29 protein-coding genes and 1 pseudogene are annotated in these 41,234 nt (G+C 58.2%); 8 read left to right on the top strand and 22 right to left on the bottom strand.

Annotated elements, in window-relative coordinates; all coding sequences use genetic code 11:
- The 5 genes from VF639_RS16245 to VF639_RS16225 form a co-directional block, all read right to left on the bottom strand.
- A partial coding sequence (locus tag VF639_RS16245; RefSeq protein WP_331146979.1) for a hypothetical protein occupies positions 1-696 on the bottom strand: 696 nt, incomplete at its 3' end.
- A 23-nt stretch (positions 697-719) separates the two neighbouring features.
- A complete protein-coding gene (locus VF639_RS16240; protein WP_331146978.1) occupies positions 720-899 on the bottom strand; it encodes a hypothetical protein in 180 nt (59 codons plus the stop codon).
- Positions 892-1,881, bottom strand: coding sequence for a hypothetical protein (locus tag VF639_RS16235; protein WP_331146977.1), 990 nt, complete (start codon positions 1,879-1,881; stop codon positions 892-894). The genes VF639_RS16240 and VF639_RS16235 overlap by 8 nt, the downstream gene beginning before the upstream one ends.
- A 390-nt stretch (positions 1,882-2,271) precedes the next feature.
- Positions 2,272-2,970 carry a spheroidene monooxygenase gene (locus tag VF639_RS16230; RefSeq protein WP_331146976.1) on the bottom strand — a complete coding sequence of 233 codons (699 nt, stop codon included), beginning with the start codon at positions 2,968-2,970 and terminating at the stop codon, positions 2,272-2,274.
- Positions 2,971-3,304: 334 nt separating this feature from the next.
- The gene (locus VF639_RS16225) at positions 3,305-3,811 is read right to left on the bottom strand and encodes a pyridoxamine 5'-phosphate oxidase family protein (RefSeq protein ID WP_331146975.1); all 507 of its coding nucleotides are present in this window, start codon (positions 3,809-3,811) and stop codon (positions 3,305-3,307) included.
- Positions 3,812-3,980: 169 nt separating this feature from the next.
- Between VF639_RS16225 and VF639_RS16220 the strand changes: the two genes are divergently transcribed.
- Positions 3,981-4,595 (top strand): acyl carrier protein phosphodiesterase, encoded by a 615-nt coding sequence (locus tag VF639_RS16220; RefSeq protein ID WP_331146974.1) that lies wholly within the window; start codon positions 3,981-3,983, stop codon positions 4,593-4,595.
- A 706-nt stretch (positions 4,596-5,301) separates the two neighbouring features.
- Here the strand turns inward: VF639_RS16220 and VF639_RS16215 are convergent.
- Together VF639_RS16215 and VF639_RS16210 are read right to left on the bottom strand one after the other, a co-directional pair.
- Positions 5,302-5,562 (bottom strand): hypothetical protein, encoded by a 261-nt coding sequence (locus VF639_RS16215; protein WP_331146973.1) that lies wholly within the window; start codon positions 5,560-5,562, stop codon positions 5,302-5,304.
- Positions 5,563-5,708: 146 nt separating this feature from the next.
- Positions 5,709-6,227 (bottom strand): FKBP-type peptidyl-prolyl cis-trans isomerase, encoded by a 519-nt coding sequence (locus VF639_RS16210; protein WP_331146972.1) that lies wholly within the window; start codon positions 6,225-6,227, stop codon positions 5,709-5,711.
- A gap of 217 nt (positions 6,228-6,444) precedes the next feature.
- Between VF639_RS16210 and VF639_RS16205 the strand changes: the two genes are divergently transcribed.
- From VF639_RS16205 to VF639_RS16195, 3 genes are all read left to right on the top strand, one after another.
- Positions 6,445-7,584, top strand: a complete 1,140-nt coding sequence (locus VF639_RS16205; RefSeq protein WP_331146971.1) for an SMP-30/gluconolactonase/LRE family protein — start codon at positions 6,445-6,447, stop codon at positions 7,582-7,584.
- Positions 7,585-7,893: 309 nt separating this feature from the next.
- Positions 7,894-9,435 carry an ArnT family glycosyltransferase gene (locus VF639_RS16200; protein ID WP_331146970.1) on the top strand — a complete coding sequence of 514 codons (1,542 nt, stop codon included), beginning with the start codon at positions 7,894-7,896 and terminating at the stop codon, positions 9,433-9,435.
- A 126-nt stretch (positions 9,436-9,561) separates the two neighbouring features.
- Complete coding sequence (locus VF639_RS16195) at positions 9,562-10,374, top strand: alpha/beta fold hydrolase (protein WP_331146969.1); 813 nt, start codon at positions 9,562-9,564, stop codon at positions 10,372-10,374.
- Positions 10,375-10,594: 220 nt separating this feature from the next.
- Here VF639_RS16195 and VF639_RS16190 read toward each other — a convergent pair whose 3' ends face one another.
- From VF639_RS16190 to VF639_RS16175, 4 genes are all read right to left on the bottom strand, one after another.
- Positions 10,595-12,589 (bottom strand): AAA domain-containing protein, encoded by a 1,995-nt coding sequence (locus VF639_RS16190; RefSeq protein WP_331146968.1) that lies wholly within the window; start codon positions 12,587-12,589, stop codon positions 10,595-10,597.
- Between the two features lie 65 nt (positions 12,590-12,654).
- The gene (locus VF639_RS16185) at positions 12,655-13,197 is read right to left on the bottom strand and encodes a hypothetical protein (RefSeq protein ID WP_331146967.1); all 543 of its coding nucleotides are present in this window, start codon (positions 13,195-13,197) and stop codon (positions 12,655-12,657) included.
- A gap of 589 nt (positions 13,198-13,786) precedes the next feature.
- Positions 13,787-16,633: a glycosyl hydrolase gene (locus VF639_RS16180; RefSeq protein WP_331146966.1), complete on the bottom strand. Its 2,847-nt coding sequence runs from the start codon at positions 16,631-16,633 to the stop codon at positions 13,787-13,789.
- Between the two features lie 546 nt (positions 16,634-17,179).
- Entirely contained in the window at positions 17,180-18,274 is a 1,095-nt protein-coding gene (locus VF639_RS16175; protein ID WP_331146965.1) for a glycoside hydrolase family 43 protein, read from the bottom strand.
- Positions 18,275-18,777: 503 nt separating this feature from the next.
- Here VF639_RS16175 and VF639_RS16170 point away from each other — a divergent pair.
- From VF639_RS16170 to VF639_RS16155, 4 genes are all read left to right on the top strand, one after another.
- The gene (locus tag VF639_RS16170) at positions 18,778-21,915 is read left to right on the top strand and encodes a SusC/RagA family TonB-linked outer membrane protein (protein WP_331146964.1); all 3,138 of its coding nucleotides are present in this window, start codon (positions 18,778-18,780) and stop codon (positions 21,913-21,915) included.
- 39 nt (positions 21,916-21,954) lie between these two features.
- Positions 21,955-23,565, top strand: coding sequence for a RagB/SusD family nutrient uptake outer membrane protein (locus tag VF639_RS16165; protein WP_331146963.1), 1,611 nt, complete (start codon positions 21,955-21,957; stop codon positions 23,563-23,565).
- A 132-nt stretch (positions 23,566-23,697) separates the two neighbouring features.
- Positions 23,698-24,762, top strand: coding sequence for a glycoside hydrolase family 43 protein (locus VF639_RS16160; RefSeq protein ID WP_331146962.1), 1,065 nt, complete (start codon positions 23,698-23,700; stop codon positions 24,760-24,762).
- Between the two features lie 133 nt (positions 24,763-24,895).
- A complete protein-coding gene (locus VF639_RS16155) occupies positions 24,896-26,512 on the top strand; it encodes a family 43 glycosylhydrolase (protein ID WP_331146961.1) in 1,617 nt (538 codons plus the stop codon).
- Positions 26,513-26,909: 397 nt separating this feature from the next.
- On the opposite strand, the gene VF639_RS16150 is transcribed toward VF639_RS16155, so the two are convergent.
- The 11 genes and pseudogenes from VF639_RS16150 to VF639_RS25500 all read right to left on the bottom strand — a co-directional run.
- On the bottom strand, positions 26,910-29,687 hold the full coding sequence (locus tag VF639_RS16150) for a glycoside hydrolase family 2 TIM barrel-domain containing protein (RefSeq protein ID WP_331146960.1): 2,778 nt from the start codon (positions 29,685-29,687) through the stop codon (positions 26,910-26,912).
- A gap of 298 nt (positions 29,688-29,985) precedes the next feature.
- Positions 29,986-32,397 carry a glycoside hydrolase family 2 TIM barrel-domain containing protein gene (locus tag VF639_RS16145; protein WP_331146959.1) on the bottom strand — a complete coding sequence of 804 codons (2,412 nt, stop codon included), beginning with the start codon at positions 32,395-32,397 and terminating at the stop codon, positions 29,986-29,988.
- A 244-nt stretch (positions 32,398-32,641) separates the two neighbouring features.
- The gene (locus VF639_RS16140; protein WP_331146958.1) at positions 32,642-33,757 is read right to left on the bottom strand and encodes a VWA domain-containing protein; all 1,116 of its coding nucleotides are present in this window, start codon (positions 33,755-33,757) and stop codon (positions 32,642-32,644) included.
- Positions 33,758-33,800: 43 nt separating this feature from the next.
- Positions 33,801-34,163, bottom strand: a complete 363-nt coding sequence (locus VF639_RS16135) for an Imm51 family immunity protein (RefSeq protein WP_331146957.1) — start codon at positions 34,161-34,163, stop codon at positions 33,801-33,803.
- A 259-nt stretch (positions 34,164-34,422) separates the two neighbouring features.
- Entirely contained in the window at positions 34,423-34,962 is a 540-nt protein-coding gene (locus VF639_RS16130; RefSeq protein WP_331146956.1) for a peptide deformylase, read from the bottom strand.
- A 403-nt stretch (positions 34,963-35,365) separates the two neighbouring features.
- Positions 35,366-36,817: an amidohydrolase family protein gene (locus VF639_RS16125; RefSeq protein ID WP_331146955.1), complete on the bottom strand. Its 1,452-nt coding sequence runs from the start codon at positions 36,815-36,817 to the stop codon at positions 35,366-35,368.
- Positions 36,818-37,310: 493 nt separating this feature from the next.
- Positions 37,311-38,501: an NRAMP family divalent metal transporter gene (locus VF639_RS16120; RefSeq protein ID WP_331146954.1), complete on the bottom strand. Its 1,191-nt coding sequence runs from the start codon at positions 38,499-38,501 to the stop codon at positions 37,311-37,313.
- Positions 38,498-39,280: a LamB/YcsF family protein gene (locus VF639_RS16115; protein ID WP_331146953.1), complete on the bottom strand. Its 783-nt coding sequence runs from the start codon at positions 39,278-39,280 to the stop codon at positions 38,498-38,500. The genes VF639_RS16120 and VF639_RS16115 overlap by 4 nt, the downstream gene beginning before the upstream one ends.
- Positions 39,277-40,287, bottom strand: a complete 1,011-nt coding sequence (locus VF639_RS16110) for a 5-oxoprolinase subunit C family protein (RefSeq protein ID WP_331146952.1) — start codon at positions 40,285-40,287, stop codon at positions 39,277-39,279. Before VF639_RS16110 ends, VF639_RS16115 begins: the two co-directional genes overlap by 4 nt.
- Positions 40,277-41,020: a 5-oxoprolinase subunit PxpB gene (gene pxpB, locus VF639_RS16105; RefSeq protein ID WP_331146951.1), complete on the bottom strand. Its 744-nt coding sequence runs from the start codon at positions 41,018-41,020 to the stop codon at positions 40,277-40,279. The genes VF639_RS16110 and pxpB overlap by 11 nt, the downstream gene beginning before the upstream one ends.
- 94 nt (positions 41,021-41,114) lie before the next feature.
- Positions 41,115-41,234, bottom strand: a pseudogene (locus VF639_RS25500) (IS982 family transposase); the annotation flags it as partial.

The raw sequence follows: 41,234 nt of genomic DNA, 5'->3' as shown, positions 1-41,234 counted from the left end.
AGTGGTTTCGTCGGGGTTGACTTTGAGGCCGTTGTCGGCGCACCATTTCAGGGCAATGTTCTGGTCACCGTCGCGCAGGTAGCAGGCAATGGTTTTGCCCACGGCCAGCTTGGGGTTGTCGAGCCACTCTTTCGGGCCCATTAGCTTGTCTTCCCCGAACGATTTACCCACCGAATAGGGGATGATCTGAAGCTGCGTGCCGGCTTTTTTGAGCTGTTCCTGCACGGCCGAGAAGCCGGGCAGTCCGTCGCCCATGATGCTCACTAGCAGGCCGGGCGTGCTGGGATTGGCGTCGAGGTCGGCGGCGTTTTTCACCAGGTCGGCCTGCATTTTTGCCACGTCGTCCTGGCGCACAATCTGGAGGTCGAGGCCGTTGGCGGCCATGGCCGAACCCTGGGTGGTGCGGGGGCCGCCGTTGGCCAGCATACCCGCCATTTGCGAGTTCCAGGCCATTACTTCCCACGTGATGGGCGTGCCTTTCTCGGCGGGTGTGGTGCCGGGCAGGGCAGCCAGGGGCACCGCCACGTTGGCCCGGTTGCCGTTGCCGGCGGCGGTGGGCAACTCAATGGAGTTGAGCAATACCGACTGCGTGTCAGCTTTCTTGAACACGGCACCGCTGGAAACCAGCTTGTTGATTCCGAAGTACAGGCCCACTACCAAGAGTAGGCCGATTACGATTTTACCGCGAGTAGTCATTGTATTGTGGAGAAACTAGAGAGTTAGAATTGAGGAAGGGTAGGCCGCCACGCTGCTACGGGGGCTACTTTAGGTGCCGTAGCAAAGGCAGGCCGGGTATGAGACGCCGAGGTAGGCGCGGGGCGCAGCTGGCTGAGGGGTGCCGCGGGGAAGAGCGCATTCAGACCCGCTAGCACCAGCGTCATCAGCAAAAAGCTAGTCAAGCAGGCTAGAATAGGCATCATTAGAGGCGTTGCGGATTTGGGTGGAGGACTGTTGTGCTTGGGGCTTTTCGTCCATGATGGCGCTGAACTCGCCTTTTTGGTACATGCCGAGCAGGCGCTGGCCTTTCTCGCTCATCACGCCGTTCTGGATGTCCATTTCCTTCACGAACTCCTGCGAGTAGCGCATGGCCTGCTTGATCTGGCCGAGCTGCGCGGCCATGTCCTGGGCTACCCGGTCGGTGGCGAGGTCGAAGAAGTACTTCTTGTCGGGGTCGCCGCGCAGGATGTTCATGGCGGCCCGCATGCCGGAGCTGGTGCGCTTCACCAGCGCGTATTCGTCTTTCAGCAGGCCTACTTTGAACTTGCTGTTGTCGATTTGGCGCAGGGCGGCTTTCAGGATCTGGCGCATTACCAGGCTCACGTTGGCCGTGGTGGTGAGCATGGGCGTCAGGCGCTGGTTGTAGTCCTGGAGCTGGGCGGCACGGGAGGCATAGCTTTCGGCGGCGTCCTTTTCGCCCTGCCGGGTGGCCGAAGCGGCTAGGGCCAGGTACTCCTGCATCTGGTTCTGGTTGTCGGTCAGCTTGCGCTTTACCAGCTCGTGCGCCCCTTCGATGTGGCCCACCTCGCCCTCCATGTTGCGGGCTTCCTTCTCGGTGTTGCGGATGTAGCTTTCCATGATGCCGATGGGGTCGGTATCAACGAAGATGCCCGCCGCCGTGCGGAAAATGCGCTGCCCGGCGTACCAAAGCCCCGTTTTGATCTGCTTGTTGGTAACCAGCAGAAACAGGACGAACAGCACCCCAAGCCCAATACCAAGTTTCACGGTGTCGAACACGATATCAACGAGGTAGGGCACGATGATGCCCCAACTGTACACGCCGGCCCCCACAAGGCCAGCCAGAAAGACCCACCCCGCCACTTTTTCGGGCTGCTGCCACTTCGGCAAGTTGGTAGGTTGATCGGTAGGAAGTAGCGTGTTCATCGGTGAAAAAGGTGAATTGGTTAGGTGAAAAAAGTCCGTGAGGTACCGCCTTCATCAAAGGCGATGCGGACCAGAATCCAAGACCAATGCCGATTCCAGAGATTTAAATTTATTTTACTTTATATAATTGATAATCAGAGCATAGAAATAAATAAAGCCTTGAGATGCGGCATCTGAAGGCTATTATAACCCTACCAAAACGGTAGGGTGGTTTCCGGAATGGATGGGTGGAGAGTAGTAATTTTGCAATACTACGGCGATGTAGGGACGCGACACTTGGCTATGCCGACCTTCGGTGCGCGTCTCTCGTTGCTGACGTTGTTAAGGCTGAGTACCTCCGGTTGTTCAACGACGAGACGCCAAGTGTCGCGTCTCTACAGCTTAAAGCGGTTACGCTTCCAGCGGATTCTTGCCGTCCAATGTACCCTCGCTACGCAGCACTTGGAACCGGGCAAAAAGCTCCTCGCCGTACCAGTTTTCCTGGCGCGTAAGCTTGATGACTTCACGATGGGTAGCGTCGCGGTAGGCGTACTGCTGCATCTTTTGGGCGGATTCCCACACGCTAAAGGTGGCTTGACGGATGATGGGCAGTTCGCCTAGGCCAATGGCTACGCGCACACCGTCGGCGCGAGCCAAGGCGGCGCTGGTGGGCTCCACATACTGCCAGAAGCGCCACGTTTTCTGCCACCGGATAGAGGCGCGGGTGAGTACGGCGACGGGTGCGTCGTCGGGTACGGTAGTTTCCGGCGTGGGGTAGTCAAAGGGCTTTACGCCGTCCCAAAGGCCGTGCGATTTTAGGGGCGCCAGGTCCAGCGTCCAGGTTTCAACACTGCGCTGGCGGTACTCTTGCCAGAGTGGGTGTTCGGCAAAGAAAGCGGCGGCGGTTTCGGGTGAGTCCCATACGGCTACGAAGCCGTAGCGGTGCAAATTGGGCCAGAGCCCGAACCCGTTGGCAGCGCCGCTGCCGGCCAGCTTGAAAAAGCGCAAGCCCGGCACCTTTTGTAACTGCGGCGGCGAGGTGCCCATTTGCGCCAGTCCCCACCGTTTCTGGTTGGGTTGGAGAGTAAATAAAGTAACAGTAGTAAGCAAGTACAGCAGCTTTAATCTAGCTTCTTCAGGGATGAGTAGCTAGTGCGAAGTAGTGAGTAGCAAGATGTTAGCTGACATTCCAAACAGATAATCGCACGAGAAGCTGTTCAGAGTCTGCGGCTCGTCCTAATCCTATCAACTAGTAGCACACCAAGCTTTAAAACAACAAATAAGGGGCGGAATTGCTTCCGCCCCTTCGTAGATAGCTCAGAAAGACACTTAGGTTGTTTGGGTTGCTGGCACAAAACGCTGCTTTGTCGCTCACCCCGCCGGCTCGATAATGCGAATCGCGTGTGAGGCGCAAAGCAGCGCTTCGCGGCGTAATGAGGATGGACTAGAGTTTTACCTGGGTGTGCTCGTCGCCGGTGGGCTGGTACCGTTCGCCGGTCGCCACGGCTTTCACGTACCCGAAGGCGCGTACCAGGAGGTTGCTGGGCTGGTCCCAATACTCGCCGCGCACGATATCGATGCGGAGCAGGGCAATATTCGGGTCTTCGGGGCCTTTGGGGAACCACGCTTTCAGGCCTTCCGACCAATACTTTTTGATGAGTTCGGAGTTGGTGGTAACCGTTGCGGTGCCAGAAATGGACACGTAGAGGTTATCGTTGGGCTTGGAATAGCCTAGGTTTACGTGCTGGTCTTGCCGAACTTCGTAGATCTTGGCGGAGTCCTTCTCGGTGTAGAACCACAGCGTACCGTCGTTTTGCGGCTCCTGTGTGTACATAGGACGGCTGTGGAGGGTGCCATCTTGCTCGGCAGTAGTCAGCATGGCAATCTTGATGTCCTTGATGCGCTTGATCAGCTCAGTTACATCGTGACTAACGGCAACTTGCTCGGCCATAATTTCAGGGTTTTGGTAGTGTAGGTTGGAGCTAAGGAATACGGCTCTACCGTGCGAAGGTTATTTTGCGGGTTGCTGATTGTTGGTAGTTGATTGCTAGTAGTAACAGTAAACAGCCAGCATATACCCCACGATTAACAATCAACCTTCAACAATCAACCACCAGCCCATGAACTTTCTGGCCCATCTGCTGCTCTCCGGTTCACCCGCTGCTCCCGACTACGCCGACGTAGTAGTCGGCAACTTTGCCGCCGAAGCCGTGCGCGGTCGGGCTGCTCTGGAAGCCTATGCGCCCGCCGTGCAGCGCGGCATCCGCTTACACCGCTTCATCGATTCATTCACCGATGCCCATCCGCTTGTGCGTCGTACCACGGCCCGTCTGCGCGCTGCTGGCCTCGGCAAATGGGCCGGCGTCGTCTCCGATGTTGGTTTCGACCACCTGCTGGCCCGCGATTTCGCTCACTATCATCAAGACGCCACTGAATCCTTACCCGCCTTTGCCCAACGCCACTACGCTTTACTCCACGCCCGCCGCGAGGAGCTACCAGAGCGCCTGCAGCACATGCTTCACTACATGCGCCGCGACGATTGGCTCAGCGGCTACGCCCACCCGGAAGGCCTGGAACGGGCTCTGCTAGGCCTGAGCCGCCGTGTGCCCGCTGGCGCCGTGCTGGCTATGGGCGCCGCGGCATTTCTGGAGGAGCTGCCCGCATACGAGGCGGATTTCCGGGAGTTTTGGCCGGAGCTACGGGCGGCGGTGGGGAGTAGTATAGCGGTTTGGTGAACAGTATGGCCGCTTGTAGCGACGCATCGTTGCGTCTACATCGTCCGCGCCGCCTGCTCACCGCTTGTTCAACGAGGAGACGCAAAGATACGTTGCTACAGCAACGGATGCATCGTTCACGAAACTGCTATATAGCGGTTTCACGAACGGTGTACCGGCCGTTCCGCTGTTCGCCTCACCTCCCGGCCCCCTTTCCGAAAAGGAGAGGGAGTGCCTAACGTACACCGTTCACGAAACCGCTACAAGTTAAACTTTTAGGTATTTTCTTTTTTGAAAAATATGATTGTAAAATATATAATAGCTAATCAGAAACGGTAGTATCAATATGAACGAAACTATCCAAGTTTGATAAAATCGTAAGTTATTTACGCCTCCATATAAAATGTTCATAAATAATGGACTAATCAAATTAGCACCATGTTCCCGAACGCCAGCCAAACACACAGAAAGAAAATAAGTGAGTATTATCCAGACATGAAAAGAAAATATAATTTCTTCGTTCTTGGCATACCGAGAGAACATTAATATAGGAAAGAACAAATACGATATAATAACAAAGGCAGGGCCAGCGAGAAATATTGTGAAGAAAAAAGCATATAAATTTATACAAAGCTACTGAAGGTTGTTTGGGCTGCGCTTGACTTAGTTCCACTATTGCGGCTCCGTGTACCTCGGTTACTTCGCAGCCGAAGTGTTTAATTCAGGATTATCTATCCAGCTTGCCAAGTTTTTCCAGAATCAAGCTCAGCTTTCCATTTACTTCTTCCTGATTGCTTTGCATTTGCGCTTTCATCTCTGCCTGCTCCTGCAGCACAAAGCCAAGTGTGTCGCTGTGCTGGCCGGCTATAGTAAGCACCTGATTCAGCAGGCCCGTGTGCTGCTTGAGTTGGGCGGTGTGGCGGTCCAAGACCGTTAGGGCTTCGGACAGCAGGGGTTCGAGTTGGTTGAGACGGTCGTCGGGTATCATTGCAGGCGGGGTGGATTTCAAGTGCGGAAGACGAATATCCAACTTATTTGGCTATTTGCAGTGGGTGTGAAAGGCAAATACGGGAACAGGCAAACAAAAAACGGGGCCTAATGGCCCCGTTTCACTGCTCGCAACTTCAATGAAACCTAGTGGTCTTCGTGGCCGCCTTCGCCGTGCACGTGGCCGTGGTCCAGCTCTTCCTGGGTGGCTTCGCGCACCTCGGCTACTTTGCCGTCGAAGTGCATGACCATGCCGGCCAGGGGGTGGTTGAAATCCATTTTCACGCTGTCGGCGCCGATTTCTACCACTTTGCCTTGCATGTGGTGGCCCTGGTTGTCGGCCATGGGCAGGAAGTTGCCGACTTGCAGCATCTCCTGGTCTACCTGGCCATCGATTTCGAATACGTTTTTGGGGATGTCGACTACGGCTTGATCATCGTACTCGCCGTACGCTTGCTCGGGGGTGAGCGAGAAAGTGAACGAGTCGCCGGCTTGCTTGCCATCGAGCTGGCGCTCAAACTCCTCGGGCAGGCCGCTTTGGCCGAACAGGAACACCATGGGCGCATCCGCTTCGGCCGATTCGACGAGCACTTTTTCCTGGTTGTCGTCGGTCACGCTCAGGTCGTAGGTGATGGTGACGACTTTGTTTTCGCTGATTTGAGCCATACTGCAGGGGACGGGTGAGTCCTGGTGTGGTTGGAAAATGGGATTCGGGCGGCTAGTTACGGAAATGAACGGTAATTCTAGCCTCCACAGAGTGATACTCGAACCTAAACGAATGGGTTGTGAGATGTAAAATTTTGGCATCTATTATCAAGCTTATCAGTAGTCCGTTAAGCTTACTATTGAAATCGTTCTACTCCGTAGTCTGCCTCACCTTCTTATGAAAACCAACTTCTTCCCGCTGCTGCTCAGCGGCGCCCTACTGGCTGCCTGCCAGTCCAAGACCAACACCGAAACGCCAACGACCCCCGAACTACCCGCCCTGCCCGGCGACTCTACCACCGCGCCTGCCGCCACCGATACCATCGCCAAAGTCGGGAGCCCCAAGCTGCTACATACCCTCGACGACGCCCACAACACCCCCGACGGCCTGGCGCTGGCGCCCAACGGCAGCCTTATTCTATCCGTGCCCAACCTGGCCGATAATTCCAAGCCGGCGGTGCTCATGGAAATGACCGATACCAGCCTCAAGCCCTACCTAAGCAACTTGCCCGTAGAGCCCACCACCAAGAAAGCCGCCCCCATGGACCTGGCCTTCGGACCCGATGGCAACCTCTATTACGCCGAAAACCAGTACGAAAACAGCAAAGATTTCAAATCCCGGCTGATGCGCGTGCGGGTGACCAACGGCAAGCCCGGCGCCGTAGAAACGGTGGTCGATAACTTCGCCCTAGCCAACGCGGTGGTTTGGAAAGGCAATAAAATCTACGTGACGGACAGCCAGTGGGACCTGCCCGACAACGACAAAGGCAGCGCCGTGCTAGCCTTCACGTTGGCCGAACTCAACAAGGGAGTGGTACACCTGAAGCCCAAAACCATGGACCCGCACGTGCTGGCCACTTTCACCACTCAAGTCAACGAAACCGGCGTCGATAACGGCGCCGACGGCCTCGACTACGATAGTAAGGGCAACTTCTACACCGGCTCGTTCGGCGACGGTACGTTCTATAAAATGACCATGAAGCCCGATGGCACCCTCGCCAAAAAAGAGGCCTTAACGCTCACCGGCAAGAAAATTCCCTGTATCGACGGCTTGGTCATCGACCGCAAAACCAATAAGGTGTACGTCTGCAACTCGCGCGAAAACGCCATCAACGTCATCAACCTGGCAGACAACTCCGTCACGACCTTAGCGCAAAACGGCGACACCGACGGCACCGACGGCCTCCTCGATCAGCCGGCCGAAGTGCTCCTCAAAGGCAACCGCCTCTACGTCTCCGATTTCGACAAGCCGGAAAAGAACTTCGTCAACAAGAAGTCCGACGCGCCGCACACCATGTCGGTGATTGAGGTGCTGTAGTAATTGGGCTCGGTAGCCTTCCATCGTTCTTCCCTAAGTCGCCTTCTTTTCAATCACCTGCTAAAGTGGGGGTTGAGAAGAAGGCGACTTCCTTTACAGGCGGCCGACGTAGCTGCTACACAGAAGTTCGACCAGTAAAAAATGATGAGGTAGAGCAGCATCATTTAAGTTCAACTAGGACCGCACAGGCTATTGAGTAACATTTGTGCTAAGTAAACAGCGGGGTCGCGCGAGTTACGGGCGTACTTGCTTTCGTTTGCTGACCTCGTAGAGCGCAGTGCAGAATTGCTGATTTATAGAGCTAGTTACATGTTCTCAACTGATACCCGGCAGCACACGCTGCAGCCAATTGAAACGCAGCCCGGACGATGGCAGCCCTACCTGATTGCAATCGGCTTGCTGCCCTTGTTGTACATGATGCTGGTACACAAAGTGGGTTCTTCGCCTATTCTTATTTGGGATGAAGGGCGCTTGGCCGTTAATGCCGCCGAAATGGAGCAAAACGGTAATTGGCTGGTGACGTACTTCGACGGTAAGCCGGATATGTGGAACACCAAGCCCCCTTTGCTGATTTGGCTGGAGGTGTTGTCGTTGCGCTTGCTTGGCTACTCCGAAACCGCGTTTCGGCTGCCTACGATGATAGCCTCAGTTCTTACAACTGCGCTGATATACTTCTTCTCGTATCGGCAGTTGAAAAACTTGTGGGGAGCCGTTTTTGCCGTTCTGATACTAGTTACGGCAACCGGCTACAACGATTTGCACACCGCCCGCACCGGCGACTATGATACCTTGCTCACGCTTTGGGTGACCATTGCGGCCCTCGCTTTCTTCCGCTACCTGGAACGACAACGGCCCATGGATTTCGTTTGGACGGCCGTTGCGCTTGTGCTAGCCACCCTGACTAAAGGCATTGCCGGCCTGTTCTGGCCACCCGCCTTTTTGCTTTATGCCATCTACCGGCGGCGCCTGCTGTGGCTGTTGCGGCGGCCCGAGGTTTATATAGGCGCCGTAGCGGCCGTAGCCGTTGTGCTGGGCTACTACTTCGCCCGTGAGCAGTACAATCCGGGCTACCTGGCGGCCGTGTCGCAAAACGAGCTGGGTGGGCGGTTGCTTACTACGCTGGAAGACCATTGGCACCCCTGGCATTGGTATCTTAAGAGCATGTATGACGGCGAGTTTATGCCGTGGCTGCTGCTATTCCCGCTGAGCTTCCTGGTTATCTGGCGCTTTTCTGTTAGTGCCGTCCAGCGGAATTTCACCGTGTTTGCAGGGTTGGTTGTGATTCTGCATTTCGTACTTATATCTAGTTCCAGCACCATGCTGGAGTGGTACGACATGCCCCTGTATCCATTGGCTGCTATGCTTATTGGACTGAGCCTAGGGCAGCTACTCGACGCTATGCTTGCCTGGCAGTACAAGCAGGGTGGGGTGCAAGCGGCCGCGTTTGTGGCCGTTTTCTTTACGATGGGGCTGTTTACCGTGCCTGTCGTGCGGATGTATCAGCGGATTAGCGAGTTGTTTGAAGGACGGCGTGAGGATTATACCCTCGGGTACGGATTTCAGCTCAAGGCCATGGCTGCGCAGAAACCCGAGCTCACCACCTACACGTTGTTTGCGAACACCGATTACAACGCTTCTATGATGTATTACCGCCTGGCCGCCCAGGCCAAGTACAAGCATACAGTTGCCTTGAAAGAAGCTCAGCAAATCGCGGAGTTGAAAGCGGGCGATGTTGTGGTGCTCTGCGGTAGAGAGGATATAAATGCCATCAACAAAAGATTCCACACGTCCACTCTGGTAAAGGAGCCGGAAAGCACGTGCACAACAGTATTGCTGCAACAGCCGCGCTAGCTTACCCTAGATGCTAGCAGCCCTCCACTAGTAATCAACCCGACTTGCAGGCCGCTAGCAACTGACCTACTCCGCACCTTGTAAGATTAACTTCACCGGGAAGTTTGCGCTTGGAGGAAACGACAAATGACCGACTGGAACACCGCCGTCTGCGAAGCAAACGGAATTGCCATCCACTACACCAGAACCGGAGGCAACAAACCGCCTTTGATTCTGCTCCATGGCTTGATGATGAATGGCCTGTGCTGGTCAGGTTTGGCCCGGATGCTGGAGAACGACTACGACGTCATCATGCCCGATGCCCGGGGACATGGCCAGTCGAGCGTACCGGACTATGGCTACCGCTACGAAGACCAGGCAAACGATATTGCCGGGTTAATCAAGGTCCTGCGGCTTCCGCCGCCCTTGCTGCTCGGGCATTCCATGGGCGGGATGACGGCGGCCGTGGTAGCAAGTCGTAAACCCAATCTACTTCGTGGCCTACTCTTGGCCGACCCAACCTTTCTGAGTTCAAAAGTTCAGCGCGAGGTTCAGGATAGTAACGTGGCTGATCAGCATCGAAAAGTGCTTACAATGTCCTTGGATGAAGTAGTGGCCGACGCGCGGATCAGACATCCTAACCGGTCAGCAGAAACCCTGGAGCTTTTCGCTCGGGCCCGCCTTCAAACGAGCATGAATGCGTTTGATGTGCTCACACCACCAAACCCCGATTATAAGCAGGTAGTGAGCGAGATTGATATTCCAAGCCTTCTCTTATTTGCTGATAAAGGCATTGTTTCCGCAGGGGTTGCAGAAGAGTTGCAGCGTCTTAATCCTGTATTGCAAGCGAAACAAATCCGGCAAGCTGGCCACGCGCTCCACGTAGACCAGCCAGAACGCTTTGCGGCAGTCGTCAAATCCTTCTTACGTTCACTTCTTGGAACCGGCATCAAGTTATAAACGCAACGGAATGGAAGTTCCTTGGGCGATTAATGAGGCTGTTTAACTTGAATGTGGTCGAAGAACTTGAACCTCGCTGTTGCTACCGAACCAGAATTTTTTTACGCTCAGCGCTTAATCCGCATTTCAGGGTGATTGCCATAAAAAAGGCCCGCTAGATACCTAAAGGGCCTTTTCATGCGGGTTTTCGTTGCTCTGAAGAACCAGGAAGCTACTTCACTTACTGCAGCTCCCAAGCTGTGCGGTACGCCCCAATGCTTTCCGTATAGTCCAGAAACGCCTTGTAGAACGGGTGCGAGCCGAGCGTGGACGAGTCGCCGACGATGAGGAGCTTCTTGCGGGCGCGGGTCATGCCCACGTTCATGCGGCGGATGTCGCTCAGGAAGCCGATGTCGCCCTGGGCGTTGCTGCGGGTGAGGCTGATGGCAATTATGTCGCGCTCCTGGCCCTGAAACGAATCGACGGTGCCGACGCTCAGCATCCGGTGCTCCATGAGGCCAGCCAGCTCGTCGTTGTCTTCTACTGCGTCTTTCAAATAGTTGATTTGGGCGCGGTAGGGGGCAATAACCCCAATGGTTAGTAGGTCCTCGGTGTGGTCGGCGGCGTCGTAGGGCTCCAGAAGTTGCGCCAGGCGCTTGAGCAGCAGGTCGGCTTCTTCGGGGTTGGCAATGGAGCGGCTTTCAGCAATACCGAGTTCCTGGAAGCCAAAGCCGGCGGTATCCAGAAACTCCACGGCTTGGTCGGGGGCGAAGCGGATGTCGTAGTCGGGTAGGTCGGCGTGGGCCACGGTGGGGGCGGCTTGCAGCTTGCCATCGTAGAACTGCTCGGAGCTGAATTCCATGATCTGCTCGTGCATGCGGTACTGCACTTGCAGCATGCGGGCCGTTTCGGGCTGGCGCCGGATGCACTTCTCGAACAGCGTTTCGCGCAGGGCGCCGGCTTTCTCGCTCTTAACGGTGGGCGGCAGCTGCTGGTGGTCGCCGGCCAGCACCACGCGGTTGCCTTTGGTTATCGGAATCCAGCAGCCCGGCTCCAGGGCTTGGGCGGCTTCGTCGATGAAAATGGTTTCGTAGGAAAGGTGGCGGATGGCGCGGTTGGAGGCGCCTACCAGCGTGCAGGTAATCACCTGCACCTTGTCGAGCAGGTCTTCGGTGATGTAGCGCTCCAGGTTGTCGGAATCCTGTAGCAACAGGTGGGCCTGCTCCTTGAGCTGGCGGCGTTCCTCCCGCTCTTCCCACCCGAAGTGGCGCTTGAACTTGCTGGCCGCTTCGCGATATTGCTCGGCGGTCTGGCGCATACTTTTCAGCTCGGGGTAGCTTTTGTGCTCCATAATCTGGGCGTCGAGCGTGTGGTGCAGCAATAGGTCCGACACCCGCGAAGGGTTGCCCATCCGAATCACGTTCACGCCGCGCTCGGCCAGCTTTTCGGTCAGCAAATCCACGGCCGTGTTGCTCGGGGCGCACACCAGCACCCGCCGCTCCCGCCGAATGGTTTCCAGAATGGCCTGTACCAGCGTGGTGGTTTTGCCGGTGCCGGGCGGACCATGAATAATAGCCACGTCCTTGGCCGCCAGCACGTGCCGCACGGCCGCTAGCTGCGATTCATTGAGTGGGCTAGGGTAGTAGAGCGTGGCCTCATTTTCGGGGCGAAACTGCGCGGGTTTAGCCCCAAGCAGCACATTGCGCAGCTCGGCCAGGCGGCCGTCGAAGGCCCCCATCACCTTGCCCAAGGCGTACTCCATCTCGCGGTAGCTCACCTCGTCGAAGGTCAGGTCGATGCCGAGCTTGCCTTCTTCCACCCAATCGGGGAGGTCTTCTTTGGTGGTAGCGAGCAGGATTTTGTTGCGCTTGACGGCCGTAATCACGCCATTGAGCGTGGGCCGGTCCGAGCCGGAACGGCCGGGGATGTTGCCAAACAAGGCCGCATTCTTGCCCACCTGAAACAGGTGCAGGCCCTTTTGCGAAGCCGGCCGTTCCAACTCAATTACCAGCTTGCCGCCGAAGCCAATGTCTTCCTTGGTGATGGTGACGGGGTACCAAGTCAGGCCGCGCTGCTGGCGCTCGGCAATACTGGCCTTGGCATTCTTCATTTTGAATTGCTCGAGGTCCTCCTGCTGTTCCAGCTTCATGAGGGCCTGCACCTTACGCAATTCTTTCTCTATGGCGTAAGGGTCGGTATAAGTAGGTTGTTCAGTCAACAGAGTGGTCGTATGCATTCGTTGGTAACAACGAAAACGGCGAATTGGTGGCCGAAGGTCGGAGAGTTTTTTGGAATACGACTTTAGTTATAGCTCACCAACTGCGTATGATACTGCCGCACTTTTCCATCGGGTCCGAAGAACAGCAGGTAGCGCACAGTTTGATTGAACACAGATAGAATATCATGTAGTGCCGCGCCGCCTTCATGGTTTACACTTACTTCGGCGAGCAGCACATCCTTGTGCAGGCAAGAAAACAGAATCACTACGCAGCCTTTTTCTGTAGCTGAGGCAACCGTAAGATTCGCTGTGAGAGGAGAGTAGAAAGGTTTGTGCCAAGTCTTGGTATCAACAGCAGCCAAAGAGTCCCGGAGTTGATTTTCTTTCTTCGGGCCCTGATAGTTCCAGTGTTTGCCTAGCTCCACTGTAAACAGGCTTTGGTCCTCGAAAACGATGCTATCAAATACAGCAACGCCGCGCTGATTTTCGCGGAATTTCTTGAACTCTGAGCTGGCCAGCACGGAGCGGTACGCCTCCTGATAACATTGCGCCAGGCGCATTGGTCTTGCCTGAGCATAGGCCGATAGCGACCAAAGCAGTGCGGTGAGAATGGAGAGTGTTTTCATAATTACACAAGCCTTGTAAAAAAGCTGGCGGCGTCTCGTCGTTGCTGACGTTGTTTATATAGAAATGCGGTTCCGGTTGTTCAACGACGAGACGCCAAGTGTGGCGTCTCTACAGTGTTCTGCTAGTAACTGAAAATAAGCTTTTTATTCTCAGGAAGTCAAACCCCACTTAGAGCCTGTTCAACTAGGCCGTTGTGCTCTGTCTGGCATCCGCTTGCCGAAGCATCTCGCTTCAATGGTTGGTACAGAAGGTTACCACACTAACGAGATGCTTCGACTGCGGCTGCGCCACATGCTCAGCATGACGACCTATTTGGATACCCACGTACGGCTGCGGCGTATTGTGCCTATAGCGTGCAGGGCTTGCGTTGTCCAGGAAAGCCGGTCGATGCAGAGCTGCCGCGCTTTAATGCCGGGATTTCAGGTGTGGCAGATCAATTCAAATTCCCTTTGTGACGGGTGCAAAGTACATTCAAAACTGATTTTGATAGGCTATGCGTTACTCCGTAGGAATGCCACCAAACAAACGAGGTGGCTACCGTCAACGGTAGCCACCTCGTTTAACATGTAATTGAAAATGCTTAGCTGCTTACTTGGCTAGCATCAGCCGGACTACTTCCACTTTGCCATTGAGTATCAAGTGGCAGGTGTACATGCCAGCAGCCAGGCCTTGGCCGTTTAGCGTAACCTCATGGGCTTCACCAGCTCCGGAGAACTGGTCGTAGAGCGTGGCTACCTTTTGTCCCATCACACTGTAAACGTATACCTGCGCCTTGCCCGACTCAAGGGTGCGGAAGCGTAAGGTAGTGCTGGTCGTGAAAGGGTTCGGATAAGCTTCTACTACCATCCCCGTGGCAGCCGCCGAGTGGTTAGCCAGGGCCGTGCGCGACGCGGCCGGAGCACACGTTCCGAGTTGGTCTTGGTGCGCCAGGTGGTTCTGCACACTAGCGGCGTTTATGCACAGCAAGTTGCCGTTGTGGCATACCAACACTTTGTTGCCTGCATTGCCTCCGTTGCCGCACTGCGCATCAATTACGTTGAGCGTCACGGTGGCGGTGGCCGAGCAGCCCTGTGCGTTGGTGGCCGTCAGCGTGTAGGTGTATGTACCGGCCTGGGTGGGCTGGAAAACCGGCGTGGCGCTATTGGCCCCACTCAAGCTGGGTCCGCCATTCACTGCGCTCCAGCTATAGGTGGTAGTCGTGGAGGCGCTGGCGTCGGAAGCGGTGAGCGTAAGTTGCTGCGCTCCGTAGCCTAGATAAACGGTTTGGGCGTTGCCCCCGGTGTTGGTTTGATCGGTACGGCTGACGGCAATGCGCGGAGCAGGGGTAATGCCCGTAGCGCCCACGGCCAGGGTCTGCTGAGCTTCTGTGCCCGCCGCGTCTTTCACAAACACGGTGTAGGTACCCGGCGCCAGGTTAGTGAACGTGTAAGGCGAAGCTTGCTGGCTATACGTACCCGCGGCGCCCAATTTCACTTGATAAGTTGAGGTTCCGCCGCCGAATGTGGCCGTAATGCTGCCATCGGCGTTGCCCGAGCACTTGGCATCCTGCTTAGCCGCAGTCAGCGTCAGCGGACCGAACAAAGCGCGCCAGTTGGGCAGCTCGTCGCGGGTGATGACGTCCCGGTCGTTGTACACGCGCTGGAGCAAGGGCAGCGGCTGGCCTCGGATATAGTCGGCACCCGACCACAGCGTAAACCACGACCACCAGGTAGCATATGCCCGCACCTTGTCGGGGTCCGGCAGATTGCCGCTTTCGGTAAGGGCTACCAGTTTTTTGCCGTCGTGCTGGGCCTGTAGCTTGTTCCAGTCGCTGCTCATCGTGGCCGAAGGCTGCAAATACAAGTCAGAGCCACTGATATCAACGTACGCATCGCCGGGGTACCAGTCGGCACCTGCGTCCTGCGTGCCCGCATATACCCAAATCAGGTTGTGCAGCTGATGGTAGTTGGTAAGCCGGTCATGCATGAGGCGCCAGAGGGCTTTGTAAGAATCGGGGCCCTTGGCTCCCCACCAGAACCAGCCACCTTGCGCTTCGTGCAGAGGGCGCCAGAGCACTGGTACGTTGGCCGCCTGAAACTTCTTCAGCTCCACGGCAATGGCATCGATGTCGCGCAGCAGCAATTGATACTTGCTGCCGGCTGGGTCGGCCAGCACGGTAGTCAGATCAAAGGTAGTACCCGTGGTATAGAAGCCCCTCCACCACAAGTTGTCTCCGCTGTTGATCAGGTCTGTGGGCGCATTCCAGTGCCACATCAAACTTACAATGCCCCGGCCTTGGTCTTTCTGGGCCCACGCCAGGTACTGCTCGCTGTAGCCCGTAGGGTTGGAGCCGTAGAGCCGGCGCGAGGGAGAGTACTCTATCAAATCGAAGCTGCCTAGGGCCGGCTCCTTGCTGGTGTTGTTGATGATGTACTGAATGTCGGCCAGCCGATCTTCTGCGCCAGCGTGCTGTCCAGACAGGGTTTTGGTGCCGTAAAGGCTGCGTAGGTACCCAAACAAGGCCTGCGTGGCCGGGGTGGCTTGGGCATCGGTGAGCGTAGCGGGCACCGGCGCGGGTAGGGCAACGGAGGTAGGCGTCAGCTCGATGTAGTCGATATTGTAGTAGCCCCAGCCTCGACCAACCACGACCGTGTTCAGGCCGTCTTTCAGATAAAAGACGCCTGCATCTGCTTTCTCAAACAGAGCACCATTCGCGATGAGTACACCCGAACCGGTTTCGTTGTTCACCGTCAGGTCGTAGCCTTTGTTGCCGTAGGGAGAGTTGTAGCCCAGCCCGAGCTTGTACAAGCCAGCCGTGGCCTGGAAAGTGATGCTTACGTTGTCTGGGGCGGCATCAAAGCCGGTTACGTAACCAGTGCCCGAAAAAGCACCTGCGGGCGTATTGCCCACTGTTACGCCCGTGAGGACTCCTAACTCCGCCTCGGCCCGGCCGTTAACCAGGGGCACGATGGGGGCCGGGGCCGCACTCACCGGCGTGAGAATAATGTAGTCGATGCCGTAGTAGCCCCAGCCAGCGCCGATTTGCACGGTGTTCTGGCCCGCAGCTAGCGTAAACCGACCCCCGCTGGTTGAACCGAAGGTGTTGCCGGTACTGGCAAACATGGCCGACGAGGTAACACCGTTTACGACGAGATTGTAACCCTTTTCGCCGTAAGGTGATGTGTAGCGAATCAGCAGGTCGTATTCGCCCGCCGGAGCCTGGAAAGTGAAGGCAACATTATCGGTAGCATCCACAAAATCCCAGGCGTAGCCCGTGCCTGCGTAGTTCGGAATGGTGTTGCCGACAACTACTCCGTTGAGCGTGGCGCTTTCTGCTTCCAGCTGAATGGGAGTGTTGGCCTGTGCGTAGCCTGGCACCAGCAGTACCAACAGCAAGCAAAACCAGTGTAGCCCTGCGGCCCAGCTTTTGCTGTGGCGTAGATAGAGTTTTTTCATAGAACGGTAGTGGATTTTAATGAAGAGAAGAACAGCTTGTGGTGGAAGATTTTGAATCGGAAAGCAGACGTGAAATCGATTGCATGGGGGGGAAGTTAAGTAGCTAAAACGATTCAGCAAAACGAAACGGACCTAGCACGACTAGGTTATTGCCAAGTATGCTTGGTATTATTCTACTGGGTTAAAGGTCTAATCCTATATAATTATAGTGTGCACCAAATGTGTGAGCATAGAGTTTATATAAAATGTTCAATTAACAGTTGTTAGTACACAATTTTGGCATGTGCACAACGTGGCCGAATTGCCATCCGAAACAGCGCCGAATCTATCAAGGGGCGTTCAGCGCTTGCTTGTTCTGAAGCTCCAGTAGCTCTGGCAACTTCCTTTCGCTGCCCAAGTACATCCTGGAGCATAAAAGCGAATAAGCAGAGTGGCAAAGCTGAACTGTTAGTCAACTCTGCCACTCTGCTTATCATGAATAAAGACCTCACTCGGCTCTGGTGGTAGAGTAGCCTGGTGAGCTGGCGTACTCCCTCTGCTAACTACTCATGGCCGCGGCTGCGGCGTGTAGGTTGGGCCCACGGCGCGAGGGCCTTGCGCCGTCCACTCCAGCCGGTCGATACAGAGTTGACGCTCTTTCATGCCCGTGTTCCAGGCGTGGTAGACCAGGAACTCGGTTTTGCCGTTGGGGGCCATGATGTGGGAGTGGTGGCCGGGGCCGCGCACTTTGCCGGGTACCTGATGCAGCACCCGCGCGCCGTTTTCGGCGCCGGCATCGGAGTAAGGGCCGAGGATGGAATCGGCCACGCAGTAGTCGACGCCGTACCGGTCGGTCAGGAAATTGGCGCCGCTGTAGAAGCAGTAGTACTTGCCTTCGTGGCGGCGCAGGAAGGGACCTTCCAGGGTGTGCCACTCGGCAAAAGTGCGGTTGTCATAGAGCGGCATAGTGCGGTTCTTCTCGAATACCGTCCAGGGGTGGCGGGCCCGCATGACGGTGCGACTCTCGCCGGCCAGGCGGGTCATGCCGAGCAGCTTGTCTACCGCCAGACCGGTGCCGGGGCGGTAGCCATTGTCGGTATCGGTGAAGTCGCGGGCGTAGAAGAGGTACCACTGGCCGTCGGTGTCGCGGTAGGGGTGGGCGTCGATGGTGAACTTGCTTTCGGGTACGTCGAGTAAGGCGGCCATTTCGTAGGGGCCCGCGGGGCTTTTGCTGGTGGCCACGTGCAGGCGGTGGCCGACGGTGGCCGCAATGGCGCCGCCTCCCATGGAGTAGTACATGTAGAACGTACCCTCGTGGAAGACCACCTCGGGGGCCCAAAAGTCGGCGCCCTCCGCGCCGGGTGGTGGCACCAGGGCACCACCCACGGGCTTCCAGTCCACGAGGTTCGGCGAGGTAAGCACCGTGAAGATGCGGTTGTCGGGGCTGGTGCGGTCTTGGCCGGTGGTGCCGAAAGCATAGTACGTGCCTTCGTGCGCTAACACAAACGGATCGGGGAAGGAATGGGGGTACACCGGGTTGGTGTAGGTGCCCTGTTTAGTGGATTCAAGAGTGCAGGCTTCCAAGACGAGAGGCAGTGAGACTAAACTTAGAGCGGTGGTACGCAGAAACAACCGGCGGGAGGCAAACAATCTCTGGCTCATGGGAAGTGCAGTGAGTGGTTGGGCAAATAAACAGGGTAACTGATGTGGTACCATAGCCACAACTACAAAGAATCTTCGCTGCCTGAAATAACCTGTAAAAGTGCAAATGCAAAGGTTTGCATTTTAGTTGATATTTATAAATGTGAAATATCGAATAATGATAGCTAGGGCTAGTTCGCGTAAAAGGCTACCTAATGAGCTGGCGTGCTGTAGCGTTGAAGGCGAGACTCCTTGAGTTTTTTAGCTGTTATTCTACATTTATATGCTAATAAACGCTGTGAAAGCACAATAAATAAATAGAATACTACTACATTGGCCGCATCTTGATGCTCCTCTTTCAGTAGCTCGACAGTAGAAGGTGTAGTTGGCAGGAAGGCAAGTAAGAAGCTCAGGAATTGACCTTTTCCATTTTAAGCTCTCATGATATGTGCTGAAATGAGGTAAGCCCCAATCGTTTGCGGATAAGTGCCTTTTTCTTTTTTTAAATCAATCCCCAAATTCCCATGAAGTGCCCTGTACCTAAACCTCAACATTATGCTTTGCCGGTTCTGCTTAGCTGCCTGCCCCTGGCAGTAGGAGCCGCCCCTGCGCTAGGCGCCGAACTTCCAGGCAGTGCCCCTGCAACCATTGTCAACCCCGACATAACCGTAACAGGCCGGGTAACCGACGAAAAAGGGGAGGGTATTCCCGGCGTAAACGTGCTGGTAAGAGGCACCTCCAACGGTGCCCAAACCGATATAGAGGGTCGCTATACCCTCTCCGGCGTACCCGATAACGCGACACTGGTATTCTCTTACGTGGGCTACACGGCCAAAGAAGTGCCAGTAAGCGGCCGCACCACCATCGACACGCCGCTGGCTCCCGATACCAAAGCCCTGAACGAAGTAGTGGTAGTGGGCTACCTCACCCAAGAGCGCCAAAACGTAACCGGCGCGGTATCGTCGGTGACGGCGCAGGAAGTACGCCGGGCGCCGGTGGCTAGCGTAGGTGAAGCCATCCAGGGCCGCCTGCCGGGCGTGACGGTAACCAACTCCGGCCAGCCGGGGCAGGCGCCCAACATCAACATCCGGGGCCTTGGCACGGTAGCCAGCGGCAGTGGCCCGCTCTACGTTATCGACGGGCTGTGGGTGCAAAACCAAAGCGGCCAGCGCGACTTCAACCCTGCCGACGTAGAATCGGTGCAGGTGCTCAAGGACGCGGCGTCGCTGGCGCCGTACGGCGCCTCCGGGGCCAACGGGGTGATTATTATCACCACCAAGAAAGGCAAGGCGGGTATCCCGAGCGTAAGCTTTAGTGCCAACGGTGGGGTGCAAAACCTGGTGCGCCGCCTCGACCTCACCAACGCGCAGCAGTGGGCCACCATCAACAACCAAGCCTACGAAAACTCCGGGCAGACGCGCCAGCCGTTCGCGGCCAACATCCCGGCGGGCGTTGATACCGATTGGCAGGAAGAGTTTTTCAAGCAAGGCTCGATTCAGGATTACAACCTGGGTTTCTCGGGCGGCGGGCCCAACTCCACCTTCAACTTGTCGGGCGGCTACTTCAAGCAAAACGGCACGGTACAGGGGCCGAAGTTTGAGCGCTATACGTTCCGGGTGAACACCGGCTTCAACCGGGGCCGATTCCGCATCGGCGAAAACGCCCTGCTTTCGCGCGCCAACCAAACGCGGCTGAACGTGATACCGTTTTACGGGTCGCCGTTTTTCAACGTGGTACAGATGCTGCCCGTCAACACTGTACTCGACCCAACCGTGCCGGGCGGCTTCGGCATTGGCAACCCCAACGCCAATACGTTTGGCCTGAACCCCATTGCGGCCCAGGACCTGCTCAACGATACCGGCACCTCCAACCGCCTGCAAGGCAACGTATATGGGGAAGTGGACATTCTTAGCTTTCTGCGCTACCGCCTCAACCTAGCTACCGAATACCACGGCTTCCACGATCAGCAGCGGCGGAAATACGGCGTCTGGCGGCAAAACGACATCACCCAACTCTCGAACTTCGGCGACAGCCAAGGCAACGAGCTGTTTGGCATGGTGGAAAATACGCTCACTTTCGACAAGAGCTTCGGCCAGCACAACCTGACTGCCGTGGCAGGCTACAGCCGGCAGCGTTTCGAGCAGGAATTTACCCGCGGCGTTAACTTCGGCTACGGCAACGGCCCCACTTATTTCTGGGCCCTGGATGCCGGCAGCCAAACCCCGCAGGCCATTGGCTCGTCTTATGTGTGGTCGAAAGAATCGCTCTTCGGGCAGCTCACCTACGACTACGACCAGCGCTACCTCGTAACGGCCGCTTTCCGCCGCGACGGCTCGTCGCGCTTCGACCCGGACAACCGCTGGGGCAACTTCGGGGCCGCTTCGCTGGGCTGGCGCGTGTCGAAGGAAGCGTTTTTTGCGGACGTAACGGCCGTTTCCAACCTGAAGCTGCGGGCTTCTTACGGCCGCCTCGGCAACGACCAAATCAATGGGCTCTACGGGGGCTCGTACGTGTCGCAGGGCTTTCTGAATACCAATGCCAACTACGCCTTTGGCAATGGGGCGATACAAACCAACTACGCCAGCACGGGCATCCGGTGGGAAGACCGCCGCACCACCAACGTGGGTTTGGATGCCGGTTTCCTGGAAGACAAGCTGACGTTGTCGGCCGACTATTATGTGTCGCAGACCTTCAACGCGCTAATCAACCCCAACCTGCCCCAAACCCTCGGTAATGCCGGCGACAACCCGTTCCGCAACCTTGGTAAGCTGGAAAACAAGGGGTTTGAATTGCAGCTGGGCTACAACGAAACCAAGGACAAGTTCCGGTACGGCGCCACGGCCAACCTGACCACCATCAAGAACACGGTGCTCGACCTAGGCACTACCGGCGCGGAAGGCGCGGGTGCTCCTAACTTCTTCAACGGCGGCTACGGCAACAGCACCCGCACGGAGGTAGGCTACGAAATCGGCTCGTTCTACCTCTATCAGTTCGATGGCATCTACCAGACCGGCGAAACCAACATTCCTACCGACTTGCAGGCCGGCGACGTGCGCTACAAAGACACCAACGGCGACGGTCAAATCAGTGACCTGGACCGGGTGCACGTGGGTCGGGTGTTCCCGAAACTGCAGTACGGCCTCAACCTGAGCGCCGGCTACGGCGGCTTCGACCTGACGGCCTTCTTCCAGGGCGTGCAAGGCAACGACGTGCTGAACCTCACCAAGTACCTGCTCGACCGCACCAGCGACAACAGCAACTACCGGGCAGATTTCAGCCCCTGGACTCCCGACAATCCCTCGACCACCACGCCGCGCGCTATCAAGTCGGGCGGACCGGTGAGTGGCTTCGCGGCGGGCTACAATTCTCGGGTGAATACCACGCGCTGGCTGGAAAACGGCTCGTATCTGCGCCTGAAAAACGTGCAGATCGGCTATACGTTCCCCAAGACCATGCTGGAGCGCACGAAGTACATTGGCTCGCTCCGGGTATTTGCTACCGGCCAGAACGTGTTTACCGTGACCGACTACACCGGCTACGACCCCGAAACAGTGGGCAGCGGCACATTCGGTACGCTCAACAACAACCTGGCGCGGGGCATCGACGAAGGTTCGTACCCCAACCTGCGCTCGTTCACGCTGGGTATTCAGGCAGGATTCTAGGCCGCTTTTCCTCTCATCGAATCGAAATCTACTCCTGATATGAAATCCTCTTTTTTAATGCGGCTGGGTCTGGCAGGGACCTTGTTGCTAAGTGCCACGGCCTGCGAAAAAGATCTGCTCGACCAGCCCAATCCCAATCTGCCGCTGGTAGAATTGTCGTGGAAAACCAGCGACGATGCGGTGAAAGGCTCCACGGCCTGCTACGCGGGCTTGCAAGGGCTGGGCATGTACCGGCGCTGGCTGAATTTTGCCTTCGATTTGCGCGACGATACGGGCTTCAGCCAAAGCCCCTGGGGCGAGCTGGCCGACTTCACCAAGTTTGTGCAGTCCAACTACGATTTCGAAGTATCGAGCAACATCTGGCGCGACCATTACCGCACCATTTTCCGCTGCAACCAAGTGCTCGACCGGGTGCCTACCATTCAGGGCATGGACGCTACGCTGCAGAAGCGGGTTTTGGCCGAAGCTCGGTTTCTGCGGGCATTGTCGTACTTCAACCTGGTTTCGCTCTACGGCAAGGTGCCGCTGGTGCTGCAATATTCCACCGAGCTAAACCAGACCTTCCCGCAAGGCACGGAAGCGCAGGTGTGGGACCAGGTAATCAGCGACCTGCAAGCTGCGCAGCCCGATTTGCCGCTCCGATACACGGGCGCTGACGTCGGCCGGGCCACCAGGGGCGCCGCCACCACGCTGCTCGGCAAGGTCTACATGCAAAACAAGCGCTGGGCCGATGCGCAGGCGCAATTCGCGCAGGTAATCAACTCGGGCGTGTACACGATTGAGAACGTACCATTCACCAGCAACTTCCGCCACACCTCCGAAAACAACCCCGAGTCCATTTTCGAGGTGCAGTTCTCCGACGAGAAGAAAGGCGGCAATGATGCTGGTAACGGCCCCGATGCTACCTCGTCGCAGGGCGGGCAACGCTCACAATTCTGGGGCATTCCGGGTACACCGGAAAGAGGCGCGGTACCCGGAATTCCGGGGGCGGGCTTTGGCGATGGAGAGGTGCGGCCCTGGGTGGTGCGCGAGTTTCTGCAGGAGCCTGCCGCCAATGGGCAGCGCGACCCGCGCCTGGCCGCCACTGTGTTCTACAACCGCTTCGACCAAACGCAGTTCCCAACTACGCTGCCCGTTGATGCCGACACACTGGTGTACGGCACCGGTTTTGTGACCCGCTACAAGGCCGATGCCCGCAACCTGGGCCGTGTGTACTGGCGCAAATACGCCACCGATTACTACCGCACGTTCGAAGACTTCGACTCGCCCATCAACCAGCGCGTGCTGCGCTTTGCTGATGTGCTGCTCCAGCAAGCCGAAGCCCTCAACGAACAAGGACAGACGGCTGCTGCCGTTCCGCTCATCAACCGGGTGCGCCAGCGCGCCGGCTTAGCTGCTCTCACGGCCAATTTCACCCGCGAAAGCCTACGGATGCAGATCATGCACGAGCGCATCACGGAGCTGACTGGCGAGGGTGTGCGGTGGTTTGACTTGCAGCGCTGGGGTCTGGTCGACAATCAAGCGACTGTCGACCAGTTGAAGGCCCGGGACCCCGACTTCACCAATTTCCGGGTAGGCCGTTCGCGCCTGCTGCCGATCTTGCAGTCGGAGGTGGATTTGAACAAGCTCGCGCAGAACGAGAACTGGTAAGTTGTTTTCAACTTCTCTTTTCAACAGCCGCTCCGGCCCTGGTCGGGGCGGCTGTTCGTTTTGGCCGTATCCTGTTCAGCTCGTTGTTTAGCTTACTTTGTCGAACTTGTTTGCTCGCCTCTTCTCCCTGCCATGCATCCCATCCCGTTGTGCAATATCCTGTCCGCGACGTTGCTCGTTGGCCTGTTGTCGTGTACCAAAGAAACCACTCCCTCCGCTACTACGCCTACCGGGCCGGTAACGGAAGCTACTACCTACCGCAACCCGCTGCTGGCTTCCGGCCCCGACCCCTGGGTGATAGAGAAGGACGGTTTCTACTACTACATGCACACCACGGGCCGGGACCTTACGCTGTGGAAGACGGCCAAGATGTCGGAGCTGGCTTTTGCGCCGCGGAAGGTTATCTGGACGCCGCAGGCTACCGGCGCTACTGCCAAGGACATCTGGGCGCCGGAAATTCACTTTCTCGACGGCAAATGGTACGTGTACTTCACGGCCGGGCCGGGCAACTGCTGCGGCGGGCAGCGCCTGTGGGTGCTCGAAAATACCGCCGCCGACCCGACCACCGGCACCTGGGTGGAGAAAGGCCAGCTTGCGGTGCCGGGCCAGGATTTGTGGGCCATTGATGCCACTATTCTCGAGCAGAACGGCAAACGGTATCTGGTGTGGTCGGGGCAGGAAGCGGGTTCGGTGGAGCAGCGCATCTACATCTGCCAGATGAGCAACCCCTGGACCCTAACCGGTGCCCGCGCCCAACTCAGCCGCCCGGAGTTCAGCTGGGAAACCATCGGCGACCCCAAGGTGAACGAAGGCCCCGAGGTGCTCAAGCACGACGGCAAGACGTTTCTGGTATACTCGGCCAGCCATTGCGTCACCGACGACTACGCCCTGGGCTTGCTTGCCACTTCCAGCACCGCCGACCCCCTGGACCCCGCCGCCTGGACGAAGTCCCGCACGCCGGTATTTACCAAGAGTACCACCGACAACGTCTACGGGCCGGGCCACAACACCTTTTTCAAGTCGAAAAACGGGCAGGAAGACTGGATACTGTACCACGCCAACGCCGCACCCAACAAAGGTTGTGGCGACGCCCGCAGCCCGCGCATGCAGAAGTTTACTTGGAACGCCGACGGCACGCCTAACTTCGGCACACCCGTTCCCGTCGGCGTAGCCCTGCCCGAGCCCGCCGGCGAGTAGCACGTAGCCAGTTGCAGCTAGAAAGCTAGGAGTCCCTTTCCTTCTTTTAAGGAGGGGAACTCCTAGCTTTCTAGCCTCTAACTCCCAACTCCTGTCTCCCAATTCAACCCATCCACAAAATCATAGCCCCTTCATGGCCTTACATCCGAAGATTAACCTGCTGCTCGGCCTAACCCTGGGTGTGCTAGGCGCCTGCCAAGAAATTAAAACCACCGCCGTCAGCACACCTACTTCCAATACCGCCGAAACCAAAGCAGAGGCCGATGAGCCGGCTATTTCCATCGTGAATCCGGTGCTGGCCGGCGACTTTCCCGACCCCTCCATCACCAAAGTAGGCGACACGTATTGGGCCACAGCCACTTCTTCGAACTGGGGCCCGGTGTTTCCGCTGCTGAAGTCCACCAACCTTACCGATTGGGAGCTGGCGGGCCATGTGTTTCCCAACGAGCTGCCCACCTGGGCCGACTATTATTTCTGGGCTCCCGAAATCAGCCAGGAAGGCGACAAAACCTACATCTACTACACGGCCCACAAGAAAGGCGGCAACCTGGCCGTAGGCGTGGCCGTGGCCGACAACCCGGCCGGCCCGTACCGCGACCTGGGCCCGCTGGTAGGGCAGGAGGTCGGCTCGATTGACGGCTTCCCGATGCGCGACGAGAAAAACGAGCTGTACCTGATTTGGAAAGAAGACGGCAACAGCCGCAACCTGCCCACGCCCATCTGGGCGCAGCGCCTCAACGACGAGCATACGGCTTTGCTGGGCGAGAAGAAAGAGCTGTTTCGCAACACCGCCCCCTGGGAAGGCAGCCTCGTGGAAGGGGTATCCATGATCAAGCGCAACGAGTATTTCTACGCCTTTTATGCCGCCAATGGCTGCTGCGGACACACTTGCACCTATGGCATCGGCATTGCGCGGGCCAAAAACCTGCTTGGGCCCTGGGAGAAATACGAGAAGAACCCCGTCCTGACCAAGAACGACAAATGGGCTTGCCCGGGCCACGGCACCGTGTTCAACCGCGGCAACCGCTGGTACATGCTGCACCACGCCTACGACACCCGCAGCTTCGAGTTTGTGGGCCGCCAAGGCGTTATCAGCGAGTTCAAGTGGACGGCTGATGGCTGGCCGGATTTCACCAACGGCGGGTCCATCCCAACCAAACCCGCCCCCGTGGCTGAAATCCGCGACCTGACCGACGAGTTCAACGAAGCCACGCTGTTGCCGTCGTGGCAGTGGCCGGTAGAGGAGCGGCCCACCGTGGCCGTGCGCGGCGGTAAGCTGCAACTCACGGCCCGCCCGCAACACAGCGGCGCGGTCCTGGGCCAGTCCACCGCCACCGCCGATTACACCGCTACCACCACGCTGCTAAACCCGGCCATGCTGCCCGCTGGCACCGTAGCCGGCATTGCCGCCCACGGCGACCCGGAAAATACAATAGCCCTCACGGCTGGCGACGGCAAGCTGCAACTCTGGCAGCTGGAAAAAGGCAAGCAGAAAACCATAAGTGAAACCAAGCTGCCCACTGGCACAAGTCTCACTTTCCGTTTAAAGGCCGAAAAAGGCAACCAATTCCGCTTCGACTATAGCGCCGACAACGGCAAAACCTGGCAGGCCATGCCCGCCGCCGGGGCCGCGGCCATCAACGGCACCTACCTACCGCCCTGGGACCGGGGCGTACGCGTTGGCGTGCTGGCCCGCGGACCGGTAGCGGCTACCGCCACCTTCGAGCGGTTCGAACTCGACAGCCAATAAGGGCCCGCGGCTTGGCCTAGCTTCTTAACTCAAGTTGCGGGGTAGCCACGTAGCGGCTTCAGGTTTGTAGAAAAGGAGTCAGGAAGAGCAACAGCGCCGCGTAGCGGTGCCAGAAACGCTCGCAAGTCTGGCACCGCTACGCGGCGCATAGCATCTTACGGGTCTAAAACTACAAACCTGAAGCCGCTACGCGGCTACTTCGCAACTTGAGTTTCTTACTTGTCTTACTTGTGCCGCTGGGCTTGCCAACTACCAGCTAACAGCAAAGGCCATGAGCTGCAGTGTGAAGCTTATGCTTCGTGCTGCAACCCATGGCCTTTGCATGAGTGGTGGGGTAGTACCTGGTGTTTCTACGACGCGCCTTGTTTAATCGACCAGTCGTTTGGTTGGAAGTGGCTTACCGGAAGTCGAAGTACAGTACGCCCTGCTGGAAATCGGTGTGGCCGTTGGCATTGGTTATGTTTTGCTGGCTCATGGGGCCCAGGTCCACCGGCTTCTGGCTTTTGGTACCGATGGCGCTGATGCCATGCAAAAACGAGATGCCACCCGCCGCCGGGAACGGCGCCACCGAGTTGGTGCGGGCCGCAGACTTGGGTACGGCCGGGTTGAGCATGTGCAAGTAAATGTTGTCGCTACCCGAGAGCACCGTGAAGTCGGCCTCGCGGGTGCGCACGCGGGCCCCGTAGAAGTTGGCGTAGTAGCCCTTGAACTCGGGGTAAACCCAGGTTTCACCGGTCACGGTGTTGTTGTAGGTTTTGTTCCAGGAGTTGAGAGTGGTGCCTTTGAGGCGGTTTTTCCAGACCCGGTACGGGCCGTCGGCGAGCAGCTGCATGCCGGTTACCTGGTCTTCGGGGTAGTTGAAGGTGACGCCGAGCATGTCGCGCGGGCCGCCTTGCTGGTACTGGTAGCGCAGCTCCAGCCAGCCCGAAGGATACATGGTCCACTTCACCCGGAACCGGTCCCGCCCCTGAAAGCGCGTTTCTACCACGTGGGTGCCCAGGGTATCGGAATGGCGCAGGCGCTGAAACTGCGCGTCGGTTTCGAGGAGCACGGGGCCGTTGGTGAGCGAAATGGTTTTTTTAGCGTTCCGCACGCCTTTCAGCAGGCCCGTTTTCTTGTCTATTGTCACTTCCACACCGCTTGCCGACATAGTAAGCTGGTCGGCATCTTCGCGGGTTGTGATGGCGCCGGTGCCTTTGGTCATGAGCCGGCTGGCAATTTGCTCGGGTCGGGAAATCGGCCACGACCAGGTGTAGATTTCGTGGCCCGTGCGGTCGTTGGCCGTCAGGTAGAGCACGTCGTAGCTGTTCCAGCCCGTGGGCAGCGGGATGGTGAACGTGCCGCTGGTTTGGGGCAGCAGATTGGGCGCGGGGGCGGTGCCGGCAAGCACCGTGGTGTCGGCCGGGTTCAGGCTGCCGAACTTCTTGAGTTTCCAGCGAAACGTACACTCACTCAGGTTGGTGTAGTGGTAGCGGTTTTCAATGGTTAGCTTGCCATCAAACTGCGGGGTGATGTAGCGCTTGGCAAAGTAGATAGGCGCCCATATTTCCTTGATGGTGTAGAAGCTGGCTTCCGTCTCCCGGTACGGACCCAGGATGCCATCGGCGGCGGCATTGCCCTTGGTATCCAGCTCGCCTTTCTGGTCGACCCGCACGACGGCCTGGTCGCAGAAGTCCCACAAGAAGCCGCCGGCCGAGTTGGGACGGCTGCGCATCAGGTTCCAGTAATCGTCGAGGGCGGCGCCGTGGCCCCCGTCGTAGAGGCCGTGCAGAAACTCGGTAGGGAAGAACACGTCGGGGCCGTTGAAGAATGTATTCAGGCCGTAGTTGTAGGGCATGTAGTGCGTGGTGTTCATCCCGTTGATATTAATCCAGGGGTGAATCACGGGGCGTTTCTGGGGGTCGTATTTCGGGTAGTCGGGCAGCAGGTCGTAGTTGAAGCCGCCTTCGTTGCCGTTGGCCCAGAGTACAATGCTAGGGTGGTTGACATCTTTCAGAATCATCTCCTTGACCAGCTTACGGCCCACTTCGGTGTCGTAGGGGGGGTATTGCCAGCCGGTTAACTCGTCAATCACGAACAGGCCCAGCGAGTCGCACACTTGTAAAAAGTGCTCGTCGGGCGGGTAGTGCGACATGCGCACGGCGTTCATGTTCATGTCCTTGATCAGGTTGACATCCAGTTCGCTCACGCGGCGGCTGGTCGTGCGCCCCGAGGTAGGCCAGAACGACCCCCGGTTGACCCCCTTGAACATGATTTTCTGCCCGTTCACGTAGAAGCCGTCGCGCTGCCGCAGCTCCACGGTGCGAAAGCCGAACGTTTCAGTAACCGAGTGCAGCGTGGTCGCGCCGTTTTTCAGCGTTACTTCCACTTTGTAGAGGTTGGGGTACTCGGACGACCATAAAGCGGGGTTCTCAAACTGCCCCTGCAACTGCACCATGGTGCTGCCCGCGGGAATGGAGGCCGTAATGGGCGACCCCATCGGCTGCCCGGCGCGGGTTTTCACCTGCGCCTGCACCGTGGTGGCCGTTTTCACATCCGCCAGATAAGCATCCAGCCGCAGTGAGCCATCAGCCTTGGCATCGAGGGCCAGGCGTTCGAGGTGTTCTTCCGGATAGCCCTCCAGAAACACCGGCCGAAAAATACCGCCAAACACCCAGAAGTCGGCGGTACGCTCGGCCTCGTTCACCGACTTGTTGGCCGACACTTTACGCACGGTCACTTCCAGTTTATTTTTCTGGCCTACTTTCAGCAGGGGCGTGACGTCGTAGCGGAAACGGTAGAAGGAGCCCTGGTGGATGGGGCCGGCTGACTGCCCGTTCACCTTCACTTCGGTATCGGTCATCGAGCCGTCGAACACCAGAAAGATGCGCTTCTGCTTCCAGGTGGCCGGCACCGAGAAAGTATGCCGGTACATGCCCATTTCCTCGGGGTCGCCTATTGAGCCATAGTTGAAGGTGCCGAAACCCTGTGCTTCCCAATTAGATGGCACCCCAATTTTGGTCCATTTACCGCTGTTGCGGCCTTTCGTGCACATAAAGTCCCACTTTACCGGGTCGTCTTTGCCCCGGCCCGTCAAGTACTGAATTTGAGTGGGCTGGGCGGCGGCATTGAGACTGAACAGGCAGAGCAAGCTCAGTAAAAGCCGCGCAACACTTTGTTTAAGGGGTACTTTCACAACCATAGATTTTGATTTTCCTCGGTGAATGAATGGGATTGGAAGCAGCATGGGGTACCCTGCTAAAAGGGCTCACGGGGCGCTAGTTTAGACATAATTCCCAACTGATACCCGGTTGGTTGCAATCATTTCTTAGTGATGCCATAAATAAGGCCCGCCTCGTCACAGCCATTACTGCTGTTTTGCAGGAAGTGAGGGGCGGAAAATCACAAGCCCGTGCCCCGTCCGCGCCCTCTAAAGCAACGGAAAGCTAGCTCTGCGCAACAGTAGCCAAGTAGCCAAGCTTGCCCCAGTACTGCTACCGTGCTTCAACTGTTACTTCGGCGGCGGGTAAGCCATCGGAAGTGGCTCGTAGTGTCAACCTGCCAGCTTTTTCGCCGGACTTTACCACTACCAAAGCGCGGCCCTGCCAGGCGTTTCGTTGGGGGCGCTGGTAGCTTTCGGTGCTGATAGGGTTGGCGTTGCCAACCCCGATGATGGTACCAGGGCCGCTTAGTTCGAACTTCAGGGCGTTTTCTGCTTTCTGGTGGCGCACGCCTTTGCTATCAAGTAGCTCGACCGTGATGTAGCTCAGGTCCTGGCCGTTGGCTTTGAGGGTTGGGCGGTCGGCGGTGAGGGCGAGGCGGGTGGGTTGGGCGGCAGTGCGCAGCGCAGCGGTGCCAACCTGCTTTTTGCCGTTGCGGCCAATGGCTTTTAGCTCGCCGGGCTGGTAGGGCACGGTCCAGGTGGCGGTGTACTGGGTGGAGCGGTTGGTGGGCTTGGTGCCGAGGCTCTTGCCGTTGAGCTGCAGCTCCACTTGCTCGCAGGAAGAATACACTTCCACGGTCAGCGGCTTATTTTCCTGGCCGGGCCAGGTCCAGTCGGCCAGCACGTCGCGCCATTCCCACTTGCTCCATTCTTCTTTGTTGGGGTTCAATGGGAAAGACGGGCTAGGCGGCTTCACGAAGACAGAAACCTGATTCTCTTTCCAAAGCGCGTCGCGGTAGTAGGATTGGGGGCGTTTCCAGCCGCAGATGTCGATGTCGCCGCAGAAGGCCAGGTTCCAGGGGTAGAAGTTCTGGTACTGCCAGTAGCCGAGCCAGCCAATACTGGCCTCGCCGATATAGTCGAAGGCGGTCCACACAAAGTCGCCGACTACGTAGGGATGGTCCAGCGTTTTCATCCAGCTGTCAAAGGCTTCGAGTGGGTACGTTTCCGAGCCGTACATCACCCGGTTGGGCAGGCGGGCGTGGTCCTGGGCGTAGATGTCTTTCTGGTGATGGTCGCCACCGGCGGCGTAGTTGTAGCCGGCTACGTCGAGCTCGGCGAAGTAGGGGTCTTTGTCGGGAGCGAGCCCGTTGACGGCGGCCGTGATGGGCCGGCTGGTATCGAGGGTGCGGATGAAGTCGGCGAGCTGGCGGGCCGTTTTCACTCCTTCGGGTTTGCCGCGCTCGGGTATCTCGTTGCCAAGGCTCCAAAGGATGATGCTCGGGTGGTTTCGGTCGCGGAGCACCATGTTGGCCACATCTTGCTGCCACCACTGATCGAAGTACAGGTGGTAGTCGTAGGGGTTTTTAGCTTCCCGCCACTGATCAAACGCTTCGTCGATAACCAGCATGCCCAGTCGGTCGCAGGCGGCGAGCAGGGCTGGGGAAGGCGGGTTGTGGGAGCAGCGGATGGCGTTGTAGCCACTGGCTTTCAGTAGCTCGATTTTGCGCTCCTCGGCCCGGTCGTAGGCTTTGGCGCCCAAGGGGCCGTTGTCGTGGTGGAAGCAGCCGCCTTTGAGCTTCAGTTTCTGGCCGTTCAGGCGGAACCCGTTTTGGGTGTCAAACGAAATCGTGCGGATGCCGAAAGGCGTTTCTTGCTGGTCGAGCAACTGCTGGCCCTGGTACACTTCCGTAATAGCCGTGTAGAGCGCCGGCTTATCCACCGACCACCGTTCCGGCGACTTCACCGCCAGCGTCTGCGCCACAGTGGCCGCGGCGCCGGCCGCTACCGTTTGCTTGGATTCGGTGCGGGCTACTTCCTGACCTTTGGGGTTGCGCAGGCGGGTAACTAGCGTGAGCTGCGCGGGCTGCGCGCTTTGATTGCGGAGCTGCGTGGCGGCTTTTACCTGCACCGAAGTAGCGGTGATTTCCGGCGTGGTCAGGTAGGTGCCCCACTGCTCGATGTGTACCGGCGCCTGCACCGTGAGCCACACGTGCCGGTAGATGCCCGAGCCCGAGTACCAGCGGCTGTTCGCGCCTTCGTTTTTTACTTCCACAGCCACCACGTTGCTTTCCCCAAACTTCATTTTGTCGGTGACATCGTACCAGAAGCTGGTGTAGCCGTACGGGTGCCGCCCCAAGGATTGCCCGTTCAGCCACACCTCGGCGTTCATATAGATGCCGTCGAATTGCAACTGTACGCGCTGGCCTTTCTGGGTGGCGGGCACCACAAAGGTTTTGCGGTACCAGCCGGTGCCCCCCGTTGTGAAGCCGCCGCTGGTTTGGCTGACGGCATCCGGCTGGAAAGGCGAGAAAGTGCCCGGCAAGTCCTCGATACTCCAGTCGTGGGGTAGGTCGACGGGTTGCCACTTGGTATCGTCGAAGCCGGCTTTTTCCGCGCCCTGCGCCCCGCCGCGGTGGAAACGCCAGCCGGCATCGAAGAGGGTGGTTTTGGCGGGTAGGTTTTGCGCGTGCATAGTCAGGGGAAAGAGCAGCAAAACGAGGAGCAGGGCAGTAGGTTTCATAGGAATGTAGCGGAGGCACGGCCGGAAGGCGAATGTACAGCCTCCGGCCATACTGCCACGCAACAGAATTTTATAGCAGCATAGGCTGTAGCGCGAAGCCTGCGCTTCGCGTACCGTTGAACGACTGGCACCGCGCCGTTGCAATAGCAGTCGTTCAACAACTCACCAAGCGGGAGCTTCGTGTTATCTTGTTCAATCTCGGCAACAGCGCGCGAAGTTCAGGCTTCGCGCTGCATCTTGGCCATTATAACTTCAGTTCCCGGCCCTGAATAGCGGCGGCCATCAGCTCCGGAAACTGCGTGGGCGTGCAGGCGAAGCTAGCAATGTCGAGGGCGGCCAGCTTTTCGGCTACGCGCCGGTCGAAGCTCGGGGCACCTTCGTCGGAGAGGGCCAGCAGGGCCACTACGGTTACGCCCGCAGCGCGTAGCGCGGCGGCGCGCTTGATCATCTCGGCTTCGTTGCCGCCTTCGTACAAGTCGCTGACGAGGACTAAAATAGTATCGGTGGGGCGGGTGATGAGCTGCTGACAGTAGGTAAGGGCCAGGTTGATGTCGGTGCCGCCGCCGAGCTGCACCCCGAACAGCAAATCCACGGGGTCCTGCAGATTTTCGCTTAGGTTAACCACGGCCGTATCAAACACCACCATGTGCGTTTTCACGGCTTTGATGGAAGCCAGCACCGCCCCAAACACGCCCGCATACACCACCGACGACGCCATCGAGCCGCTTTGGTCTACGCACAGCACGATTTCCTTCAGCGCCTGCCCCCGCCGCCCGAAGCCAACCAGCCGCTCGGGAATGATGGTGCGCTGGGCCGGCTGGTAATGCTTGAGATTCACCCGAATAGTAGCCCCCCAATCTATTTCGCGGTAGCGGGGACGGGGGTTACGCACGGCCCGACTCAAGGCGCCCTGCACGGCCTGCCGCAATGGGTTTGAAAGCTTCAACTCTAGCTCCTGCACCACTTTGCGCACCACTTCGCGGGCGGTGTGCTTCACTTTCTGCGGCATTACGCGGCTCAGGGAAAGCAGCGTGCCCACCAATTGCACGTCGGCTTGCACGGTGCGCAGAATTTCGGGCTCCATTAACAACTGCTGCAAGCCGAGGCGGTCCATGGCGTCGCGCTGCATCACGGCCACCACGTCGGCGGGGAAATAGGTGCGGATGTCGCCGAGCCAGCGGCTCACGCGCGGGGCCGAGCCGCCGAGGCCGGCTTTGCGCTCTTTGCCTTCCTGCTCGTCGTAGAGAGCCGCTAGCACCTGATCCATGCCCTGGTAGTCGGGCGGGAGCGGCGTTTGGTTGTCGGCGTCGGCAGCAGAGCCAAGCACCAGTTTCCAGCGGGCAGCGGCGGATTCGGGCATAAATAGGGAGCAGAGAGGCGTAACGCAAGCAACTAAAAGATTCTTACTCGAAAAAGTCGCCGGGGTCGGTTTGGCTGAGGTACTTGTTTAGGCTACCAAGGTCGCCGAAAATGGGGTGAATCAGGCGCAGAAACTGCTCAGCAGAGGTGCGGCTGTCGGTGTAGACACGGAAGGTTTCGCCTTCGCCGGCTAGTTCCACATGGTCAAACAGTTCGGGAGCGTGCTCTTCCAAGATGGTTTCGATGTGCTCGGCCCACGAGGCACCGCTGCCGCTGTAGCCGTGCTTCTCGAACACATTATAGTAGTCGTCCATCTCCGAAAGGTCCACCACGATGCGGTACTTGCGCTCAGGGGTTGCGTGCTCCTGTAAATCGAAGACAACGAAAGGGGCGTAGATATTAGCCATGGTCGAAAGGTAAGGCAGTAGCAGATGAATCTTGGTGCCTTGCCCGAAACCACCCGTCATGCTGAGCGCAGCCGAAGCATCTCGCGTGGTGCGGTAGTTACTACTCCTGCGTCAGCACGCGAGAGGCTTCGGCTGCGCTTAGCATAACGGATATGACACCGGCAGCAGGCGAGAGGCTTCGGCTTTGTTGCTCCCTAGCTTAATTTGCCACAGGCGGACGCCAGATCAAGCAGAACAGATTTAATTGCCAAACGGCTGCCTAAGGCCGCCCGTATGGGCTGTCGGCGCGGTATTGGCGCTCGAATTCTTCGCGGGAGCAGAGGCTTTTCACGTCTACCATCCGGTCGAGGGAGAGGATGCCGTCGAGGTGGTCGATTTCGTGTTGGAGTAGCTCGGCGAGGTCGTCTTCGCGGCCGGCGTGGGTTTCGTGCCACTGGCCAGCGAGGTCCTGGTAGCGCACCGTAATCCACTCGTAGCGTTCTACTTGCATGAAAATAGACAGGAACGACAGGCAGGCATCCCACACCACCATCTTCTCGGGACTGTGGGCCACGATGCTCGGGTTGATGAACGGCCACACCGGACGGCCCGGCAGGCGCAACAGAATCACGCGCTGCAACTCGCCAATCTGCGGAGCCGCAATGGCGCGGCCATAGCCGGTGGTTTCGCGCCAGTGGGCTACGGTGTCGGTCAGGTCCGTTACGAGGGCGGCCACGGCCGGCGCAGTCGGATCGGCGACGGGTTGGGCTATCTGGCGCAGAATGGGGTGGCCGAGTTGTAAGATGTCACGAACGGGCATAGGCGCTTCTTTACTTCTAAAACTAGAGTTAAAAGTAGCTGATCTTACACAGGCGGGTCGTTCTGACGGGGGCCTCACCCCCTAGCCCCCTCTCCCGTGGAGAGGGGGGACTAGCGCTAGTAAATACTAGTCCTAAAAAGCTACAATCTAATTCCCCTTCTCCTCAGTTGAGGAGGGGTTAGGGGTAGTTGACCAACCGTTGTTTATCTAGAACGTCATGCTGAGCGTAGCCGCAGGCGAAGTCGAAGCATCTCGCGTGCTGAGGTTGCAGTAGGTAAGAGTATACCACACTAGCGAGATGCTTCGGCTACGCTCAGCATGACGATATGACTACAACATCAGCAACGACTGTCAACCACCCCTAGCCCCTCCTCGGCTGAGGAGGGGAACTAGTTTTAGCCTTCTAAGGCTGATGTTTTACGTCTTGCATCATTTGGCGCAGGTCGGTGGCGGTATAGACTTTACCGTGGGTGATGACTGCGTTGATCTTGCGCAGGTTGGTGATGTTTGCCAGCGGATTCTGGTCTAGGAGTACGAGGTCAGCGTCTTTGCCTTTTTGGATGGTGCCGGAACGCTTGTCGGCTTTCAGGAAACGTGCGCCGTTGACGGTGGCTGCTTGCAGCGCTTGTACGGGGGTGAGGCCCGCCTGTACCATCAGCTCTAACTCGCCGAGCAGGGAGGTGCCGGGGTACACGTAGGAGTTGGACGCGCCGCTGTCGGAGCCGGCTAGTAGTGTTACGCCGGCTTTTTGCATGGCTGGTACTAAGGTGGTGAACTTGGCGCCGAGCTGCTTATTGAAGGCGCGGGTTGTGGCGGATTGCGCCCGGGCGCCCGCCAGGCGGCGGGCGTAGGTGGCTTGAATCTTGGGGTCGATGTAGGCGAGCAGCGTGTCGCGCGAGTGGTCGGTTTCGGGGAGTTCCGCCAGCAGCTTCTGGATGTAGAGCGTAGGCACGACGGCCGTTTTGTTGGTTACCAAGGTGCGGTAGAGGCGGGTGGCCGTGGCGGGGTCGTAGGTGCGGTAGATGGCGGGCAGTACGGCAAACAGGCCGAGCGGCTTGGGCGTGCTGAGGCTGTTCTGGACGGCCTTGGTGATGCTGTCTTCCTTGGCGGAACAGCCTTTAAACACATAATAGAGATGCTCCGAGGCATCGAGGCCCCGCTCGGAAGCTTCGCGCAAGGTGGCGGTGTAGGGCATGTGGCCGGTGGTGGTCATGCCCCGTTTTTCGGCCGCGCTGATGGTGTTGAGAAAGGCGTCGCGGGAGATGGTGCTTTCGTAGAGCTTCACGTAGTCCACCTTCAGAGCCTGCAACGAATCCAGCGCCTTTTCAATTTGCGCGGGCGTTTCAACTTCCAGCGAACCGGCCCAAAAGGCTTTTGGACCATCAATCTTGGGGCCGGAGGTGTAGATAGTGGGTCCGGGTAGTTGCCCTGCCCGGATTTGCTGGCGCCAGGAGAAAACCGCGGGTGTCAGGTCGCCGCCGGCGTCGCGCACGGTGGTAATGCCGTGGGCCAGGTAGAGGGGTAGCAGGTTGCGGTTGGCAGTGATGAGCGAGTCGCCGCCCCGGAAGTGCACGTGCATGTCCCACAAACCCGGAATCAAATATTTGCCGCGGGCGTCCAGCGTTTTCTTGGCGGCCGGCGGGGCGGGGGTCGACTTGCTGAGCTGTTGAATCAGGCCGCCACTTATGCCAAGCGTCTGATCGGGCAGTACCCGGCCGGTCTCTACGTCCACCACATTGGCATGAGTGATGACGAGGTCATAAGGAGCTTGCGCGGGCTTTTGGGGCTGTTGGCTGGCGTAACCTGCGGCTAGTAGCGGTAGAGAGACGGCAAGTAGACGGTAGACGAGTTTCATAGCAGGTGTTGGAAAGGAGCGGTAAGGAAAGTAAAACTTGGTTGGAAACGCTCTTTAGCATTCCAGAACGTCACTGTGATTTTAGAACATCATGCGGAGTATATGGCATATCAAGCCAAGGGCCGAAGCATTTCGCCTGCTGATATTGTAGTCCTATTGTCCTACTGAGCTTGTCGAAGCATCTGGCGTGCTGGCGTATGAGTAGTAACCGTCATGCTGAGCGCAGGCGTAGCCGGAGTCGAAGCATCTCGCTCGCATCGTTGCAACGGCCAAGGGGTTTACCACGCGAGCAAGATGCTTCGACTCCGGCTACGCCTGCGCTCAGCATGACGGTTAGTTTAGCAACGTCAGCAGGCGAGAGGTTTTGCTCCTTGGGTTAATACTTCACATGCTCAGTACGACTAATATACTTTGGCAAGGTTAGCACCTGAGAGGTTTAAACCTCGTTGCACTGCGCTTAGCAGCGCGAGCCGATTAAGTGCTACTGGTGGGTTCACTTGAAAAGCCCCGACACCTGCTCCACCAGTACCGCACCGCTCATGCCCGTCATGACCAGCACGACCAGCAGCCCAAAGACGGCCAGCCACAGCGGGTGCCGATAAGTGCCGACTACGTCGCGGCGGTAAGCGGCTACGAGTAGCGTGGCGAGCGTAATCGGTAGGATAAAGCCGTTCAGGGCCCCGGCCCACACCAGCAGGCTCACCGGCTTGCCGATGGTTACGAAAATTAGCGTTGACACAACGATGAAGGCCATGATGAAGCGGTTTTCGTGGGTGGCTACGCTTGGGAGCAAGGACTTTAGGAAGGAAATGGAGGTGTAAGCGGAGCCGATAATAGACGTAATAGCCGCCGCAAACATCACCACGCCAAAGAGCTTGTAGCCCACCTGCCCGGCCGCCAGCTGAAACACCGAAGCCGGCGGGTTGCTGGCGTCAATGGCTAGTCCGCGGCTCACTACGCCGAGCGTGGCCAGAAACAGGAACACCCGAATCAGGGAAGCCACCGAAACGCCCATAATGGCGCTTTGCGTCACGTGGGGCAGGGCGGCCGGTCCTTTGATACCGGCGTCGAGCAGGCGGTGGCCGCCGGAAAAGGTGATGTAGCCGCCCACCGTGCCCCCGACCAGGGTGATGATGGACGTTAGGTCGATGCGGGAAGGAGCCACAGTACGCAGGGCGGCTTCGGCCACGGGAGGGTTGGTGGTTACGGCTACGTAAATGATAATCAGAATCATCACCAGGCCCATGAGCTGGGCAAACCGGTCCATGACCGGGCCAGCCTCGCGCACCAGAAAAATAGCCAGCGACATAGCCGCCGCCAGCAGCGCGCAGGTCGCGACCGGAAGGCCGGTGAGCACCTGTAAACCGAGGCCCGCGCCGCCCACGTTGCCGATGTTGAAGGCCAGGCCGCCAAGCACGATAAGGGCGGAAATAAAGCCGCCGAGGCCTGGTAGTACCCGATTGGCAATGTCCGGCGCCCGCATTTCCGAGACGGCAATAACCCGCCAGATGGTGAGCTGCACGCCAATATCGATGATGATGGACGTCAGAATCACGAAGCCGAAGCTGGCCCCCAACGATTCGGTGAAGACGGTGGTTTGGGTGAGGAAGCCGGGGCCTACCGCCGAGGTGGCCATCAGAAACGCGGCCCCGAGGAGCACGCCCCAATTGCGCGCCGGCCTCATGCGGCGGCGTTGCGCAGGCCGGCCTGCACGCTGATACCTTCCTGTTGCAGCCGCGCTCGAATCTGTTGGGCAAACTCCAGCGCGTGCGCGCCATCGCCGTGGATGCACACGGTATCGGCCTGCATGGCTACGTCTTCGCCCGACAAGGCCCGCACCTGGCCTTCTTTCACCATGCGTACTACCTGGTTGATGGCGGCGGTGGCGTCGGTAAGCAGGGCATTGGGCTGGCGGCGCGGGGTGAGCGTGCCGTTGGGCTGGTAGGTGCGGTCGGCGAAAACCTCGTGGGCAGTGGTTAGGCCGAGCTTCTGGCCGGCGCTAATCAGGGCGCTGCCGGCCAGGCCGTAGAGGCAGGCTTCGGGGTGCACGCGGTACACGGCTTCGGCAATGGCCTCGGCCAGGGCGGGGTTCACGGCCGCCATGTTGTAGAGCGCGCCGTGGGGTTTTACGTGGTGCAGAGTGCCACCCTCGGCCCGCACAAAGGCCAGCAAAGCACCAATCTGATAGACCGTCATGTCGTAGGCTTCTTCTGCCGATACCGCCATTTCGCGGCGGCCGAAGCCCACCAAATCGGGTAGGCCGGGGTGGGCCCCGATGGCCACCTGTTGCTGTAGCGCCAAGCGCACGGTGCGCTTCATAATGGCCGGGTCGGCGGCGTGGAAGCCGCAGGCAATGTTGGCAGACGTAACGAACGGTAGAATGGCTTCGTCGTGGCCTAGGGAGTAGGCGCCGAAGCTTTCCCCCATGTCGCAGTTCAAATCGACGGAGTACGGTTGGTTCATTGGTGGCAGGCGGTGAGCTGGATGGCTTGGGCGAGTTGGTGGAGGGTGCGTTCCTGGTGCAGGTAGGCTAGCTGAGCTTCAGCTAATGACACTTCCTGAAAGCGAATCTTACTGCCCAACGGCAGTTGCGCCAGGCAGGAAAAATCAGCGGATATCACCTGCGCGATGCGCGGGTAGCCGCCGGTGGTTTGATGGTCGGCCATCAAGATAATAGGAAGACCAGCAGCCGGTACTTGCACCGTGCCGAAAGTAACCGCCGTAGACAGGATTTCTTGCTGGTTGTGGCGTTGCAGCTCCGGACCTTGCAGCCGGTAGCCCATCCGGTCGGAGCTTGGCGTGACGGTGAATTCCTGCGTCCAGAAATCCTGCTGGCTCACCTCAGTGAATCGCTCGTACTCCGGCCCCCGCATAACCCGGATGGTAGCCGCTCGGGTAGGGGAGCTATATAATGGCGGGGGGATGCTCCAGCCCGCGGCCACCCACGGCGGGGCGGGGTGAGCGGCAGTTAGTTGCGCGCGCAATTCACTGCCAAGTTCCGTGGGCCTGGTGGCCGGCATTACGTCGCCGGCCTGCAAGGCGCGGCCCTCGAAACCTCCAATACCGGCCCGTAGGTAGGTGGAGCGGCTGCCAAGCACCTCAGCAACCGCCAACCCACCCGACACCGCCAGGTAGGCTCTGTATCCCTTCCGGGCCGGGCCAAAGGCCAACTCGCAGTCCCGCGTTACGGCCACGGGCCGCCGCAGGGGCATGGTTTGGCCGTTGAGAGTAGGCGAGAGGTCGGCCCCGGTCAGCGCAATTAGGTGGTCGGCTTCAAACCGAATAGTGGGTCCGCGCAGCGTAATTTCCAGTCCCGCCGCGCCTTCCGGGTTGCCCACCAGCAGGTTGGCTTCACGCAACGCCCGCGCATCCATCGCCCCGCTCACGATAACGCCGGCTTGCCGGTAGCCGAAGCGCCCCGCATCCTGAACGGTAGTCAGCAAGCCCGGACGAATGATGCTAAGACTCATGCTCCTGCAGTTGGTAATATTCCTGCTCGGTGATGGGCACAAACCGCAGCCGCTGCCCCGCCTGCAACAAGCTCGGCGACGCCGCTTCGGGCGTGAACAGGCGCCGTGGCGTGCGGCCAATGAGCTGCCAGCCGCCTGGCGTGGGCAACGAGTAGATGCCCGTCTGCTTGCCCGCTATGCCCACCGAACCCGCTGGCACCTCGGCGCGGGGCTGGTCTTTGCGCGGGGCCGCCAATTGCTCGTCCATGCCCCCCAAATACGGAAATCCCGGCGCAAACCCTATCATGTACACCAGGTATTCCGGCGCGGTGTGCAAGCCAATAACTTGCTCCGGCATAAGCCCCGTGTGCCGGGCCACCCACTCCAAATCAGGCCCGAAGCTTCCGCCGTAGCATACCGGAATTTCCACTATTGGCGAAGCAGCAGAATCGGCGGGTACCTGCACCTGATTCAGCAACTCCTGTAGCTGGCTGGCTACCTCCGCGTACGGGTCGAGGCGCCCGGCCTGGCTGGCCAGCCAGGAATTATAATAAACTGTAAGCGTAGTGAAGGCCGGCACCTGCTCAAGGAAACCAGGAAACGGATGTTCCTTTAGATAAGCCCCCACCGCCTGAATGGTGCGGTGAATTTCCTGGCTGATGGCGTCGCCGAACTGTAGCACGATGGTCGAATCGCCTAGCGCATAGAGCTGCACCGGATTGTTCGTGGGAAGTTTGCCAGGCGAAGGAGGCATCGACTAGAATGGAGTTAAACGTACGAGCTAAGTAAGGTCAATAAGGCTAAAAGAGCTAGTCCTTCCAATAAATCTAGCTAACCCAAGTTGCAGCCTATAGGCCGGCTTGGTGCAGAGCGTGAGCAAAAATGAAGAGGGCAATTTTTAACGCAAATCCAGCAGCCGTTACGGCGTGGATTTGTTTGGGAAAGCGCGCTGTAAGTTGGCTGAAGCA

This window comes from Hymenobacter sp., assembly GCF_036387835.1.
In the GTDB taxonomy this organism is placed as follows: domain Bacteria; phylum Bacteroidota; class Bacteroidia; order Cytophagales; family Hymenobacteraceae; genus Hymenobacter.
This window is presented reverse-complemented; position numbering and strand designations above follow the sequence as displayed.

Bases quoted from the DNA above. Each gene is read 5' to 3' on its own strand.
- VF639_RS16235 (WP_331146977.1), bottom strand. From the start codon at position 1,881: ATGAACACGCTACTTCCTACCGATCAACCTACCAACTTGCCGAAGTGG.
- VF639_RS16225 (WP_331146975.1), bottom strand. From the start codon at position 3,811: ATGGCCGAGCAAGTTGCCGTTAGTCACGATGTAACTGAGCTGATCAAG.
- VF639_RS16220 (WP_331146974.1), top strand. From the start codon at position 3,981: ATGAACTTTCTGGCCCATCTGCTGCTCTCCGGTTCACCCGCTGCTCCC.
- VF639_RS16215 (WP_331146973.1), bottom strand. From the start codon at position 5,562: ATGATACCCGACGACCGTCTCAACCAACTCGAACCCCTGCTGTCCGAA.
- VF639_RS16210 (WP_331146972.1), bottom strand. From the start codon at position 6,227: ATGGCTCAAATCAGCGAAAACAAAGTCGTCACCATCACCTACGACCTG.
- VF639_RS16205 (WP_331146971.1), top strand. From the start codon at position 6,445: ATGAAAACCAACTTCTTCCCGCTGCTGCTCAGCGGCGCCCTACTGGCT.
- VF639_RS16200 (WP_331146970.1), top strand. From the start codon at position 7,894: ATGTTCTCAACTGATACCCGGCAGCACACGCTGCAGCCAATTGAAACG.
- VF639_RS16195 (WP_331146969.1), top strand. From the start codon at position 9,562: ATGACCGACTGGAACACCGCCGTCTGCGAAGCAAACGGAATTGCCATC.
- VF639_RS16190 (WP_331146968.1), bottom strand. From the start codon at position 12,589: ATGCATACGACCACTCTGTTGACTGAACAACCTACTTATACCGACCCT.
- VF639_RS16185 (WP_331146967.1), bottom strand. From the start codon at position 13,197: ATGAAAACACTCTCCATTCTCACCGCACTGCTTTGGTCGCTATCGGCC.
- VF639_RS16180 (WP_331146966.1), bottom strand. From the start codon at position 16,633: ATGAAAAAACTCTATCTACGCCACAGCAAAAGCTGGGCCGCAGGGCTA.
- VF639_RS16175 (WP_331146965.1), bottom strand. From the start codon at position 18,274: ATGAGCCAGAGATTGTTTGCCTCCCGCCGGTTGTTTCTGCGTACCACC.
- VF639_RS16170 (WP_331146964.1), top strand. From the start codon at position 18,778: ATGAAGTGCCCTGTACCTAAACCTCAACATTATGCTTTGCCGGTTCTG.
- VF639_RS16165 (WP_331146963.1), top strand. From the start codon at position 21,955: ATGAAATCCTCTTTTTTAATGCGGCTGGGTCTGGCAGGGACCTTGTTG.
- VF639_RS16160 (WP_331146962.1), top strand. From the start codon at position 23,698: ATGCATCCCATCCCGTTGTGCAATATCCTGTCCGCGACGTTGCTCGTT.
- VF639_RS16155 (WP_331146961.1), top strand. From the start codon at position 24,896: ATGGCCTTACATCCGAAGATTAACCTGCTGCTCGGCCTAACCCTGGGT.
- VF639_RS16145 (WP_331146959.1), bottom strand. From the start codon at position 32,397: ATGAAACCTACTGCCCTGCTCCTCGTTTTGCTGCTCTTTCCCCTGACT.
- VF639_RS16140 (WP_331146958.1), bottom strand. From the start codon at position 33,757: ATGCCCGAATCCGCCGCTGCCCGCTGGAAACTGGTGCTTGGCTCTGCT.
- VF639_RS16135 (WP_331146957.1), bottom strand. From the start codon at position 34,163: ATGGCTAATATCTACGCCCCTTTCGTTGTCTTCGATTTACAGGAGCAC.
- VF639_RS16130 (WP_331146956.1), bottom strand. From the start codon at position 34,962: ATGCCCGTTCGTGACATCTTACAACTCGGCCACCCCATTCTGCGCCAG.
- VF639_RS16125 (WP_331146955.1), bottom strand. From the start codon at position 36,817: ATGAAACTCGTCTACCGTCTACTTGCCGTCTCTCTACCGCTACTAGCC.
- VF639_RS16120 (WP_331146954.1), bottom strand. From the start codon at position 38,501: ATGAGGCCGGCGCGCAATTGGGGCGTGCTCCTCGGGGCCGCGTTTCTG.
- VF639_RS16115 (WP_331146953.1), bottom strand. From the start codon at position 39,280: ATGAACCAACCGTACTCCGTCGATTTGAACTGCGACATGGGGGAAAGC.
- VF639_RS16110 (WP_331146952.1), bottom strand. From the start codon at position 40,287: ATGAGTCTTAGCATCATTCGTCCGGGCTTGCTGACTACCGTTCAGGAT.
- pxpB (WP_331146951.1), bottom strand. From the start codon at position 41,020: ATGCCTCCTTCGCCTGGCAAACTTCCCACGAACAATCCGGTGCAGCTC.